This is a genomic window from Leifsonia sp. 22587 (assembly GCF_052044215.1).
In the GTDB taxonomy this organism is placed as follows: Bacteria; Actinomycetota; Actinomycetes; order Actinomycetales; family Microbacteriaceae; genus Leifsonia; species Leifsonia shinshuensis_C.
Window position 1 is genome coordinate 160238 of record NZ_JBQENB010000004.1, and the last position, 56093, is coordinate 216330.

Here is a 56093-nt window from a genome sequence, read left to right on the forward strand (position 1 = left end):
GACCGGTCGAGCGTGCACTTTTCGTGTACTCGACGGTGGGGAGTGGGGGGTGGGGGTCAGGCGGGGTAGATGGTGACGGCGTCGAGGGGGACGTGGAGGGCGACGGGGGCGCCGGGGTGCAGGCGGAGGTCGGCGAGGACGGCCGGGGGGATCAGGGCGTCGAGGCGGTCGGTGCGGACGCGCACGAGGTCGGCCTGGGGCTCGAGAGCGGTGACGGTGGCGGGGATCGTGTCGGCGGCGGGCGGAGACGCAGGATCCGGGGCGGGCGCGACGCGCACCGCCGAGGGGCGCACGGCCGCCAGCGCGGGAGCGCCGACCGGGATGGGGGCGGGCGCGGTGCCGCGCACGCGCATCCCGTCGGTCGTCTGCAGGCCGTCGGCGGTGCGCACGCCGCTCAGCAGGGTGAGGCCGGACAGCTCCGCCGTGAACGGGTGCCGCGGCCGCTCGAGCACCTGGCGCGTCGGGCCCTCCTCGACCACGCGGCCGTCGTGGACGACGGCGACCCGGTCGGCCAGGAGGTAGGCGTCCAGCGCGTCGTGCGTGACCAGGACCGTCGTCCGGCCGGGGAGCACCTCGGCGAGCATCCCGCGCACGTCGGCGGCGACGGAGACGTCGAGCGCCGAGAGCGGTTCGTCGAGCAGGAGCAGGCTCGGCTCCGCGGCGAGGGCGCGAGCGATCGCGACGCGCTGCGCCTGTCCGCCGGACAGCTCGGACGGCCGCCGGTCGGCGAGCGGTGTCGTGCCGGTGCGACGCATCCACTCGGCCGCCCGCTCAGCGGCCTCGGCCCGGGATGCACCGGCCGCGCGGGGGCCGAAGGCGACGTTCGCGCGCACGCTGAGGTGCGGGAACAGGAGCGCGTCCTGGGCGAGCAGCGCGACCCCGCGGCGGTGCGGCGGACGCCAGGCGCCGGGGAGGTCGAACAGGATGTCGTCGCCGAGCGTCGCGCGGCCGGTGTCGGGGCGGACGAGCCCGGCCAGCATCCCGAGCACCGTGGACTTGCCGGCGCCGTTCGGACCGAGCAGCGCGAGGGTCTCGCCGTCCGCGACGGCGAGGTCGACGGTGACGTCGCGGGCCGCCGAGGTCGCCGCGAGGCGCAGGCTCACGCCGCCGCCTCCGCGTGCGCCGTCGTGTCTGCGGGACGCCGCCGCGACCGCCACGGGCGCACCCGCTCACCCGCACCGTGCGCGACGGCGACCACGACGATCGCGACGGCGACCAGGACGAGCGACAGCGCGACAGCGGCGTCGGGATCGGTCTCCCGCTGCAGGTAGATCTCCAGCGGGAGGGTGCGCGTGACGCCCTGCAGGCTTCCCGCGAAGGTCAGCGTGGCGCCGAACTCGCCCAGCGCCCGGGCGAACGAGAGGATGGCGCCGGAGACGACCGCCGGCAGCACCAGCGGCAGGGTCACCCGGAACAGCACGGCCGACGGTCGCGCGCCGAGCGTCGCGGCGACCGCCTCGTAGCGCTCGCCGCTCGCGCGCAGCGCGCCCTCGAGGCTGAGCACCAGGAACGGGAGCGCGACGAACGTCTGCGCGATGATGACGGCCGGCGTCGAGAACGCCACGTCGAGAGTGCCGCCGAGCAGGCCGCGGCGGCCGTACAGGGCGAGCAGCGCGAGCCCGCCGACGACCGGCGGCAGCACCAGCGGCAGCAGCACGACGGCACGCACCACGCGCCGCCCGGCGAACGGTACCCGCGCGAGCACGATCGCCATCGGGACGCCCAGCACCAGGCAGGCGGCCGTCGCGATCAGCGACGTGCGCAGGCTCAGGAGCAGCGCATCCACCGACGACGGCGACGTGATCAGCGGGATGAACTCCGCCCAGTCGACGCGCGCGGCCATCGCCACGAGGGGGAGCAGGACGAACAGGGCGCCGATCGCCGCGACCACGACGATCCACCGGGGGACGCCGAGCCGCGGTCCCGCCGTGCCGCCGTTCATGCCCGCATCCTCACGGCGCCCCGAAACCGGCGGCGGCGAGCACGTGGCGGCCCTCGGGTCCGGTGACGAACGCGACGAACGCCGCTCCGCCGCGCGGGTTGGGGGCGTGGGCGACGGAGGCGATCGGGTAGACGTTGACCGTCTTCGCGGCCTCCGGGAACGGCACGGACTCCACCGACGATCCCGCGCCCTTCACGTCGGTGCGGTACACGATGCCCGCGTCGGCCTCGCCCGAGCTCACCTTGCCGAGCACATCGGTGACCGACGACTCCTGGCTCACCGGGTGCAACGTCACGCCGGCCGACTGCTCCACCTTCGCGGTCGCCGCCCCGCACGGCACCTGGGGAGCGCACACCACCGTCTTGATGCCGGGGGAGGCCAGGTCGGCGAAGCTCTTCACGTGCGCCGGGTTGCCCGGCGGGAGCGCGATCGCGAGCACGTTGGTGGCGAAGTCGGTCGGCGTTCCCGCGACGACCTTCGCGTCGACCGCCTTGGTCATGTTCGCCTGGTCGGCCGAGGCGAACACGTCGGCGGGCGCCCCGGCGGTCAGCTGGGTGACGAGGTCGGACGAGCCGGCGAACGAGAAGGTGACGGTCGTGCCGGGATGCGCGGCCTCGAACTCCGTGCCGAGCTCGGTGAAGGTCTTGGTGAGCGACGCGGCGGCGAACACGGTGATCGTGCCGCTGACGCGCGTGCCCGAGCCGGAGGGCGTCACGGTCTGACCGGCCCCGGGAGCGCTGCACCCGGCCAGCGCCGTGGCCGCCAGGAGCAGCCCGGCGACAGCCGTCGAACCTCGCAGCGCACCCCGCCGCCGCGCGCTCACCGCGACCCCGCCGGAGCCTCGACCATGACGTTGGTGGCCTTCACGACCGCCACGGCGACCGAGCCGAGCTCCAGCCCGAGCTCGCGGACGGCCTCGCTGCTGATGAGGGACACGACGCGGTGCGGGCCGCACTGCAGCTCCACCTGCGCCATCACGCGATCGGCCACGATGTCGGTGACCAGCCCGACGAAGCGGTTGCGGGCGGAGCCTGTGGACCCGGACGGGTCGGGCGGCAGCACGGCGTTCTGCTTGGCGAGCTGCGCGAGCTCGAGACCGTCGACGACCGTCCGGCCGGAGCCGTCCTGACCGCTCGTGAGCGTTCCGGCGTCGATCCAGCGGCGCACGGTGTCGTCGCTCACGCCGAGGTAGAGCGCAGCATCCTTGATCCGTATCTGCGGCATGGAACCCATCCTAGATCCGCGGATGCGGAAAAAGGGCTCAGAGGCCGACCCACTCCGAATCGCCGTCGGTGAAGTGCTGCCGCTTCCAGATCGGCACGCGCGCCTTGATGATCTCCACGAGCTCCGCACACGCCGCGAACGCCTCGGCGCGGTGCGGGGCAGCGACGGCCGCGATCAAGGCGAGGTCGCCGATGGTCAGCGACCCGACCCGGTGCTGTGCGGCCACCCGCAGACCGGTGCTGCGGGAGACCTCCTCGCAGCACTCGCGGAGGAACCTCTCCGCCTCAGGATGCGCGCGGTAGTCGAGCGACACCACGCCCTTCCCGCCGTCGTGGTCGCGCACGATGCCCTGGAACGAGACCACGGCCCCGGCCTCTGCCCGCCACACGAACTCGTCGACGGTCGACGGGTCCAGGGGGTCGCCGGTCACAGCGGCGAGCACGTCGCTCATCGGTGATCACCTCCGCGCAGCTGGTCGAGCAGGTGGGGGAGCAGGCCGTCGAGAACCTCCAGGCCGTCCTGGACGCCGCCGCGCGAGCCGGGCAGGTTGACCACCAGCGTCGATCCCGCGACGCCGACCAGCCCGCGGCTCAGCGCCGCGAGCGGCGTCGCCTGGGCGCCTCGGGCGCGGAGCGCCTCCGCGACGCCCGGCAGCTCCCGGTCGAGCACGGCGGCCGTCGCCTCCGGTGTCCGGTCGGTGGGCGAGATGCCCGTGCCGCCGGTGGAGATGACGACGAGGGGACGCGCGTCGACCGCCTCGCGCAGGGCCGCATCCACATCGGCGTCCGCGACGACCCGCACGACCGCGGGCAGGCGACGCTCGGCCAGCCAGTCGGCGATGACCGGTCCGGTGGTGTCCTCGTAGACGCCCGTCGCGGCGCGCGTGGACGCGACCAGGACGATCGCGCCGGTCACCGTGGCGGGCTGTTCGGCGTCCTCGGCGGCGGAGCCCGGAGCAGCGCTGGAGGAAGCAGCGGCCGCCGCATCCCGCGTCCACTCGCCGCGCTTGCCGCCGCTCTTGGCGACGAGCCGCACATCCGTCAGCATCGCGGCCGGGTCCACCGCCTTCACCATGTCGTGCAGAGTGAGGCCGGCCACGGCGACCGCCGTGAGCGCCTCCATCTCGACGCCGGTCCGGCCGTGCGTCCGCGCGACCACCTCGATCTCGATCGTGCCGGACTCCGCGTCCAGCTCGAAGTCGACCCGCACGGCATTGAGCGGCAGAGGATGGCACAGCGGGATGAGCTCGCTGGTCCGCTTCGCCCCGCCGATCCCGGCGATGCGCGCCGTGGCGAGCACGTCCGCCTTGGGCAGGTCGTCGGCCGCGACGAGCCGGACCACCTCCGGTGTGGTCACGAAGCGTCCGCGAGCGACCGCCTCGCGATCGGTCTCCGGCTTGCCGCCGACATCGACCATGCGGGCGCGGCCGTCGGCGTCGAGATGGGTGAGCTGCGTCATAGGGTCCAGACTGTCACGGGCGAGCCGGCTTCCAGGGTCTCCGCCTCCTCGGGCAGGTCGATGAGCACGTCGGCCTTCGCCATCCCGGCGACCAGGTGCGACGACGGGCCGGAGGCGGGGGAGACCGCGGCACCGGCGCCGTCGAGGACGCCGCGCAGGAACTGGCGGCGCCCCGGGATCGAGCGCACCGGCTCCCGCAGGGTCACCGCGCGCGGCGGGATGCCCGGCAGACCGGCCGCGGCGCGCAGCGGGTCGCGCAGGAACACGACGAACGACACCTGCGTGCTGACCGGGTTGCCGGGGAAGGCGAACACCGGGACTCCGCCGACCACAGCGGTCGCCTGGGGTCCGCCCGGCTGCATGGCGACCGTCGTGACGTCGGCGCCGCGCGGGTGCAGCACCTCCCGCACCACCTCGTACGCGCCGCGCGAGATGCCGCCGGAGGTGATGATCAGGTCGCTGGTGCGCAGGGCGTCGTCGAGGATGCGCTCGAACGCTGCGGGGTCGTCGTCGCTCCTGGCGCGCACGGAGACGGTCGCCCCGGCCTCCTGCACCAGAGCGGCGAGGGCGATGCCGTTCGCGTCGTACACCTGGCCGAAGCCGGGCGTCCCGGTCGCGATCAGCTCGGTGCCGCTGGTGAGGATGCCCACGCGCAGCCGCGCGCGGACGGTCACCGATTCGACGCCGGCCGCGGCCAGCGCGGCCAGGTGCCGCGGCGCCAGGCGGGTGCGCGCGGGCACCAGCACGTCGCCGCGCCGGACGTCGCTGCCGCGCTCCCGCACGTACTCGCCGCGCCGGCGGCTGCGGCGGATCTCGACGATCGCGCCGGACAGGTCGTCGTCGCGCCCGAGGACCAGCTCGGTGTCCTCGACCGGGACGATCGTGTCGGCGCCGGTGGGCACCGGCGCGCCGGTCATGATGCGCAGGGCCGTTCCGGCGACGAGGGAGACGGGGGTGGTGTGCCCCGCCGGGATGTCGCCGGTCACCTCGAGCGCGACCGGCACCTCGTGCACGTCGGCGGACCGCACCGCGTACCCGTCCATCTGCGAGTTGCGGAACAGCGGCAGGTCGACCTGCGACCGCACCTCCTCCGCGGTCACCCGGCCGAGGGCGTGGTCGAGGGGGACGGACTCCTCCGCCGGCTCCTCGGAGAGCGGTTCGAGCATGCGCGCCACCAGCGCGGCGTGCTCCTCGACGCTGCGCGGTCGCGCGGACGGGTCGCCTGTCATGCGCCTAGTATCCCGCGTCCCCGCCGCCGCGCCACCGGCTGATGCGACGAGGGGTCGCGACACGCCGTCATCGCCGACGGATGACGGCGTGTTGCGGCCCCTGGATGCTCAGTAGCGCGGCATAGCGGGGTCGACGTCGCGCGACCAGGCGTCGAGGCCGCCGGCGAGCACCAGCCCGTGCAGGCCGGCCTCGGCCAGCAGCACGCGCGCTGTCTCGGCGCGGATGCCGTGGTGGCAGACGATCACCAGCGGCTCGCCCGGGAGGCGCTCCGCCACCCCGGCGGGATCGCGCTGCACCACGCCGAGCGGCACCAGCAGCGAGCCCGGCAGCTCCACGATGTCGGCCTCCCACGGCTCGCGCACGTCGAGCAGTGTGTACGCCTCGCCCGCGCGCAGCCGCGCATCCAGTTCGGCCGGGGAGATCGCGTCGGTGATGCCGCAGAACAGGTCGTAGTCGATCAGCCCGGTCACCGGGGGCGCCTCGGGGTCGCGCTCGTAGGCGAGCTCGCGGAAACCTCCGCTGAGGGCGTCGTGCAACACCACCCGGCCGAGCAGCGGCGTCCCGGTGCCGGTCACGAGCTTGACCGCCTCGCCCACCATGAGAGCGCCGACCACTCCGCATTCCGACGGCAGCGCGCCCGCTTCGGCGCAGCTCGCGACGGTTCCGGGCGCGGGCGGCACCGGGAACAGGTCGCGGTACGTCGGACCCTGCGCCGACCAGCTCAGCCCCACCTGGCCGCCGGTCTGGTGCACCGCTCCCCAGACGACCGGGATGCCCGCCAGCGTCGCAGCGTCGTCCACGAGGTAGCGGGTGGGGAAGTTGTCGCTGCCGTCGAGCACCAGGTCGAATCCCGAGAGGATGCGCTCCGCGTTGTCCGCGCTGAGCCGCTCGGCGAAGATCCGCACCTCCACCTCGTCGCCGAGCGCACGCACGGTGTCGGCCGCCGACTCCACCTTCGGCCGCCCCACATCGGCGGGCGTGTGGATGTTCTGCCGCGGCAGATTGCTCGGCTCCACCCGGTCGTCGTCCACGATCCCGATCGTCCCGAACCCGGACGAGGCGAGCAGCGGCAGCACCGCCGAGCCGAGTCCGCCCGCGCCGACGACGAGCACGCGCGCAGCGCGCAGGCGGCGCTGGGCGTCCGTCCCGAAGCCGGGCAGCTGCGTCGTGCGCGCGTAGCGGGCGACGCGGTCGGGGGTGAGGTCGGGACCGGGTTCGACGAGCGGCGGGAGGGCCATGCCTTCAGCCAATCACAGAAGTCGGAGGGTGGTCGCAGTCGGGCGTCACGCCACGGTGACCTGGATGCTGTGCAGCCCCGTCGCGCCGTCCGGCACCACATCGCGCACCGTGGAGGTCTGCACCAGGCCCTTCGCGTCCGTGGCGCGCACGCGGAGCGTGTGCGCGCCGGGCGTCGCGTCCCAGTCGTAGCGCCATTGCCGCCAGGTGTCCGCCGAGATCGCGTCCGCCAGGGTCGCCTGCTGCCACGGGCCGTCGTCCACGCGCACCTGCACGGCGCTCACGCCGACGTGCTGCGACCAGGCGACGCCGGCGACGGTGACCGTGCCCGCCTTCACCTGGCGTCCGGACGCCGGGACGTCGATGCGCGACGACAGCTTGACCGGGCCCCTCTCGGACCAGCCGCGGTCGGTCCAGTAGGAGGTGTGCTCGTCGAACCGGGTCACCTCCAGCGACACCACCCACTTGGTGGCCGAGACGTAGCCGTACAGGCCGGGCACGACCATCCGCACCGGGTAGCCGTGCTCGAGCGGCAGCGGGGAGCCGTTCATCCCGACGGCGAGGATCGCGTTCCGCTCGTCGGTCAGCGCCTCCAGCGGCGTGCTCGCCGTCCAGCCGTCCTGGCTGGTCGAGAGCACCATGTCCGCGTCCGCCGACGGCTTCGCCCGCGCCAGCAGGTGCCGGATGGGGTATCCGAGCCAGGTGGCGTTGCCGATCAGGTCGCCGCCGACCTCGTTGGAGACGCACGTCAGCGTGGTGGTCGACTCCTCCAGCGGAAGCTTCAGCAGCTCGGCGAAGGTGAGCTCGACCTCCTGCTCGACCATGCCGGTGATCCGCAGACGCCACGAGGCGGGATCGATCCCGGGGATCTGGAGGGCGGTGTCGATGCGGTAGAAGTCCGCGTTCGGCGTGATGATCGGCGACAGGCCCGGGATGTCGAAGGATGCGGCTGCCGGCACGGGAGGGGCGGTGTGCGCCGGCGCGGGGAGGCGGATGGCCGCCCGCGCCGCAGAGGCGGCGCGGAAGCCGCCCGCGACGGCCTGACCGACGATGAGGGCGAGCGCCCCGCCCGCCGCCGTAGCGGCGGTGGTCCCCACGAACCGGCGGCGGCTCACCCGACCCTCGGGCGCTATGCGCGTGGGTTCGGTGTCGCGCAGCAGCCGCATCAGCGTGCCGAGGACGAGGATGGCCACGACCGCCGCGAGCACGGACGGGATGGCCTCGAGCAGTCCGTTGCCCGCGCGGGTCACCGCGGCGACGACCCCGACGGCGCCGCCCAGCCCGATCAGGATGCGCCCCAGCGGAGGGCGGATGCGCTCCAGCCATCCGGCCAGCGCCGCACCGGCCAGCACCACGATGCCGAGCGAGACGATCAGGAACGCCTTGTCGCCCGTCCCGAACAGGCCGATCACGGCCTCCTTCACCCAGGCCGGGGCGAGGTCGATCAGCAGCGCGCCCACCGTCAGGACCGGGCTGCCGTTCTGGATCACGAACGCGCTGACCAGCTCGCCTGCGCCGACGCCGGCGACCACGCTCGCCACCCCCGCGGCCGCCGGCCGCCAGAACTCCGTCACGGGCACAACCTATGTCGCCCGGCTGGAAGCGCGCCACGAGGCGGCGGGCATGACAGGCTTGGGGATCATGTCCGACAGCACCGCACCCTCCGTCCGCCGACTGCGCGTGGAGGACATCCCCGGCTGGTCCGGGCCCGGCTCCGTCAGCGAGGACGCGGTCTACGAGACGTTCATCTCCTGGGTGGAGGAGGGCGGCATCCAGCTGTACCCGGCCCAGGACGAGTCGGTGATCGAGGTCATCGATGCGGCCAACCTCATCCTGAGCACCCCCACAGGAACGGGCAAGTCGCTGGTGGCCGTCGGCGCCCACTTCGCCGCCCTCGCCCGCGGCGAGCGCACCTACTACACCGCTCCGATCAAGGCGCTGGTGTCGGAGAAGTTCTTCGCCCTGGTCGACATCTTCGGCGCCGAGAACGTCGGCATGACGACCGGCGACTCCGCCGTCAACGCCGATGCGCCGATCGTGTGCGCGACGGCCGAGATCCTCGCCAACCTGGCGCTCCGCCACGGCGACGAGACGCCGGTCGGGCAAGTCGTCATGGACGAGTTCCACTTCTACTCGGACCCGGACCGCGGCTGGGCCTGGCAGGTGCCGCTGCTGACCCTGCCGCACACCCAGTTCGTGCTCATGTCGGCCACCCTCGGCGACGTCACCGCGCTCGCCGCCGACCTCGAACGGCGCACGGGCCGGCCGACGGCGACCGTCACCGGCGTCGAGCGGCCGGTGCCCCTGCACTACTACTACGAGGTCACGCCGGTCCACGAGACCATCGAGGACCTGCTCCACACCGGTCAGTCGCCGATCTACGTCGTGCACTTCTCGCAGCTGGCCGCCCTGGAGCGCGCGCAGTCGCTGTCGAGCGCGAAGATCGCCAGCCGCGAGCAGCGGGAGGCGATCGCCGAGCTCATCGGCGAGTTCCGGTTCACGACGAGCTTCGGCAAGACCCTCGCCCGCCTGCTGCGGCAGGGGATCGGCGTGCACCACGCGGGGATGCTGCCCAAGTACCGCCGCCTGGTCGAGCAGCTGGCCCAGCGGGGGATGCTGCGCGTCATCTGCGGGACGGACACGCTCGGCGTCGGCATCAATGTGCCGATCCGCACGGTGCTGCTCACCGCCCTCACGAAGTTCGACGGCACCCGGATGCGGCAGCTCAACGCGCGCGAGTTCCACCAGATCGCCGGGCGCGCGGGCCGTGCCGGGTTCGACACGGCCGGGACGGTCGTGGCGCAGGCCCCCGAGCACGAGTCGGAGAACCTCAAGGCGCTCGAGAAGGCCGGCGACGACCCCAAGAAGCGCCGCAAGATCGTCCGGAAGAAGGCGCCCGAGGGCTTCGTCTCGTGGGGCGAGCCGTCGTTCCGCCGGCTGATCGAGGCGGAGCCCGAGACGCTCACCTCCTCGATGCAGATCACCAGCGCCATGCTCATCAACGTGATCGGGCGCGGCGGTGACGTGTACGGCCACGTCCGCGCGCTGGTGTTCGACAACCACGAGCCCTGGAAGCGGCAGCTCGCGCTGGCCCGGCGCGCCATCGAGCTGTACCGGTCGCTGCTGACGGCCGGCGTGGTCGAGGCGGTCCGCACCGGCGACGGGGTGGAGATCCGGCTCACCGTCGACCTGCAGCCCAACTTCGCCCTCAACCAGCCGCTGTCTCCGTTCGCGCTCGCCGCCTTCGAGCTGTTCGACATCGAGTCTCCGGTCTACGCCCTCGACATCGTCTCCGTCGTCGAGGCGACCCTCGACGACCCGCGGCCCGTGCTCTCCGCCCAGCAGTACCACGCGCGCGGCGAGGCGGTCGCGGCCATGAAGGCGGAGGGCATCGAGTACGAGGAGCGGATGGAGGCGCTCGAGGAGGTCACCCACCCGAAGCCCCACGACATCCTGCTGCACGAGGCGTTCGCGACCTACGCCTCCAGCCAGCCCTGGGTGGCCGACTTCGAACTGCGGCCCAAGTCGGTGGTGCGCGACCTGTACGAGCGGGCGATGACGTTCGGCGAGTTCATCGCGTTCTACAAGCTGGCGCGGTCGGAGGGCGTGGTGCTGCGCTACCTGTCCGACGCGTACCGCGCGCTCAACCAGACGGTGCCGCTCGACCTCCGCACGGAGGACCTGCGCGACATCGTGGAGTGGCTCGGCGAGCTGGTGCGCCAGGTCGACTCGAGCCTCCTCGACGAGTGGGAGGAGCTCGTCCACCCGGACGCCGCCCGCCACGCCGCCGAGGCGACGGAGCTTGCGCCGCCGGCACCCCGCAACGTGACGACCAACCGGCGCGCGTTCTTCGTGCTCGTGCGCAACGAGCTGTTCCGGCGCGTCCAGCTCGCCGCCCTCGACCGGGTGAACGACCTGGGCGTGCTCGAGGCGGAGGCCGCCGTGCTCGCCGGAGGGATCGCCCCCTTCACCGAGGCGCAGTGGGACCAGGCGCTCGAGGGGTACTACGCGGAGCACGACGAGATCCTGACCGACGCCTCCGCCCGCTCGGCGGCGATGATCATCGTCGACGAGGAGCCGGAGGGCGAGACCGGGATCTGGCGCGTCCGGCAGATCCTGGCCGACCCGGAGGGGCACCACGACTGGGGGATCGCGGCGGACGTGCTGCTCGATGACTCGGCCCGCGAGGGGGTCGCGGTGGTGCGGGTGACCTCCGTCGGCCGCCTCTGACGCTCCCGGCGCACCGCCGGTTTGACCCTGCGGAGGCGTCGTGTGAGTATCGTCACGGTGTCTGAACAGCGCCAGGTCCCTTGCATGAACTCCGAATGAAGCCTTGCATCGGGAGGGACTGATCCGACACGAGCAGCGTCATCGCGAGAAGGGGAACGGTGGACCTCACCCTCATCGTCGTGCTGGTCATCCTGCTGGCGCTCTTCTTCGACTTCACGAACGGCTTCCACGACACCGCGAATGCGATGGCGACACCCATCGCGACCGGCGCCATGCGGCCGAAGGTCGCCGTCGCGCTGGCGGCGGTGCTCAACCTGATCGGCGCCTTCCTGTCCACCGAGGTGGCCAAGACCATCTCGGGCGGCATCATCAAGGAAGGCGACGGCGGCGTGCAGATCACGCCGACGCTCATCTTCGCGGGGCTCGTCGGCGCCATCGTCTGGAACATGGTGACGTGGCTCTTCGGCCTGCCGTCGTCCTCCAGCCACGCCCTGTTCGGTGGCCTGATCGGCGCCGCGATCATCGGCGCGGGCATCCAATCGGTCGACTTCCTCGTGGTGCTTGACAAGGTCATCCTGCCCGCTGTCATCGCGCCGTTCACCGCCGGGGTGGTGGCCTGGAGCGCCACCAAGCTCGCGTATTGGATCACCCGCCGCTACGACGGCCGCCCCGACGGCCGCGGAGGCTTCCGCTACGGCCAGATCTTCTCGTCGTCGCTGGTCGCCCTGGCGCACGGCACCAATGACGCGCAGAAGACGATGGGCGTCATCACGCTGACCCTCATCGCGGCCGGAATCCAGCCGACGGGGTCCGGACCCGAGACGTGGGTCGTCATCGCCTGCGCGCTGGCCATCGCGCTCGGCACCTACTCGGGCGGCTGGCGCATCATCCGCACGCTCGGCCGCGGCCTCACCGAGGTGAAGCCCGCTCAGGGCTTCGCCGCGGAGACCAGCACGGCCGCGACGATCCTGGCGTCGAGCCACCTCGGCTTCGCGCTGTCGACCACGCAGGTCGCCTCCGGCTCGGTGATCGGCTCGGGACTCGGCCGTCGCGGGTCGTCCGTTCGCTGGGGAACAGCCGGCCGGATCGCGATCGGCTGGGCGCTGACGCTGCCCTCCGCCGCCATCGTCGGAGCTGTTGCGGCGCTGGTCGCCGATGTCGGGCCGATCGGCGTCGTGATCGACACCCTCGTCGGCGCCGCCGTCGTCACCTACATCTTCTGGCGCGCATCCCGCAACCGGGTCACCAGCGAGAACGCGGTCAAGCCCGTCCCGCTGCAGGGCAAGAGCGAGGTGGCCGCCTCCGGCAAGGCCGTCAAGATCGAGAAGGTCAAGCCGCTGAAGCGTCCGCGGAGGGAGTCCGCATGATCGACTGGGGAGCCTTCGTCCTCGTCTTCGCCGCGTCCCTGATCGGGGCGTGCGTGGTCGTCGCCTTCTACGCGCTCGGCACGCGGTTGCTGGCGGTCGCCGGCCGCGCGCTGTTCGTCGAGCCGGTGGAGTTCACGGACGCGATCACCGTGCTGACCCCGGAGAAGGCCGCGAAGCTGCAGCGCAAGGCCGAGAAGGCCCAGCGCAAGAATCCGCTCACGGCCGGCCAGAAGCGCCTCGCCCTGACCGCCGCGTACGCGTGCTTCACGGGCTGCGCCCTGGCCGTGATCTACGGGCTGTACCTGATCATCCCGTACTTCCACCAGTAGGGAGCCCCGCCACCCGCGCCGCACATTCGTGACGAATGCGGGGTCTGCCGACGCGGGAGGCGACATTCGGCACGAATGTTCCCCTGCTGGTGCTCGCACATTCGTGACGAATGCGCGGAACGCGCTCCTGGGAGGCGACATTCGGCACGAATGTCGCGCCCGGCGAGTCGGGGTCGGCGGGTCGCCTCAGTCGGTGCCGCGAACCCGGGAGATCGCGTTCATGACGTGGTAGACGACGATCGCGGCGATCGCGCCGAGGGCGATGCCGTTGAAGGTCAGCTGTCCGAGGTTGAGCGTGAAGTCGCCGATGCCGATGATGAGGGCCGTCGCCGCCGTGAACTGGTTCTTCGGCTTCGAGAAGTCGACCTTGTTGTCCAGCCAGATCTTCACGCCGATGATGCCGATGAGGCCGTACAGCGCCGTCGTGACGCCGCCGAGCACGCCCGCCGGGATCGTGTTGATGACCGCGCCGACCTTGGGGGAGAGGCCGAGCAGGATGGCGACGATGCCCGCCACCCAGTACGCGGCGGTCGAGTAGATGCGCGTCGCCGCCATCACGCCGATGTTCTCGCCGTACGTGGTGGTCCCGGAGCCGCCGAAGAACCCGGCGACGGTGGTCGCGAGCCCGTCCGCGAACAGTGCGCGCCCGGTGAGCCGGTTCACCGACGGATCGGTCAGCTGCGCGACGCCGCGGATGTGCCCCACGTTCTCGGCGATCAGCACCAGCACCACGGGGAGGAACGCCGGCAGGATGCCCCAGGTCGAGGCCGGAGCGGTGAACGGGTTCGCCGGAAGGGTGAACTGCGGCAGCCCGATCCAGTCGGCCTTCGCGACACCGCTGAAGTCGACCTGGCCGACCAGGCAGGCGAAGACGTAGCCGACCGCGACGCCGAGGAAGATCGACAGCCGCCCGAGCATCCCGCGGAACAGCACCGTGCACAGGATGACCGCGGCGAGCGTGACGAGGGCCGTCACCGGCGCCTTGGCGAAGTTCGCGCCCGCGGCGGGCGCCAGGTTGAAGCCGATCAGCGCGACGATCGCGCCGGCGACGACGGGCGGCATGAGTCCGTCGATCCACCGCGTCCCGGTGCCGACCACGATGAGCCCGACGATGGCGAGCAGGATGCCGGTGACGACGATCCCGAACAGCGCGGACGGCATCCCGTGAGCCTTGGTCGCCGCGACGATCGGCACGATGAAGGCGAACGACGAGCCGAGGTAGCTGGGCAGCCGGTTGCCGGTGATCACGAGGAACAGCAGCGTGCCGACGCCCGAGAAGAGCAGCGTGGTGGCGGGCGGGAACCCGGTCAGCAGCGGCACCAGGAACGTCGCCCCGAACATGGCCACGACGTGCTGCGCGCCGAGGCCGATCGTCCGTGGCCAGGTCAGCCGTTCGCCGGGCAGCACGATCTCGTGCGCCCCCACCTTCTTGCCGTCGCCGTGCAGCGTCCAGGGCAGAGCCATGCGTGTCCTTCACAGGTCTCGAGTCGGAATAGGCTTGATGCTGCGCATTCGCGCACTACCCGACGAACCTGAGTCCTCGCCGGGTCACCGCCCACAAGATCCTACGGGAGTCGACCATTTCCGCTTCGACCAGCGCGCCCACGTCCGCCCCCGGGCGCATCGACCGCTTCTTCGAGATCAGTGCCCGCGGCACCACCTGGGGCACCGAGGTGCGCGGCGGCGTCCTGACCTTCGTCACCATGGCGTACATCGTCATCCTGAACCCGCTGATCCTGGGCGGGACGAAGGATGTCGTCGGCCACACGCTCGGCACCACCCAGGTGGCCGCCGTCACGGCGCTCAGCGCCGGCGTGATGACCCTGCTCTTCGGCCTGATCGCCCGGCTCCCGTTCGCGTTCGCCGCGGGTCTCGGCATCAACTCGTTCCTCGCCGTCAACGTGGTCAAGATCCTGACCTGGCAGGAGGCGATGGGCCTCGTCGTCATCAACGGCATCATCATCGTCCTGCTGTCGGCCACCGGGCTGCGGAAGCTCATCTTCAACGCGGTGCCCGCCCAGCTGAAGACGGCGATCACCGTCGGCATCGGCCTCTTCATCGCGTTCATCGGCTTCGTGGACAGCGGATTCGTCCGCACCACGACGCTGTCGTCGCCGCCCGTCCAGCTGGGCGAGGCCGGCTCCATCGCGACCCTCCCGACCATCACGTTCCTGATCGCGCTGGTCATCATGGGCGTGCTCATGGCCCGCAAGGTGAAGGGCGCCCTGCTGATCGGCATCGTCGCGGCGACCGTCGTGGCGATCATCGGCGAGGCGATCTGGCACGTCGGACCGTCGTTCGGCAAGAACCCCGCCGGCTGGAACCTCACCGTGCCGCAGCTGCCGACCTCCCTCGTCTCGCTGCCCGACCTCAGCCTGGTCGGCCAGGTCGACCTGTTCGGCGCGTTCGGCCGGATCGGCGCGCTGGCCGCGATCATGCTCATCTTCACGCTGGTCTTCACCAACTTCTTCGACGCCATGGGCTCGATGACGGGTCTGGCGCGCAGCGCCGGGCTGGCCAACGAGGACGGCACGTTCCCGCGCCTCCAGTCCGCGCTGATCGTGGAGGGCGTCGGCGCGATCGTCGGCGGCGGCACCTCCGCGTCGTCCAACACGGTGTTCGTCGAGTCGGCCTCCGGCATCGGCGAGGGTGCGAAGACCGGCTTCGCCAGCGTCGTCACCGGCGTGCTGTTCCTCCTCGCGATGTTCTTCACGCCGCTCACCCAGGTGGTGCCGCTCGAGGTCGCCGCCGCGGCGCTGGTGGTCGTCGGTGCGCTCATGGTGGTGCAGATCCGGCACATCGACTTCTCGGAGTTCTCGGTCACGCTGCCGGTGTTCCTCACCATCATCGTCATGCCGCTCACCTACTCGATCGCGAACGGCATCGGCGTCGGCTTCATCAGCTGGGTGCTCATCCGCTCGCTCGCGGGCAAGGCCAAGGAGATCAGCCCGCTGCTGTGGATCGTGGCCGCCGGCTTCCTGATCTACTTCGCCCGCGGGCCCATCGAGGGACTGCTCGGCCAGGTCTGACCGCCCTCCGACGAGACCCTGAGGGGCTTCCCTCAGGGTCTAGTCGGGGGTTATCCGGATACCGGCGCGGGGCCGCCGCCGCTTGACTGGATCCATGACCACCACCACCACCACCAGTACCTCCTACCAGACCGTCGCTCCCGTCCGGACGCTCAGCATCACCAGCTTCGTGCTCGGTGCCGCCTCGATCGTCTTCGGCTGGACGCTCATCGCCCCCATCGCCGGCCTCGTCGTCGGCGTCCTCGCCCTGGGCCGCGAGCCCGAAGGCCGCACCTGGGCGATCTGGGGCATCGTGCTCAACGCCGTGATGCTCGGCGGCGTCCTGCTCGTCGCCCTCCTCGCCCTCATCGGCATCGGGATCGGCTTCGCCGCCCTGCCGTTCGCCTGGCTCTGAGCTTTCGTCCGCGACAATGGGGGGATGGAACCATCCCCCCTCGTCCGGCCGCGCAGCTTCGTCGTCCGGGGACGCAAGACCGAAGCCCAGCAGCGGGCGATCGACGAGCTGTGGCCCGCCTTCGGGCTGGAGTTCGACGGGTCGCCGCTCGACCTCGACGCCGCCTTCGGACGGACCGCCCCGCGGGTCGTCGAGATCGGCTTCGGCAACGGCGAGAACCTGCTCACGCTGGCTGAGCGGCACCCCGAGCGCGACTTCCTCGGGATCGAGGTGCACGGCGCGGGCATCGGGCGCGTGCTCGGTGCGATTCGCGACCGCGGGCTGACGAACATCCGCATCATCCGGCACGACGCCGTCGAGGTGTTCAACGGCGGGATCGCCCCGGCGTCCATCGACGAGATCCTGATCTTCTTCCCCGACCCGTGGCCGAAGGCGCGCCACCACCGCCGCCGGCTCGTGCAGCCGGAGGTCGCCCGCCTGCTGGTGCGCGCCCTCCACCCGGAGGGCGTGCTGCGCCTGGCGACCGACTGGGAGCCGTACGCCGAGCACATGGTCGAGGTGCTCGACGCCGAGCCCGGGCTCGTCAACCTGGCCGGGGAGGAGCACTTCGTCCCGCGCCCCGACGACCGCCCGGTCACCAAGTTCGAGCGCCGCGGCGAACGGCTCGGGCACGCCATCTTCGATCTGGCCTACCGTCCCGCCCGCTGACGGTCGAACGGTTGACGGCCAGCGACTGCCTAGGATGAGCGCATGACGCATGCGCGCACGGTCGCCGATCTCCGCTCATCCTTCGACCGAGGGGCCACCAAGCCGCTCGCGTGGCGTCTCGGGCAGCTCCGCGCACTCCGCCGCATGCTCACGGAGCGCTCCGCGGAGTTCGAGGACGCCCTGCTCTCCGACCTCGCGAAGAACCCGACCGAGTCGCAGATCGCCGAGCTCGGCTTCGTCGTCGGCGAGATCGACCACACCCTGAAACGCCTCCGCCGCTGGCTGCGGCCGCGACGCGTGGCCGTGCCGGGTGCGCTCATGCCCGCGCGCGCATCCACCATCCTGGAGCCGGTCGGCGTGGTGCTGATCATCGCCCCGTGGAACTACCCGGTCCAGCTGCTGCTCGCCCCGCTGGTCGGCGCCCTCGCCGCGGGCAACGCCGTGGTGCTGAAACCCAGCGAGCTCGCACCGGCGACCTCCGCGGCGATGGCCCGGCTCATCCCCGAGTACCTCGACCGGAGGGCCGTCGCCGTGGTCGAGGGCGGCGTGGACGAGACCACCGACCTGCTCGCGCAGCGCTTCGACCACATCTTCTACACGGGCAACGGCCGCGTCGGCCGGATCGTCGCGGCCGCGGCGGTCGAGAACCTCACGCCGGTCACGCTCGAGCTCGGCGGGAAGTCGCCGGTGTACGTCGACGGCACCGTCGACATCGCCGCAGCGGCCCGCCGCATCGCCTGGGGCAAGTTCATGAACGCGGGCCAGACCTGCGTTGCGCCGGACTACGTGCTGGCAGACCGGGCGATCGCGCCGCGGCTGGCGGATGCGCTCCGGGATGCGGTGCGCGAGCTGTACGGCGACGACCCCGCGCAGAGCCCCGACTACGGCCGCATCGTCAACGACCGCCAGTTCGAGCGGCTCACCGGGATGCTGGGCTCGGGCACGGCCGCGGTCGGCGGCGACCACGACGCCGCCACCCGGTATCTCGCTCCGACGGTCCTCACCGGCGTGGCGCCGGACTCGCCGGTGATGGCGGAGGAGATCTTCGGGCCGATCCTGCCCATCCTGCCGGTGGACGGTCTCGACGAGGCCATCCGCATCATCCGCACGGGCGACAAGCCGCTCGCGCTGTACGCGTTCACCTCCGACGCCCGCGCGCGCCGCCGCATCCTCACCGAGACGAGCTCCGGCGCGGTCGGGTTCGGCGTCCCGGCCGCGCACCTCGCGGTGGCCGGGCTGCCCTTCGGCGGGGTGGGGGAGAGCGGTGCGGGCGCGTACCACGGGGAGCGCTCGCTGCGCACGTTCAGTCACGAGAAGGCGGTGCTCAGCAAGTCGCTCGCGCCCGACACCCTGGCGCTGATCTACCCGCCGTACACCGAGGGCAAGGACCGCTTCGCGCGGGGCCTTCTGCGCAAGCTCGGCTGATCGACACGCTGTCGAAAGCCGCCGAAAGTGAGCGACAGGACGTCCAGTGGGGTGCCAGCGCCCGGGGGTAGGCTCGGCCATGCCGGAGGCCACGAACGTCCGGCTGAAGACAGACATGCCACCGCACAACGAGAGGCAACGGTGCCAACCGTGAACCCGACAGCAACCATGGACGACTCGAAGACCTCACCCATTCCGGTGATCACCGACGCGGTCGTCGCCGACCCCCTGGTGGACGCGTCCGAGAACGTGTCCGACGTCCCCGCGCAGGCCCCCGACGGCCGCCCCACCCGCACCGAGAGCGACTCCCTCGGCAGCCGCGAGATCCCCGCCGACGCGTACTGGGGCATCCACACCTCGCGGGCACTCGAGAACTTCCCGATCGCCAAGCGCCCCATCTCCGTCTACCCGGACCTCGTCGTCGCCCTCGCCAGCGTCAAGCAGGCCGCCGCGCGCGCCAACCTCGAGATCGGCGTGCTCGAGCCGCACAAGGCCGAGCTGATCGACCGCGCCTGCCAGCTCATCATCGACGGCCGGTACCACGACCAGTTCGTGGTCGGCGTCATGCAGGGCGGCGCCGGCACCTCGACGAACATGAACGCCAACGAGGTCATCGCCAACATCGGGCTCGAACTCGACGGCCACCCGAAGGGCGACTACGCCCACCTGCACCCGATCGACGACGTCAACCGCAGCCAGAGCACGAACGACACGTACCCGACCGCGATCAAGATCGGACTCACCTTCGCCCTCGCCCACCTGCTCGACGAGCTGGCGCTGCTGCGCGACTCGTTCGCGAACAAGGCGGCGGAGTTCCGCAACATCCTGAAGGTCGGCCGCACGCAGCTGCAGGACGCCGTCCCGATGACGCTCGGCCAGGAGTTCCACGGTTTCGCCACCACCCTCACCGAGGACCACGCGCGGCTCACCGAGACCAAGTGGCTGCTCGCCGAGATCAACCTCGGTGCGACGGCGATCGGCACCGGCATCACGGCGGATCCCGGCTACGCCGCCGCGGCCGTCCGCCACCTCAACGTCATCACCGGGCTGAACCTGGAGACCGCTCCCGACCTCATCGAGTCGACCAGCGACGCCGGCGCGTTCATGTCCTTCTCGGGCTCGCTCAAGCGCAGCGCGATCAAGCTCTCCAAGATCTGCAACGACCTCCGCCTGCTCTCGTCGGGCCCCCAGGCGGGTCTCGGCGAGATCAACCTCCCGCCGCGCCAGGCGGGCTCCAGCATCATGCCCGGCAAGGTGAACCCGGTGATCCCGGAGGTCGTCAACCAGGTCGCGTTCTCGGTCGCCGGCGCGGATGTGACGGTCACCATGGCGGCCGAGGGCGGCCAGCTCCAGCTGAACGCCTTCGAGCCGGTCATCGCGCACTCGCTGCTGCAGAGCATCACCTGGATGGCGCAGGCGTTCCGCACCCTGCGGATCAACTGCGTCGACGGCATCACCGCCAACGAGGAGCGCCTCGGCGCCATGGTCGGATCGTCCGTGGGCGTCATCACGGCGCTCACCCCGCACATCGGCTACGCAGCGGCCGCCGCGCTCGCGAAGTCGGCCCTGCTGACCGGGCGCAACGTCGCCGACCTGGTGGTCGAGGCCAAGCTGATGAGCCGCGACGAGGTGACCCGCCTGCTGTCGCCCGCGCGCCTCAGCGGTCTCGAGGTCATCACCACGGCCATCCCCGTCATCGAGGCGGACGCGATCGCCGAGGCGCGCGAAGAGACGGAGTGACCTCCGCGGCCCCGCGGTCGACCGCGGGGCCACGGACCTCACTGGAACGGCGCCCAGTCCTCCAGGTCGTACTCCAGCTCGATCCCGGAGTAGAGGCGCACCCGCCAGACGCGCCCGTCGCACCCGACGAACTGCCCCCGTACCGTCTCCGCGCACCAGTCTCCGTCGCCGGACCGGCGCCAGCGAACCATCCCCACATGCTCCCGCAAGCGCGGGGCGTGCGGTGGGTGGATGACATCGTCCTCGGACATCCCCAGCCTCCTCACCCGTGACTGCGCGACCATGTTCGGGCGGCACAGATCGACGCGTCTACCCCTCAATCGGGGGATACGCCGGTGTGGATGCCGCGGGCTCAGCGGGAGGACGGCGCGTCGCCGCCCTCGGCTTCCCGGAACAGGGCGATCATGTCGCGCCCCAGCTGGTGCGGAGCCGTCTCGCACGGACTGTGCCCGGTGCGGTACACGGCGAGCCGGCCGCCCAGCGCCTCCGCGTTCGCCGCGTGCAGGTGGGTCGGCCAGAGGTCGTGGTCGCCGGTCGCGACGAGCACAGGGATGCCGCTGGCCGCCACCCGGGCGCGCACATCCGGGACGCGCTTCATGAGCCCCACGATGTCGTCGACGCTGGAACGGCGGGTGAAGGCGAACCGCGACCGCACGAAGGCGAGCCGGCTGTCCGAGACGCGGTTCTTGTTCGTGGTGATGCCCCAGATCATGAGGAACGCGCCCTGCCGGGCGGTGGTCAGCCAGCTGAGCCACCCGATGACCCGGACGCCGCGGAACGCCTGGCCGGGCTCCGGCGGCGCGGTGAGCAGAGTCAGCGAACGGAACAGCTCGGGATGCCGCACCAGCGCCAGCTGGGAGAGGATGCCGGCGAACGAGTAACCGAGAACGTGGGCGGGTCCGCCGTCGCGCAGGAAGGCGACGACGTCGCCCACCAGCAGCTCGTAGGTGTACCGCTCGCCGGGCGGGGGGCCGGCGTCGGCGGACTCGTACTGACCCGCGAGGTCGAAGCTCTGCACGTAGTACCCCGCCGCGACGAGGATCGGCGCGAGGAGGTAGAAGTCCTCCTTCGAGCCCGTGACGCCCGGGATGAGCACGACCCGCGGGTCGCCCGGGTCGCCGAGCGACGCGACGGCGAGCTCCCCGCTCGGGGCGCGGAACCGCGTGAACACGGTTCCGACGGGCGCGACGGACCAGTCGATGTCGGGCAGGGCGGCGTCGAGGCGTGCAGCCTCGTCGTCCCCGCCCGTCACAGGTCGCCGCTCACCGATCGACATGGGGCTACGCTAGCCCACCTCGGCGGCGGCGCGGCTCACGTGACGCGGCAGTACGTGGTGAGGTAGCCGATCCCGCCGATGGACACCGTGACGGTGGAACGGTCGCGCAGGAACACCGGCGGATTCCGGGAGTATCCGGCCCCGCCCGGGCTGCCCGTCGAGATGAGGGTGCCGGGCGGGATGGTCGCCGAGCGCGACAGGAACTCGATCAGTTCGGGGACGGACCGGACCATGTCGGCGGTGGACGCATCCTGCAGGATCGCGCCGTCGACGTTGGTCGTCAGCCAGAGGTCCTGCGGGTCGGGGATCTCGTCCGCCGTGACGACGACGGGACCGGTCGGGGTGAACCCGTCGAACGACTTGCACCGCGACCACTGCGCCTCGGAGAACTGCAGGTCGCGCGCGGTGATGTCGTTGACCACGGTGTAGCCCCAGACGTAGTCGAGCGCATCCTGCACCGCGACGTCGCGGGCGGGCTTGCCGATGATGACGCCGAGTTCCGCCTCGTAGTCCACCTGCGTCGACAGGTCGGCGGGCCAGGCGGTGGTTCCGCCGTGGCCGGCGAGGGAGTTGGGCCACAGGTTGAAGACGGTCGCGGCCTTCTCGCTGCGGAGCTTCAGCTCGGAGGCGTGCGCGGCGTAGTTCGCGCCGATGGCGATCACGTGCGGCGGCCGGAGGACGGCGGACGCGTGGCGCAGTTCGTGGGCGGTGGGCAGCTCGCCCGCCTCCAGCTCCGCCTCGGCGACGAGGGCGCGCACCTCGGCGAGTCCCTCATCCCCGCGCTCGATCAGCTCCTGCAGGTCCCGCGGCGGCTCCGCCATCACCTCGTCCAGGAAGAGCGCTCCGTCTCCGATGACGGCGGCCAGGCGGGGCTTCTGATCTGCGGCGGTGCTGAGGTGCGAGAATCTCACCGATACAGGCTATCGGGATGCGCGTGCGCGGCCGAACCGAGGGCATCCCTAGCGCGGCGCGCTGGATCACCCGCCGGCGGGCACGAACCAGTCCGCAAGCCGCGCCGCGATATCGCCGACATCCTCGATGTCGCCAGCGGCAACGGAGATCAGGAAGTCGAACATCGCATCCTCGTCATAGCGCTCGACGTGACCATTGAGCGCGAAGAAGAGTGCGCACAACATCCAGCCCGTGCGCTTGTTGCCGTCCAGGAGAGGGTGATTGCGCAGCACCGAATGGAGCAGAGCGGCACCCTTCGTGTGGAGGTCCGGGTAGGCATCTCGGCCGAACAGCGTCGCAGCCGGGCGTTCGAGGGCTGACTCCAGCAACGCGGTGTCTCTCACATACCGCAGCGGATCGCGCCCGTGGATGGCCGAGACGACGACGAGGGCATCATCGACCGCGAGGTACCGGACCTTCACGCGTCACGAAGACGGTCGAGCAGTCCCGCGTTCTGGCGCATCAGTCGGTCGACGATCTCCTGCGTGGTGTGGTCATGCGCGGCGATGTACGCGTCGACGGCATCGAGCACCGTCGCCGTGAAGTTGGTGTGGGTGTCGGCGGCGATCTCGGAGAGCGCGGCGATCTGGTCGTCGCGGAACGCGATGAGTTTCTTGCTCCGCCCGGGCGTCATGGTGTCAGGCACGTTGACCCTCCAATATATACAGATCCGGACACAGTATATACGACGTCACGCGACGGCGCCCGGCGCCTCCTGTTCGCCCTCCCGCCGCAGGCGGCGGCGCGTCGTGCGGCGGCGCCACGGGGACTGGTCCGGCAGGTGCATGCTCAGGGTCGTGTAGGCCCAGCGGAGACGGCGGCCGAGGCCGCCCCAGGTGGCGAAGGGGCGGGCGGAGATGCCGACCGTCAGCCGCTCGTCGAAGCGCACCACCGTCGCGAGGTCGAGATGGAACGACAGGTCGAGGTCGTCGTGGATGTCGGAGCGGTCGCGGTGCACGCGGGAGCGGACGTCCTGCCACACCTCGCGCCGCATGGCGAAGTTGGAGCCGAAGATGGGCGCGTTGCCGAGCCACAGCTCCATCGACCAGAAGTAGCCGCCGATGTAGAGCAGCTGGCCGAGTCCGGCGACGAGGGGGTTGCCGTCGTAGAAGACGCCCCGGCCGGTGAGCACACCGACCTCCGGGGCGTCGATCAGCTCCGCCTCGATGTGCAGCAGCCAGTCCTCCGGCGGTCGCGAGTCGGCGTCGAGCCGCGCGATGATGTCCCCGGTGGCGGCGTCGTACCCCGCCGACGCGGCGGGCCAGATGCCGCGGACGGGCTGCTCGATCACGCGCGCTCCCGCTGCGCGGGCGACGGCGGCCGTGTCGTCCGTGCTGCCGTTGTCGACCACCACGATCTCGTCGGCGGGCCGGAGCTGCACGGCCAGCGCCGCGAGGCAGCGGGCGAGCATCCCGGCGTCGTCGAGGACGGGGATCACGACGGAGACGGTGGGCACAGCCAGATCCTACGCGCGGTGGCGCTCAGGGGCTCACGCGCGCCACAGGTGCATCCCCGCGTAGCTCCGCCACGGCGCCCACCGCGCGCCGTACGCCTCGAGCGCCCGCGGCTCCGACGGCAGGCCCAGCCGCTCCGCGCCCTGTCGCAGCGCCAGGTCGCCGGTGAGGAGGACGTCGGGGCTGCCGAGCACCCGCAGGGCGATGTAGCCGGCCGTCCACGGTCCGACGCCGGGGAGGGCGAGCAGGCGCGCCTCCAGATCCTCCCGGGATTCGCCGACGTCGATGCGGAGGCTGCCGTCCGCCAGCTTCTCGGCCGCGCCGACGATCGCGTCGATCCTCCGCGCCGGTCCGCGCAGCACCTCCCGGCCGCCCTCGGCGATGGCGCTCGCCGTCGGGAACAGCCGCGTGAACCCGCTGCCCGCCCCGAGCGCCGGAGCACCCGGGACCGTCAGCGCCACCGGTTCGCCCAGCCCCTCGGTCAGCCGTGTCAGGGCGGTCCGTGCGGCGGCGACCGAGACCTGCTGCCCGATGAGCGCGCGGAACACGATCTCCTCCGCATCCACGGCTCCCGGCAGCCGCAGCCCGGGCGTCGCCGCGACGCTGGGCGCGAGGGCGGGGTCCGAGGCGAGCGCGGCGTCGATGGCCGCGGCGTCCGCGTCCAGGTCGAGCAGGCGGCGCACGCGGGCGACGAGCGGCGCCAGGTCGGCCACATCGGCCAGCGCCGCATCGCACTGCACCGCAGGCGCCTCCGGGGTTCCCGTCGGGGTGAGCCGGACGACCGCGGGTCCGTGCGGCAGCCGCAGTGCGCGGGCGTAGCCGGGTGCGTCGTCCCCGCCGGTCGCCGCCTCCACCCCGTCGATAGCCCGGGCCGCCAGGAACGCGATCAGCGACGCGCCGTCGAACGGCGGCCGCGCGGGCAGGCGCAGGCTGATCGACACCGCACCCTGCCCGGGGTGCGCCGCGACGGCGGTCCCGCGCCGGGCGGAGGCCCGCAGCGCGCCGGGGGTGAGCCGGTACACCTCCGCGATCGTCTCGTTGAACTGGCGCACGCTGCGAAAGCCCGCGGCGAAGGCGACGTCGGTGATCGGGAGGTCCGACCCGGTCAGCAGGAGGCGCGCGGTCTGGGCGCGGTGCGCGCGGGCGAGGGCGAGCGGCCCGGCGCCCAGTTCCGCCGTCAGCACCCGCGTGAGGTGCCGCGTCGTGTACCCGAGCCGGCGGGCGAGCCCGGGCACGCCCTCCCGTTCGACGGTCCCGTCGGCGATGAGCCGCATGGCCCGGGCGGCGAGGTCGTCGCGGATGTTCCACTCGGGGGACCCCGGCACCGCGTCCGGAAGGCACCGCTTGCATGCCCGCAGTCCGGCCTCGTGCGCGGCGGCCGCCGTCAGATAGAACGACACGTTCCCCGGCTTCGGCGTGACCGCCGGGCAGCTCGGGCGGCAGTAGATGCCGGTGGTGTGCACGCCGGTGACGAACTGCCCGTCGAAGCGCGCATCCCGAGCACTCATCGCCCGGTACCGCTCGGCGAAGACCGGGTCGCCGAGCGGGTCGGCCGACCGTGCGCGCGGGGCCGTCACGCGTCGCGGCGCGGGATGCGAGGCGGGCTTCTCGACGGTGCTCATGCGTCCAGCCTGACATCCGCCGCCGACACCCGATAGCGGAAATCGGACATCACCGCGGAACGCCCTCGCCGCCCGATCGGTAGCCTGGACGCATGGACGTCCTCGACTGGCTCTCGGCGGCGCTCGGCGAGGAGGCCATCGCCGAGGGCGTGCTCAGCACCGACCCCACGCTGCTGGATGCGGCGCGCACCGACCGCTCCGGCTGGATCGCGACCGGCTCCCCGCTCGCGATCGTCTCGGCCCGCACGGTGGAGCACGTGCAGGCCGCGCTGCGGGCGGCGAGCGAGTTCCGCATCCCCGTCGTGCCGCGGGGAGCCGGGACCGGGCTCGCCGGGGGAGCGAACGGCACCGAGGGCTCCCTCGTGCTCGACGTGTCCGGCATGAACCGCATCCTCGAAATCTCGGCGGAGGACCAGCTCGCGGTGGTCGAGCCGGGCGTCGTCAACAGCGATCTGAACGCCGCCCTGGAGCCCTACGGGCTGTTCTTCGCGCCCGACCCGGCCAGCAAGGCGATCTCGACGGTCGGCGGCAACATCGCCACCAACGCCGGCGGCCTGCTGTGCGCGAAGTACGGGGTGACGCGGGAGGCGGTGCTCGGCCTCACCGTCGTGCTGGCCGACGGCCGCGTGGTCCGCACCGGTCACCGCACGGTCAAGGGCGTGACCGGTTACGACCTGACGGCGCTGTTCGTCGGCTCCGAGGGCACCCTCGGGGTGATCGTCGGCGCCACGGTGCGCGCGCAGCCCATCCCGCCCGGCGAGCCGGTGACGCTCGGCGCGCTCTTCCCCGATGTGCGCGCCGCCGCGGAGGCGTCGGCGCGGATCACCGCGGCGCGACTACGCCCCGCGGTGATGGAGCTGCTCGATGCCCCGGCGCTCGAGCGGATCTCCGCCCACCTCGGCCGGGAGCGTATCGAGGAGGCGTTCGGCGCGAGCGCGGGCGCGTCGTACCTGCTGGTCCAGTTCGACGGGCCCACCGCGGCAGCGGACGCCGGGGCGGCCGGCACCGTCCTCACCGAGACGGGCGGCACGGTCCGGGTCGCGGCGGACGCCGAGGAGGGCGAGCGGCTGCTCGCGCTGCGCCGCGCGTTCCACCCGGCGCTGGCCTCGAGCGGCGAGGTGCTGATCGAGGATGTGGCGGTCCCGCGATCCCGGATGCCCGAGATGTTCGCCGCGATCGAGCGGATCTCCGCGCGCTACGGCATCCCCATCCCGACCGTCGCGCACGCCGGCGACGGCAACCTCCATCCGAACTTCGTCTACACCGGTGACGAGGTGCCGCAGGCGGTGTGGGATGCGGCCAACGACCTGTTCCGCACCGCCATCGAACTGGGCGGCACGCTGACCGGGGAGCACGGCGTCGGCGTGCTGAAGCGCCGCTGGCTCGCCGACGAGCTCGGCCCCGACTCGTACGAGCTGCAGGTGAAGCTGAAGTCGGTGTTCGACCCGCTCGGCATCCTCAACCCGGGCAAGGTCTTCGGGGCCTGACGGATCGGGCCTTAACAGACTCGACCCCCGGTGGTGCGGCGATGCCTGCAGCGCTCCCGGGGGGTCGAGTTATGGCCTTAAGGATGCTCCGCCCGGGCCGCCAGCGCAACCCCCGATCGTCGTGCGCGCTCAGCGAACGGGCTTTGACGCGGCCCCCGCACACCGGTTGGATGGAGCGCATGGCAGAGAACACCAACCAGAAGCCCGAAGTCGACGCCCCCGAGGGCCCGGCTCCCGAGACGCTCGAGATCGTCGACATCGTCGAGGGCACCGGCCCCGAGGCCACCCCCGGCTCCAAGGTCGACGTGCACTACCTCGGCGTCGAGTACGAGACCGGCGAGGAGTTCGACTCGTCGTGGAGCCGCGGTCAGTCGATCAACTTCCCGCTGAACAACCTCATCAAGGGCTGGCAGGACGGCATCCCGGGCATGAAGGTCGGTGGACGCCGCAAGCTCACCGTCCCGCCCGCGCTGGCCTACGGCCCGGCCGGCGGCGGTCACCCGCTCTCCGGCAAGACCCTGATCTTCGTGATCGACCTGCTCGGCGTCAGCTGAGCATCCCCTCGAACCGCGAAACGCTCCCTCGGCACGGCCGGGGGAGCGCTTCGTCGTCTGCGGCGGCGTTCTCACCGCCGGGCCGTCACAGGCTCGACGGCTGCATGCGGGTGGGGATGGCGATCCGGTTCCAGATGTTGATGGTCGCGATGGCGAGCAGCAGGTTCGCCAGGCCCGTCTCCCCGAACTCGGCCAGGGCGCGTGCGTAGAGCTCGTCGCTCACGCTGTCCTCGTGGATGAGCGTGACGGCCTCGGTCAGCTCCAGCGCGATGCGCTCGCGCTCGGTGAACCACGGCGACTCGCGCCAGGCGGACACGGCGAACACCTTGCGCAGGGGCACGCCGCGGCCCTGCAGGTCGACCGAGTGCATGTCGACGCAGTAGGTGCAGCCGTTGACCTGGGAGGCGCGCAGCTTGACGAGGTCGCCGAGCGGCTCCTCGACCGCGCCTCCGACGTAGCCGTCGAGGTTGATGACCTTGCGGTAGCCCTCGGGAGCGAGGGACGGGATCTGGATGCGTTCTGTCATGGCTTCGACGCTACGGTCGCGAATGGCGCGACGTAAGATCCAATCGGACAGCATCCGATCAGACCAATCCGGAGGAGTCGCCGTGGACCTTCACGTCGCCATCGAGGGGCGCGGCGACCGCGCCGAGCGGATCTACCGCCAGCTCCGCGACGCGGTGCTCGACGGGCGGCTGCGCCGGGGCGAGCGCCTCCCGGCGACCCGGGAGCTGGCGGCGAGCCTCCGGGTCTCGCGCGCGACGGTCTCCACCGCGTACGAGCGGCTCACCGCCGAGGGCTACCTGGATGCGCGGGTCGGTGCGGGCACGTTCGTCGCCTACACGCCGGCCGAGCGTCCGGCGCAGCCCAGCGGCCGTCGGCGGGGAGCCGTGCGTCCGGCGCCCGCCTGGCGCGCCGTCGACGACCCGCTGTGGATCGCACCCCGGCCGGTGGCGTACGACTTCCGCATCGGCTCGCCGGATCCCGCCCTGTTCCCCGTGGACGCGTGGCGGAGCGCGATGACCGCCGAGCTGCGCGGCCCCGCGGTGCGGACGGCGTCGTACGACGACCCCGCGGGCGTCGAGCGCCTGCGCGTGGGCATCGCCCGCCACCTCGGCGTCGCCCGCTCGGTGGAGGCCGGACCGGGCGATGTCGTGGTCACCAACGGCGCCCAGCAGGCGTTCGACCTGCTGGCGCGGGTGCTGCTGCGTCCCGGCGACACGGTCGCGGTCGAGGACCCGGGCTACCCGCCGGTCCGGCAGGTGTTCGAGATGGCGGGCGCGCGGGTGGTGCCCGTGCCGGTCGACGAGGACGGCCTCCGGGTCGACCTGCTGCCTCCGGCACGGCTGGTCTACGTGACGCCGTCGCACCAGTTCCCGCTGGGCGGCATCCTGCCGCTGGAGCGCCGCGTCGCCCTGCTCGAGTGGGCTGCCCGGAACGATGCCGTGGTCATCGAGGACGACTACGACAGCGAGTACCGGTTCGGGGCGCGTCCCCTCGACCCGTTGCAGCGGCTGGATGCGGAAGGCCGGGTCGTCTACGTCGGCACGTTCTCCAAGACCATGCTCCCGGCGCTCCGCCTCGGCTTCGTCGTCGCGCCGCCCGCCGTGCTCGCCGCCCTCCGGCACGCCAAGCGGCTCGCCGACTGGCACGGCGACACGGTGACGCAGCGGGCGATGGCCCGGCTGCTGGACTCCGGCGCCTTCGCGCGCCATGTGCGCGCGGCGACCCGCGTCTACGAGGAGCGCCACACGCTGCTGCGTCGGGCGGCGGAGCAGCTCGACCCCGGTCTCGTGCCCGTGCCGTCGGCGGCGGGGCTGCATCTCGCGCTGCTGCAGCGGGGCGCGGAGGCGCCGTTCGACGTTCTCCGGGTCGCCGAGCGCGCGGCGGTCGCGGGCGTCGCCGTTCAGCCGGTGTCCCGGTTCCGGACCGGCGCGGGACCCGACGGCCTGCTACTCGGCTTCGGCAGCATCCCGGCCGCTCAGATCCCGGACGGGCTGCGCACCCTGTCGGAGGCGATCGCGCGCGAGGAGGCCGGCGGCGGCCGCGCGGTGGAATGATCGAAGGATGACAGCGCCCGACGCCGACGTGCCTGACCTGACCGGGCCCGACGCCACCGCGCCCAAGCGCCGGGGTCGCCCGGCGGACGTGGACCCCGAGCGCGTCGCCCTGCTCGCCTTGCGGCACTTCGCCGAGCGCGGCTACGAGGAGACGACGATGGACGACATCGCCGCCCTCGCGGGGATAGGCCGGAGGACGCTGTTCCGCTACTTCCCGAGCAAACCCGCGCTCGTCTGGGGCGGCGTCGAGCCGGTGGTCGGCCGGATGCACGAGGTGCTGGACGCGCCGCCGGACGGACGACCCGTCGCCGCCGTCCTGGCGGAGGCCGTCACGGCCGCCTTCACCCTGCCGCCGGAGGCGGAGGAGGCGACCCGCCGCCGGCTGACGCTAATGGGCACGCATCCCGCACTCGTCGGGTTCGGCGTCACGGCGATGGGAGCCGACCGCGACCTGCTGATCGGGTTCCTCTCCTCCCGGCTCGGTGCGGATGCGCAGGCGCTCCGGGTGCAGGTGCTCGCCGACGCGCTCAGCGCCGCCATCTTCTCCGCCCTGGTGTGGTGGGCGAGCCACGACGACGGTCCGCCGGCGCCGACCGTCGTCGCAGCTCTGGCGGACCTGCTGCGCGGACTCTGACCCCCCCATCGGCGCGCCCTGCGTCGGCCTCTCGCCGCGGGAGGTGCGGGCGAGTAGCGTGTGGCCATGCCGATCGAAGACGCGTTCCGTCACGGGACTCCCATCTGGGTCGACCTCCAGAGCCCGGACCACGCCGCCGCCGCCCACTACTACCGGGAGCTGTTCGGCTGGGAGGTCGGGGCGTTCCTGCCGGAGACCGGGAACTTCGCCCTCGCTCAGAGCCGGGGCGTCGCGGTGGCCGCGATCGGCCCGCTGCCCGGCCCCGACGCTCCCGCCGCCTGGACCGCGTACTTCTCCGTCGACGACCTGCAGGCGGCCGCGGACGCCGCGCTCGCCGCGGGCGGCTCGGTGCTGCTGGAGCCCGGCGAGGCGGTTCCGGGCGTATGGCTCGCCATCGTGGCGGATCCGGCCGGTGCCGTGTTCGGCCTCTGGCAGCGGATGGAGCGCAACGCGCCCTGGCTGCGCGACGAGCCGGGCGCGGTCGACTGGCTCGAGCTGGTGGCGGCGGAACCGGAGTCGACCTTCGCCTTCTACGAGTCCGTGCTCGGCTTCGCGGTCAGCGAGATGCGCGTCGGCGAGCAGCCGTACGGGCTGTTCGACGTGGGGGAGACGAGCGTGGCCGGCGCGTACACCTCGGACGGGACCGAGCCCGCGCACTGGCTGGTCTACTTCAACGTCGCCGACCTGGACGCCGCCGTGGTGCGTGCCACCGAGCTCGGCGGCACGCTGCGGACAGAACCGCTGTCCGCGCCCGGCGTCGGCCGCTGGGCCGAGATCGTCGACCCGCACGGCGCCGTCTTCGCCCTGCTCGAACCGGAGCCCGAACCCCTCTGAGCGTCAGCTCCGCCGCCGTCCGCGCGGACGGTTGCGGGTGGTGGTTCTGGTAGACTCTTCCAGTTGCCGTCGAACGGCCGCGGATCAAGAGAGCCCAGGCATACGGCCCCGGGCACCGCGCAACGAGCAGAAAGGGGATCCCTCTATGGCGCTGGATGCAGACACCAAGAAGGCGATCATCGAAGAGTACGCTACCCACCCCGGTGACACCGGATCCCCCGAGGTCCAGGTCGCGATCCTGACCAAGCGGATCAAGGATCTCACTGAGCACCTCAAGGAGCACAAGCACGACCACCACTCGCGTCGTGGCCTGCTTCTGCTGGTCGGTCAGCGTCGCCGTCTGCTGGGTTACCTGTCGGACATCGACATCAACCGTTACCGCTCGCTCATCGAGCGACTCGGGCTGCGTCGATAAAAGGCGTGCGTCGATAACTTCGAGCGACACCGCGAACTTCTTCGGAACGGGCCGTCACCTTCGGGTGGCGGCCCGTTCTGTGTGTCCGGGGTTCGCTGACGACCACGCGATGTGCTGTATACCGCCGGACCCTCCACGTGGGCGACCATGTCCGCGTGAGGACCGCCGCCCGGGCGGACCACCGAGAGGGAAGGCAGCACCATGGCAGCGGAGAGGAATCTCGTCCTGGTGGTCGGCGCGTACACCGACTCCACGTTGGCGGAGAGCGACTACGCCGCACTCAAGTCCGGAGAGGACGTGGGCGACTACAAAGTGGACGGCGCGGTCGTGATGAGCCGCGACGCCGACGGCAAGGTCTCGGTGACGGAGCACGACACGGGCAAGGTCGGTCGCGGTGCGGGCATCGGGGCGGGCGCCGGCATCGTCGTCGGGCTGTTCGCGCCTCCGCTGCTGCTCGCCACGGCGCTCGGCGCGGGGATCGGAGCCGGCATCGGGGCGCTCCAGAAGCGGCACGACGAGAAGAAGCTCGGCGTCGACCTCGACGAGTACCTGCCGCCGGGATCGTCCGCGGTCGTCGCCGTCGTGGACGACACGTGGGCCGACAAGGTCGAGGAGGCACTGGTCAAGGCGGACAAGCGCATCGCCAAGGCCATCGACGAGGACGACTACAAGAAGCTTCAGGAGGCGATCGCGAAGTCGGAGGAGGAGGTGTCGAAAGCCGCCAACTCGTAGACGCCCGCCCCACCCTTCGGGGTCAGCGGTGCTCGGGGTCCGTCCCCGGCCGCACCTCCGCGTCGTCGCGCAGGTCGATCCGCCGCCGCCCGTCCTCGCCCTCGGTGACCTCGATCCGGGGATCGGCGTCGCTCGCGTCGGCGCGCGGGGCGGTGGTCAGCTGATCGGCGCGGTCGTCCTGTCGGCTCATCCCTCGACTCTCCCGCGCCTCCGGGGCGAGAACAAGGGGCGCAGCTCAGGAGGCGGCCGCCTCGGACTCTTCGCCGGCACGGCGCAGCTCCACCGCCCGGTCGATCAGCGTGGCGGCCACGAGCGCCGCCGCGACCAGGGCGATCCCGATGGTGACGCCGACCAGGCCGATCACGGGGGAGGCGAGCGGCAGCAGCAGGATGAGCGCGATCGAGATCGCGGTCTTCAGGGGCCGGATGACGACCTCCGGCACCAGCGGCGCGTGCAGCACGTAGAGCATGAACAGGAAGACCGCCACGGGCGCCGCGATCATGTACTCCACCGTCGTGTTCGCCGCGGCTTCGTGCGCGGCGCCCTCCTGCACCGCCACCTCCAGCCCCGCGCCCAGTGCGGCCAGCGACGCGAACACGAAGTAGTGCCCGTACCCCCAGTAGAACGAGCGGCCGCGCCGCGAGCGGAGACCCTCGGCGGCGGGCTCGAGGAAGTACAGCCACCACAGGGCGAACAGCAGCACCAGGCCCGCGACGGCGATCCACACCAGCGCGGCCGAGAACCCGGACCGGGCGAGCGCGCTCTGCACGCCCACCGCCGAGGCCGACACCGATTCGCCCAGCACGATGATCGTGAACAGGCCGTAGCGCTCCGCGATGTGGTGCGGATGCCAGCTCGTCATCCCGGTGCGCTCCGCCCACAGCGGGACCAGCAGCTCCAGCACCGCCCCGACGACGAACAGGTACACGGCGACGTGGGGCGGCAGGAAGCCCCACGCCACCCACAGCAGCTGGACGGCGGAGACGCCCATCGCGTAGCGCAGCGCCGTCGTGCGTCCGGCCGGGTACTCCGCGGCGGCGCGCAGCCATTGGGCGACCAGCGCGAACCGCATGATCAGGTAGCCGACGATGATCGCCGTGAAGCTCTCCCCGGCGAAGGCGGCCGGCACCCCGGCGGCCAGCACCAGCACACCGCCCATCTGCACGAGGGTCATCACGCGGTAGAGCACGTCGTCGGTGTCGTACGCCGAGGCGAACCAGGTGAAGTTCATCCACGCCCACCAGATCGCGAAGAACACCTGCAGGTACAGCGGGAGCTTCGCCAGCAGCTCGCCGCTCTCGCCCGCATGGGCCAGCTGGCCGGCGACCTGGGCGATGGCCACGACGAACGTGAGGTCGAACAGGAGCTCCAGGGGGCTGGAGACCCGGTGCCGTTCGTCGGTGGAGCGTCCGGTCATCGGGATGCGGAACGCACTGGTCATGTGCGCCAGCATAGGAGGATGCGCCGCCCTGCCGTGCTCCCCGTCCTGACCGCCGTCTATCTCGCGGCGGTCGCGTGGATCACGCTCAACCCGGCGCCCGGGAACCCGGAGGGGAATCCGCTGCTTCGCGCCCTGCTGCGGGCGGTCTCCGGCCTGCCGGGATTCGGCTGGGTGACCGGGAGCGTCGCCGAGTTCACCGCCAACATCCTGCTGTTCGTGCCGATGGGCGTGCTGTTCACGCTGCTCCTCGGCACCTGGCGGTGGTGGCTCGCTCTCGCGATCGGTGCGTCCGCCACCCTCCTGATCGAGTTCGTCCAGCTCTTCCTGCCCGCGCGGGTGAGCGACCCGCGCGACCTGCTCGCCAACACGCTGGGCACCGCGATCGGCGTCGCGCTCTGCGCGCTGGCGGCTCGCCGGCGACGGTCGTCGCGGGTGTCGACGACGTAGGGTGCCGGCGTCGTAGGGTGTCGGCGTGGAGACCCTGATCAAGGAGCGGACGGATGCGCCGGCGCTGTTCTTCGAGGCGGAGGCGGCGGGGCTGCGCTGGCTCGCCGAGCCGGAGGCGGATGGGGGAGCGCGCGTCGTCCGCGTCGCGGACGTGCGGCCCGGCCGCATCGAGCTGGAGCGCATCCGGGAGAGCCGGCCGACGGCGGATGCCGCACGGGCGTTCGGCGCGGCGCTCGCCGTGACCCATGCGGCGGGAGCCGACGCCTTCGGCGCACCGCCGGCCGGCTGGGACGGCCCGCTCTTCATCGGCCGGCGTCCACTCCCCGTTGCGCGGGAGACGACCTGGGGGCGGTTCTACGTGCGCGACCGGGTCCTGCCCTACCTCGACATCGCGGTGGAGGCGGGAACGGTGACGTCGGCACAGCTGCCGGTGATCCGCGAGGCGCTCGACCGCGTCGCGGCCGGCGACTTCGACGACGACGAACCGCCGGCGCGCATCCACGGCGACCTGTGGACCGGCAACGTGCTCTGGGATGCGCGGGGCGCGGTCCTGATCGACCCGGCCGCCCACGGCGGCCACCGGGAGACCGACCTGGCGATGCTCGACCTCTTCGGCGCGCCCTTCCTCGACGAGATCCTGGCGGGCTACGACGCGGCGCGACCGCTGCGCGCCGGCTGGCGGGAGCGCATCGCCGTGCACCAGCTGCACCCGCTGGCAGTGCACGCCGCCGGGCACGGTCCGTCCTACGGGAGGGCGCTGGCGGACGCGGCGCGCGCGACGCTGGCGCTCTGACCGGCGGTTCTGCCTTCCGGCGCCGGGCCCCGCCCCGCATCCACCCACTCCACGGGCCTGACTGATAGGATGCTGGTGGTCGGCCGAGCGCCGTCCATCCAACTCAATACCGAGAAGGAACCCGGAGCAGGCTGGCAGGAGCTGGTCCTCGGTGGTGGTATCCGGATGCGGTGGCAGCGAGAGTGGCCCGCAACCGTGTATTTCTACTGATGGCCAGACGGGCTCAGCCCACGCGACCCGCATGGGATGCCGCGTACACACGACGTGTCGAACTGCCTGTTCCTGCTCCTTGAATGACAGTCGCGTCCACACGGGACAGCGACGTTAAACAAAGGAGAAAGACCTCTTGGAAGGTCCTGAAATCAAATTCGCCGAAGCCGTTCTCGACAACGGCCGCTTCGGCACCCGCACGGTCCGGTTCGAGACCGGACGCCTCGCCCAGCAGGCACAGGGCGCCGTCGCCGCCTACCTCGACGAGGAGACCATGCTGCTGAGCGCCACCAGCGCCAGCAAGCACCCGAAGGACAACTTCGACTTCTTCCCGCTGACCGTCGACGTCGAGGAGCGCTCGTACGCCGCCGGCAAGATCCCCGGCTCGTTCTTCCGTCGCGAGGGCCGCCCCTCCACCGAGGCGATCCTGGTCTGCCGTCTGATCGACCGGCCGCTGCGCCCGTCGTTCGTCGAGGGCCTCCGCAACGAGGTTCAGATCGTCATCACCGTCCTGAGCATCGCCCCGGACGAGTTCTACGACGCTCTGGCCATCAACGCGGCCAGCGCCTCCACGCAGATCTCCGGTCTGCCGTTCTCCGGTCCGATCGCCGGTGTGCGCCTCGCGCTCATCCCCGGCAACGGCACCCACGAGGACCAGTGGATCGCGTTCCCGAAGGCCTCGCAGCTCGAGGAGGCCGTGTTCGACCTCGTCGTCGCGGGCCGCGTGCTCACCAACGAGGACGGCTCCGAGGGCGACGTCGCGATCATGATGGTCGAGGCCGAAGCCACCGAGAACAGCTGGAACCTGATCCAGGGTGGAGCGGTCAAGCCGAACGAGGACATCGTCGCGCAGGGCCTGGAGGCGGCGAAGCCGTTCATCCGCCAGCTCGTCGGCGCGCAGAACGTCATCGCCGAGCAGGCCGCCAAGGCGATCGCCGACTACCCGGTGTTCCTGCCCTACTCGCAGGAGACCTACGACAACGTCGCGGGCCTCGCCTACGACGAGCTCGTGAACGTCTACCAGATCGCCGACAAGATCGAGCGCCAGAACGCCGACGACGCCCTCAAGGAGCGCGTCAAGGTCGCCCTGACCGAGAAGGTCGAGGCCGGTGCGCTCCCCGCCGAGGTGCTGACCCAGTTCTCGGCCGCCTACAAGTCGGTCTCGAAGGTCGTCATGCGCGGCCGCGTGCTGCGCGAGGGCATCCGCATCGATGGCCGCGGGCTCACGGACATCCGTCCGCTCGACGCCGAGGTGCAGGTCATCCCGCGCGTCCACGGCTCGGCCATCTTCCAGCGCGGCGAGACCCAGATCCTGGGCGTCACCACGCTGAACATGCTCAAGATGGAGCAGCAGATCGACTCGCTGTCGCCCGTCACGAAGAAGCGCTACCTGCACCACTACAACTTCCCGCCCTACTCGACCGGTGAGACCGGCCGCGTCGGGTCGCCGAAGCGTCGCGAGATCGGGCACGGCTACCTCGCCGAGCGCGCCCTCGTGCCGGTGCTGCCGAGCCGCGACGAGTTCCCCTACGCGATCCGCCAGGTGTCCGAGGCTCTCGGCTCCAACGGCTCGACGTCGATGGGCTCCGTCTGCGCGTCCACCCTGTCGCTGCTGAACGCCGGTGTGCCGCTGCGCGCCCCGGTGGCCGGTATCGCCATGGGCCTGATCTCCGACGTCGTCGACGGTGAGACCCGCTACGCGGCGCTCACCGACATCCTGGGCGCCGAGGACGCGCTGGGCGACATGGACTTCAAGGTCGCCGGTACGAGCGAGTTCGTCACCGCGATCCAGCTCGACACCAAGCTCGACGGCATCCCGTCGTCGGTGCTGGCCGGCGCGCTGAAGCAGGCGAAGGATGCACGCACCACGATCCTGAGCGTGCTGAACGCGGCGATCGACCGTCCGGACGAGATGGCCCCGACCGCGCCCCGCGTGATCTCGGTCCAGATCCCGGTCGACAAGATCGGTGAGCTGATCGGCCCGAAGGGCAAGACGATCAACGCGATCCAGGACGAGACCGGCGCCGAGATCTCCATCGAGGAGGACGGCACCGTCTACATCGGCGCCACCGACGGCCCGTCGGCCGAGGCGGCCCGCGCCCAGGTGAACGCGATCGCGAACCCCACCAACCCGGAGGTCGGCGAGCAGTTCCTCGGAACCGTCGTCAAGATCGCCGCGTTCGGTGCGTTCGTCTCGCTGCTCCCGGGCAAGGACGGCCTGCTGCACATCTCGGAGGTCCGCAAGCTCGCCGGTGGCAAGCGCGTGGAGAACGTCGAGGACGTGCTCGGTGTCGGCCAGAAGATCCTGGTCGAGATCACCAAGATCGACGACCGCGGAAAGCTGTCGCTCGCCCCGGTGATCGCCGACGAGTCCGCCGAGGCCCCCGCCGCGCCCGCGGCTGAGACCCCGGTCGAGGCCCCTGCCGAGGCGTAACCCCTCTGCACACGAAGGCCGCGCCGACTGATGTCGGCGCGGCCTTCCGCGTTTCCCGTCAGGCGTCGCGGGTGAGGAGGGGGCGCAGGCGGTAGGGGATGAGCTCGCCCATGTCGAGGGACGTCTCGGCGCGGTCGACGCCGTCCGTCGACTGGATGATGCCGGTGATCCGGAACAGGTCCTCGGCATCGACGCAGACCACCCGCAGCAGCAGATCGGACGGACCGGAGAGGCCGTGCGCCTGCACGATCTCCGGGATCGCGGCCAGCGACTCCACCACGGCGGCCAGCCGCTGCTGCTGCACGTGCACATTGACGAACGCCGCCAGCGGGTACCCGGCGACGCGCGCCGAGATCCGTCGTTCGAACGACAGGAACGCGCCGTTCCGCTCCAGCTCGGCGACCCGCGCCTGCACGGTGTTCCGGCTGAGTCCGAGCCGGTCGGCGAGGGAGACGTTGGTCGATCGCGGGTCGTCCGCGAGCGCCAGGAGGATGCGGCGATCGGTGCCGTCGAAGCTGCGCATAGTGTGAAAGCTAGCAGTCGCCGCGCACGCTGCATAGAGCATCCTGCACGGTCGACACGCCGATGGTTGTGCGCGCTGACCGCACAGCGTAGCCTTCCCACTAATTCCGGCAAGGAGGCCGGAAGCCGGTCGTGCGCGCCACAAGCAGCGGCGGCCGGGCGCGAGAGTGAAGGTTGCGTGAACCGTGACGATCGACAATCAGCCGGCCACCCGTCGGGGTGGCTCCCACTCGGACCTCGAATCCCTCGGCGAGCTCGGGCTCGGCGGGATCGACGTGGTACGCCTGCTCGATGCCGGCGGTGTCCGCCACGCGGACGACCGGTACGACGCCTGGGTCTCCGACATCGGAACCGACCAGCTGCTCGCGCTGTACGAGGACATGCGGGTCATCCGGCGCATCGACGCCGAGGCCACCGCGCTGCAGCGTCAGGGCGAACTGGGACTGTGGCCGCCGCTGCTCGGCCAGGAGGCGGCGCAGATCGGCTCCGGCCGCGCTCTGCGCCACGACGACTTCGTGTTCTCCAGCTACCGCGAGCACGGCGTCGCCTACTGCCGCGGGGCCGGTCTCGTCGACCTGCTGCGCGTCTGGCGCGGCACGACCCAGAGCGGCTGGAACCCGTACGACATCAACATGGCGACGCCGCAGGTGATCATCGGCGCGCAGACGCTGCACGCGACCGGGTACGCCCTGGGCATCCAGGCCGACGGCACTGACGCCGTGGCTGTCGCCTACTTCGGCGACGGCGCCACCAGCGAGGGCGACGTGAACGAGGCGCTGATCTTCGCCGCGACCTACGCCGCCCCGGTCATCTTCTTCTGCCAGAACAACCAGTACGCGATCTCCGAGCCGGTGTCGCTGCAGGCGCAGCGTCCCATCGCCGACCGTGCGCCGGGTTTCGGGGTGCCGAGCGTCCGCGTCGACGGGAACGACGTGCTCGCCGTGCTGGCCGTCACCCGCGCCGCGCTGGACCGCGCCCGCAGCGGCGGCGGCCCCACCTTCATCGAGGCGGTCACGTACCGGATGGGCCCGCACACCACCGCCGACGACCCTACCCGTTACCGCGACGCCGCCGAGCTCGACGAGTGGCGCGGCAAGGACCCGGTGAGCCGGGTGGAGGCGTACCTGAACGCCCAGGGCGCCCTGACCGACGATCGCATGGCCGGCATCATCGCCAAGGCGGACGCCGTGGCGGCCGAGATGCGCGCCGGCATCACCGCGCTCACCGACCCGGAGCCGCTGGCCGTGTTCGACCACGTGTACGCGGAGCCGCACACCGGTCTCGCCCGCCAGCGGGACCACTACTCGCGCTACCTGCGCACGTTCGTGGGGAGCGACAGCCGATGACCGCACTCAGCATGGCCAAGGCGATCAACGCCGGCCTCCGCAAGGCCCTGGCCGCCGACGACCGGGTCGTCCTGATGGGCGAGGACATCGGCACGCTCGGGGGCGTCTTCCGCGTCACCGACGGCCTGCAGACCGAGTTCGGGCCGCGCCGGGTGATGGATTCGCCGCTCGCCGAGTCCGGCATCCTCGGCACCGCGGTCGGCATGGCGTACCGCGGCTACCGTCCGGTGGTCGAGATCCAGTTCGACGGATTCATCTACCCGGCCTTCGACCAGATCGTGAACCAGGTGGCGCGGATGCACTACCGCACCCAGGGCGCGGTGCGCATGCCGATGGTCATCCGGGTGCCGTTCGCGGGCGGAATCGGCTCGGCCGAGCACCACTCCGACTCGCCCGAGGCGTACTTCGCGCACACGGCGGGGCTGCGCGTCGTGAGCCCGTCCGACCCCCAGGACGCCTTCACGATGATCCAACAGGCGATCGCGTCCGACGACCCGGTGCTCTTCTTCGAGCCCAAGCGCCGGTACCACGCCAAGGGCGAGGTGGATGAGGATGCTCCGCTCGCCGACGCGCGCCCGATGGGCACCGCCCGGGTGCTGACGCAGGGCACCGACGTGACGCTCGTCACGTACGGCGGCCTGGTGAGCCTCGCGCGCGACGCCGCGGTGGCTGCGGACGAGGACGGCGTCTCCGTCGAGGTGATCGACCTCCGCTCGCTCTCGCCGCTCGACCTCGACACCGTGGTCGCCTCGGTCAAGCGCACGGGCCGGCTGGTCGTGACGCACGAGGCGGCGCTCTCGGGCGGCCTCGCTGCCGAGATCTCCGCATCCATCACCGAACGCTGCTTCTACCACCTGGAGCACGCTCCGGTCCGCGTCACCGGGCACGACATCCCGTACCCGCCGGCGAAGCTGGAGGCGGCGCACCTGCCGGACCTCGACCGCATCCTCGACGGCATCGACCGTGCGATGGACCGGCCCAACTCTCTGACCGGGGTGGAGGACTGATGGCCGTCCGCGAGTTCGCGCTGCCCGACCTCGGTGAGGGACTCACCGAGTCGGAGCTGGTGACGTGGAAGGTCGCCGTCGGCGACACCGTGCACCTCAACCAGATCATCGCCGAGGTGGAGACCGCGAAGGCGCTGGTCGAGCTGCCCGCGCCGTACGACGGGACCGTGTCCCGGTTGTTCGTGGAGCCGGGCGTCACCGTCGCGGTGGGGGAGCCGCTGGTGGCGTTCGAGGTGGATGCGGGGGAGCCGGCCATGAACGCGGCGCCTGAGGGGCCAGGTTCGCCTGAGGCGCCGATGGATGCGGAGAAGCGCGAGCCGACGCTGGTGGGGTACGGGGCGCGCGCGGACGCGGGCGGTCGTCCGGCACGTCGGGCGCGGCCCGGGCTGGCCGTGACGGCGGGGTCGCCGGGGCGAGCCGCCGTTGCGTCAGCCGGTGCGGCGCCTGCCGGTGCGGTGTCCGTTGCGGCATCCGCCCCTGTGTCGTCGACGTCGTCGCCGTCGCCCGTCGCCCTGGCGGGGCGCCCGCGGGCGACGCCGCCGGTGCGCAAGTTCGCGCGGGAGCACGGGATCGACCTGGCGTCGGTCGTCGGGTCGGGCGACCGCGGGCTGATCACGCGGAGCGACGTGCAGTCCTACGTCGAGCGCGAGGAGTCCGCCGCCCCGCAGGCAGCGCCGGCGTCCGCGGGGTCGCGCGAGACGCGCATCCCGATCCGCGGCGTCCGCAAGGCGACGGCCGAGGCGATGGTCCGCAGCGCGTTCGGCGCGCCGCAGGCGACCGTGTTCCTGACGATCGACGTCACGCCGACCACCGAGCTGGTCGGGCGTCTGCGCGCCCGGCCGGAGTTCGCCGAGGTACGGCCGGGACTCCTGGCCGTCGTCGCCAAGGCGCTGCTGATCGCCGTCCGCCGCACCCCCGAGGTGAACGCCCGCTGGGACGACGCCGCGAACGAGATCGTGCAGACCGAGTACGTGCACCTCGGCATCGCCGCGGCGACGCCGCGCGGCCTGATGGTCCCGGTGATCCGCGACGCCGACGCCATGTCGCTCGCCGGCATCGCGGGCGCGATCCGCTCGCTCGCCGAGACCGCGCGGGCCGGACGCACCGCGCCCGCCGACCTGAGCGGCGGGACGATCACGATCACCAACGTCGGAGTGTTCGGGGTGGATGCGGGCACGCCGATCCTCACGCCGGGCGAGGCCGCGATCCTCGCGGTCGGCGCCGTGCGGCGTCAGCCCTGGGAGCACGAGGGCGGCATCGCCCTCCGCGACGTGCTCACGCTCGCGCTGTCGTTCGACCACCGCATCGTCGACGGCGAGCAGGCGTCGCGCTTCCTCGCCGACATCGGCCGCATCCTCGCCGACCCCGCCTCGACCCTCGCCATGCTCTAACCCGACTCCCCTTCCATCGGTTCCTCACTTAATCCGGCGACACGCCGCGCGAGAGCGGATTAACTGAGGAAGCGATGAAGGGGGCGGGTCAGGCGTGCAGGGCGGCGTTCAGCTCGACGCCGGTGCCGGCTCGGCGGAGCACCTCGACGGCGCCGGTGAGGGAGTTGCGGCGGAAGAGCAGGCCCGGCATCCCGGACAGCTCGGCGGCCTTCACGGTGCGCGGGCGGCCGTCGGCGGTGGGCGCCTCGCCGACGAGCACCACCTTGGTTCCGGCGGTCACGTAGAGGCCGGCCTCGACCACGGAATCGTCGCCGATGGAGATGCCGATGCCGGAGTTCGCGCCGAGGAGCGCGCGCTCGCCGATCGAGACGCGGTGCGTCCCGCCGCCGGACAGCGTCCCCATGATGGATGCGCCGCCGCCGATGTCGGAGCCGTCGCCGACCACGACGCCCTGCGAGATGCGGCCCTCGACCATCGACGTGCCGAGCGTGCCCGCGTTGAAGTTGACGAAACCCTCGTGCATTACCGTGGTGCCGGGCGCCAGGTGCGCTCCGAGCCGGACGCGGGAGGCGTCCGCGATGCGCACGCGCTCGGGCGTGACGTAGTCGAGGAGCCGCGGGAACTTGTCGATGCCCGAGACCTGGATGCCCGCACGCTGCAGCCGCGGACGCAGCCGGTCGAGGTCGGCCGGGTTGACCGGGCCGGCGTTCGTCCAGGCGACCGTGGGGAGGTGCGCGAAGATGCCGTCGAGGTTCAGTCCGTTGGGCTGCACCAGCAGGTGGGAGAGCAGGTGCAGGCGCAGGTAGGCGTCCGGCGTCGACGCGGGCGGCGCGTCCAGCTGGATGTCGACGGTCACGATGTCGATGCGGACGGCGCGGCGCGGGTCGTCGCCGGCCAGCTCCTCGAGGTCGGCCGGGGCGATCCAGCGGTCGCGGCCGGCGGGCAGCGTCCCCAGCCGCGGCTGCGGGAACCACGTGTCGAGCACGGTCCCGTCGGCGGCGACGGTGGCCAGGCCGTAGCCCCAGGCGGAGCGGGGAGCGGCGGGCGCGGCGGAACTGTCAGGCACGTCGGAAGGCATGCCCCTAGGTTAGTAGGGTGCAGAACAGCAGCGTGCCCCTGGACCTCAGCACCACCTCCATCGAGCTGACCCGTCAGCTGTGCGACATCGAGTCGGTCTCCGGCGACGAGAGGACGCTGGCCGACGCGATCGAAGCGGCGCTCATCGGGCTCCCGCACCTCGAGGTGATCCGCGATGGCGACGCGATCGTCGCCCGCACGAACCTCGGCCGTGAGCGGCGCGCCCTCATCGCCGGTCACATCGACACCGTGCCGCTGAACAACAACCTGCCCACACGTTTCGAGGAGCACGACGGCATCCGCTTCCTGTGGGGACGCGGCACGGTCGACATGAAGGCCGGCGTCGCGGTGCAGCTCAAGCTGGCCGCCGAGCTCACCGACCCCGCCGTGGACGTGACGTGGATGTGGTACGACCACGAGGAGGTCAACGCCGAGCTCAACGGCCTCGGCCGCCTCGCGCGCAACCGCCCGGACCTCTTCGTCGGCGACTTCGGCATCCTCGGCGAGCCGAGCAACGGCGTCGTGGAGGGCGGCTGCAACGGCAACCTGCGCGTCGAGGTCCGCACCTACGGCCTGCGCGCGCACTCGGCGCGGGGCTGGGTGGGCGACAACGCCATCCACAAGGCCGCGCCGATCCTCGACATCCTCGCTTCGTACCAGGCGCGCGAGGTCGAGGTCGACGGCCTCGTCTACAAGGAGGGCCTCAACGCCGTGGGCATCTCCGGCGGCGTGGCCGGCAACATCATCCCGGACGAGTGCATGGTGCACATCAACTACCGGTTCGCGCCTTCGCGCAGCTCGCAGGAGGCCATCGAGCACATGCACGAGCTCTTCGGCGACTACGAGATCACGGTCGTCGACCGCGCCGACGGCGCCCGGCCGGGCCTGGATGCGCCGCTCGCCCAGGAGTTCGTGGCCGCGGTCGGCGGCGTGGCCAAGCCGAAGTACGGGTGGACGGACGTGGCCCGGTTCAGCGCGCTGGGCATCCCGGCGGTGAACTACGGCCCGGGCGACCCGCTGAAGGCGCACGCCGACGACGAGCGCGTCGACGTGGAGCAGATCGTGGCGGTGGAGGAGGGGCTGCGTGCCTGGCTCACGGGTGCAGGCGCCCGCTGACGCCCCGGGCACGGAAGCCGTCGACCGGCATGAGACCGGCCGCGGTGCGTGGTGGGCGTCGTGGTGGGTGCGCGTGCTCGCGGTCTACCTGGCCTCGCGCGTCGTCACCACCGTCATCCTGCTGATCTTCGCCGCGACCGAGGGCCCGAACGCCTGGACGTCCGCGGGGCCGGACTACTTCTCCTTCGCCAACATCTGGGACGGCCGCTGGTACGAGATCGTGGCGGTCTCCGGCTACCCGGCAGCCCTGCCGACGAGCGACGGCGTGCACGTGAGCGAGAACGCCTGGGCGTTCATGCCGGGGTACCCGGGCGTTGTGGATGCGGTCATGTTCCTCACGCGGGCGCCCTGGCCGGTGGCCGCCGTGCTCGTCTCGTTCCTCGCGGGCGCCGGCGCCGCGCTGGTGTTCCACCGGCTGATGCGGCGCGTCGGGCTGAGCCCGTCGCAGAGCCTGTTCGCCGTCGTCCTGTTCTGCGTGGCTCCCGTGGCGCCGCTGTTCCAGGTGGCCTACGCGGAGTCGCTGTACATCCTGCTGCTGGCCGTGGCGCTGCTCCTCCTCGTCGAACGCCGCTACGGCTGGTTGTTCCCGGTGGTGCTGGCGATGGCCGTCATCCGGCCGAGCGGGCTCGCCTTCGCCCTCGCGCTCGCCCTGCACGTCGGGTACCGATGGTTCCGGCGGCGCGAGGATCCGTTCCCGGCGCGTGAGCGCATCCTGAGCGTGTCGCTGACGATCTTCAGCGGGCTGGCCGGCCTGGCCTGGCCCGCCGTGGCCGCGATCGGGACCGGGTCGCTCACGGCCTACACCGACACCGAGCTCGCGTGGCGCGCTCCGTACATCGGGTACACGGACCTGCTGCCGTTCACCCCGTGGTTCCAGGGCGCCGACTGGTGGGCGAGCGCGATGCTCGGGCTGCCCGGCTGGGTCGGCGTGGTCGTGCTGATCGTCCTCGTCGCGCTGTTCGCGGTCCTGCTCTTCTCGCCCGCGGTGCGTCGTCTCGGCGTCGATCTGCGGTTCTGGATCGCCGCGTACTCCGTCTACCTGCTCGCCGTCTTCTTCCCGCAGTCGAGCACGTTCCGCCTCCTGATGCCGCTGTTCCCGCTGCTCGGCGCGATGGCACTGCCGCGCAGCCGCGTGTACCGGGTCGGGATGGTGGCGCTCTTCGTGGCCCTCCAGGTGGGCTGGGTGGCCGTCTGCTGGTCGATCGACGGATACGACTGGTCACCTCCGTGATGCCCACGATTTCCGCAGGCCCGCAAGGATGTCGGATAATAGGAGGACATCCACGAAAGGGGAGCTGCATGGCGGCCATGAAGCCGAGGACCGGGGACGGGCCAATGGAGGCTGTGAAGGAGGGACGGCTCATCATCGTGCGTGTGCCGCTCGAGGGTGGGGGACGACTGGTGGTCTCCGTCAACGACGCGGAAGCCAAAGAGCTCCACGACGCCCTTGCGAACGTCGTGACCTCCGCCTGACCAACGTCTGTACCGAGAAGGGCCCCGATCGAACCGATCGGGGCCCTTCTCGTCTGTGCGGCGTTATGGGGCCAGCTTGGTGATCTGCAGCAGCCCCTCGCCGGCCGGCGACAGCGCGCTGATGACGGCGCCGGAGGCGGAGGTCTCGGTGATCAGGGTGCGGAAGCCGGTGGCGACCTCGTCGCGGGCGGCGGGGTCGGCGACCCGGCCGCGCCACAGCGCGCGGGCGACGAGAACGGTGCCGCCCGGCCGCACCAGGCGCAGGCCGTGCTCGACGTACTCGATGACCGACTGCGGGTCCGCGTCGATGAAGACGATGTCGTAGGAGTTCTCGTTCATCCGGGGCAGCACCTCGAGCGCCCGGCCCGGGATGAGACGCACGCGGTTCGAGGGGATGCCCGCCTCGGTGAAGAAGGCGCGCGCGTGCTGCTGGTGCTCGACCTCCACGTCGATCGAGGTGAGCTGCGCCTCCGTGCCGCCGGTGAGCAGCCAGAGGCCGGAGACCCCGACACCCGTGCCGATCTCGACCACATTCTCCGCGCGGGTCGCAGCGACCACCACGGCGGCCTGCGCACCCGTCGCGGGCGAGATCGGCTCGACGCCCAGCTCCAGCGACTGCTGCCGGGCGCGGGCGATCACCTCGCTCTCCACGACGACGTCGTCGGCGAACCTCCAGTTCGAGTCCTTGTCTGACACAGTGCTCCCGTCGATCGACCGCGTTTCGTGGTCAACTCCGAGGATACGGTCGGCTCCCGCGCCATCCGTGCAGGCACCGCCGCGATACCCTGGAATGGTGTTCGGGCTCACTTTCGACAAGCTGCTGATCGTCGCGGTCATCGCCGCGTTCGTCATCGGCCCCGAACGCCTGCCCGCCTACGCCGCCAAGCTCGGTCAGCTGGTGCGCTCGCTGCGTGACTTCGCGAACGGCGCGAAGGACCGCATGCGCGACGAGATGGGCCCCGAGTTCGACGACGTCGACTGGAAAAAGCTCGACCCCCGGCAGTACGACCCCCGGCGCATCATCCGCGAGGCGCTGCTGGAGGACTCGGCGGAGCCCGCGAGCGCGATCAAGCCGGTGACGCAGTCGGCCTACGCGCAGCGGAGGATGCCGCTGGCGGCCGGGGCGACGCCGCCGTTCGACACTGAGTCCACCTGACGCGGCGGCCCGAGTCGCCGGGGCGGTCCGCGCGGGCGGGGCGCGCGTGGGCGGGGCGCGCATGGGCGGGGCGCGCATCCACTACGCTGCGGACATGATCGCAACGGAGCAGTCGCTGACCCGGGCGACCGTCGCGCGTTACGCCGTCGGCTCGCTGGGGACGGGCGGGTTCGCCACGCTTCCCGGCCTGGTGCTCGTCTACTACCTCACCGACTCGCTCGGGGTCGCCGCGATCGTCGCGGGCGTCGTCGTGACCGTCGCCAAGGTGTGGGATGTGCTCATCGACCCGGTGATCGGCGCCCGCAGCGACCGGATGCTCGCGGTGCACGGATCACGCCGGCCGATGATGCTGCTCGGCGCGATCGCGCTGCCGGTGTTCTTCCTGCTCACGTTCGCCGTGCCTCCCGGGACCGCCGCCGGCGCGGCCGCCGTCTGGGTGCTGGTCGCCTTCGTGCTGACGGCGACCGCGTTCAGCCTGTTCCAGGTGCCGTACATCGCGCTGCCCGCCGAGCTCGCCTCCGGGTACGACCAGCGCACGCGTCTGCTCACCTGGCGCGTGGTGGCGCTGACCTTCGCGATCCTGCTGTTCGGCGCGGGGGGTCCGGCGCTGCGCACCCTCGGCGGCGGCAACTCGTTCGCCGGGTACCTGCTGATGGCGCTCGTCGCGGGCGTGGTGATCGGCGCCGGGATGCTGGTCTCCGCATTCGTCGCACCGCGCGGCCTGCCCAGCGGTGATGTGCCGCCGCGGGCGAGCGTGTGGGCGACCGTGCGGTCGAACTACGCCGCGGGCGTGCGGGTGCTGCGCGAGAGCCAGCCGTTCCGCGCGCTGCTGCTGACGTTCCTCCTGCAGGGGCTCGCCACCGGTCTGATGCTCGCCGGGGCGAACTACGTGGCCACGTGGGTGCTGCACTCGGAGGATGCCGTCACGTTCCTGTTCGTCGCGCTGATCGCCCCCGCGCTCGTCGTCGCGCCGCTGTGGGGCGTGATTGCCCGGCGGATCGGCAAGGAGCGCGGGTTCGTCGCGGCGAGCATCCTCTTCGCCGTTGCGGCGCTCTCCATGGTGGGCCTGCTGTGGGCGCCCGGCGCGTGGGTGTACGCGCCCGTCGCCGTGGTCGGCGCCGCCTACGCGGGGATGCAGTCGCTCCCGATGGCCATGCTGCCCGACGTGATCTCGCACGACGCCCGCCGCAACGGCGAGGGCCGGGCGGGGACGTTCGGCGGCATGTGGACCGCGGGGGAGACCACGGGCATGGCCCTCGGCGCCACGGTGCTCAGCATCGTCCTCGCCGTCAGCGGCTACGTCTCGCGCAGTGCGGCCGTCGCGGACGCCGCCGGCCAGCCCGCGAGTGCGGTCGCGGGGATCGCGCTCAGCTTCAGCCTGGTGCCCGCCGCGATCATCGCGATCAGTCTGGTGCCGCTCGCGCGCTACCGGCTGCGGAAGGGAGACATCGATGACGTCCTTTGACGCCGGGGCGATCCTGGCTCGCCTTTCCGCGCTCCGCGAGGCCGACGCCCCGACCCACGGCGGGCGCGTGCTCAGCTACGTGTACGACTCCGGGATGCCGGAGCTCGACCGGCTCGCGGCAGACGCGATGCGCTTGGTCCAGCCGGTGAACGGACTCGACCCCACAACGTTCACGTCGGTCGCGGTGATGGAGCGCGAGGTCGTGGCCTTCGCCCGGGAGCTGCTGCACGGCGACGACGACGTCGTCGGGTCGGTGACGTCCGGAGGGACCGAGTCGTGCCTCCTCGCGGTCAAGACGGCGCGCGACGTCTGGCGCGCCGCGGGCGGGACGGGGACGCCGAGGCTGCTGGCGCCGGTCACGGTGCACGCGGCGTTCCAGAAGGCGGCGGCGCTGTTCGACCTCGCGCTCGACCTGGTGCCGGTGGATGCGGTGAGCGGCGTCCTCGACGCCGACGCCCTCATCGGGCGGATCGGCCCGGACGTCGCGCTCGTCGTCGTCTCGGCCCCGTCGTACCCGTACGCGACCCTCGACCCGGTCGAGGCGGTCGCCGCGGCGTGCGAGGGGGCGGGCGTCGCGTGCCATGTCGACGCGTGCATCGGCGGCTTTATCCTTCCGTTCTGGCGCGCGGCGGACGGCTCGGCCCTGCCCGCCTGGGACTTCCGCGTCGCGGGCGTCACGAGCGTCTCCGCGGACCTGCACAAGTACGGCTACGCCCCGAAGGGCGCGAGCGTGCTGCTGCAGCGCGGACGCGACCGCCAGCGCCGGCAGTACTTCGCGACGACCGGCTGGCCCGGGTACCCGGTCGTCAACGCGACCCTCCTCGGCTCCAAGTCGGCCGGGGCGCTGGCGGCCTCCTGGGCGATCGTGCAGGCGCTCGGCGCCCGCGGCTTCGCCGAGCTGGCGGAGTCGTGCCGCCGTGCCACCCGCGGACTCCTGGACATCGTGGGCGACATCGAGGGCCTGCGCGTGGTCGGCGAGCCGACCGGACCGCTGCTCGCCGTCGCCGCCGACGACACCGTGCCCGCCGAGCGGCGCGTCGACCCGCACCACTGGGCCGACCGGGTGCGTCGCCGCGGCTGGATCCTCCAGCTGCAGCCGGGCCTCGCGCAGCCCGACGGCACGCGGCTGCCGCACACCACGCACCTGACGATCACTCCGGTGACGGAGAGCCGCCTGGACGAGCTGGAGGCCGCGCTGCGCGGCGCCGCCGACGAAGCCCGCGGGGTGCCCGCCGTGGACCGCGAGGCGGTCGTGGCGGCGCTGCCGCCGCTGCCGCCGCTGCCAACGGGAGCGGTGCCCGACTCGGCGACCGCTGCGCACATCCTGCACGGCCTCGGCCTGACGGGATCGGCGACGCCCGGCCTTCCGGACGACCAGGCGCCGCTGCTCGCCCTCGTCGAGGCGCTGCCGCGTCCCGTCGCCGAGCGCCTCCTCGTGGAGCTGCTCGCCCGCGCCGTCGAGCCGCCCGACGCCTGACCCGCGCGTTGCGCCGCGAGTCGTGAGTAATCGCGCGAATCCGCCGCGAATTGCGACAACATGTCACCACTCGCTGCGCTGCTCGCGAGCCACCTCGGGGGCGGGCGCAGTGGCGCGCGGCGCGTCAGCGCACGGAGAGGCCGAGCTTGCGGCCGGCGAGGCCGCGCGAGCGGGTCGCGAGCCGGTCTGCGACCGCGCGGATCGCGGCGGCCGCCGGGTCCCCGGGGTCGGTCACCACGATCGGCGCGCCGGTGTCGCCGCCGGCGCGCAACGGGATGCTGAGCGGCACGCTCGCGAGCAGCGGCACCTCCTCGTCCTGCCCGGCCGACAGCCGGCGGGCGACCTCCGCGCCGCCGCCGGTGCCGAACAGGTCGAGGATGCTGCCGTCCGGCTGCACCAGTCCCGCCATGTTCTCGATCACGCCGATGACGCGCTGGCCGGTCTGGCGGGCGACGACGCCGCTGCGCTCCGCCACGTCGGCCGCGGCGGGCTGCGGCGTCGTGACGACGAGCACCTCCGCCGTCGGCAGGAGCTGGCCGACGGAGATGGCCACGTCGCCGGTGCCGGGCGGCAGGTCGAGGAGCAGCACATCCAGGTCGCCGAAGAACACGTCGGAGAGGAACTGCTGGATGGTCCGGTGCAGCATCGGTCCGCGCCAGGCGACCGCCGCCGAGGCCGAGTCCACGAACATCCCGATGGACACGACCTTCACCCCGTAGGCGACCGGCGGCAGGATCATGTCGTCGACCCGGGTGGGACGCGGCGCGACGCCGTTCTCGTCGGTCAGGCCCAGGATGCCGGGGATCGAGAACCCGTGCACGTCCGCATCCACGATGCCCACCCGCAGCCCGCGCTCCGCTAGAGCGACCGCGAGGTTCGCGGTGAGCGTCGACTTGCCGACGCCTCCCTTGCCGCTGGTCACGGCGTACACGCGGGTGAGCGAGTCCGGTCCGAACTGCGCCCCGCGCGCAGGCCGTCCGGCCCGCAGCTTCTCGGTCAGCGCTCGCCGCTCCGCCGGCGTCATCACCGTGACGTCCACGTCGGCGGCGGTGACTCCCGGCACGGCCGAGGTCGCCGCGCGCACGTCGCGCTCGATGGCGTCGGCGGCCGGGCAGCCGACGATCGTCAGCTTGATGCCGACCGCGGCGCGGCCGTCCGCATCCACCGTCACGTCGCCCACCATGTCGAGCTCGGTGATCGGCTTGCGGATCTCCGGATCGAGCACCGCCGCGAGCGCGCTCCGCACGGCGCCCGCGAGGTCGCCGCCCCGCTCAGGCACGTGCTTGCTCGCCCTCGCCCGCCTCGCTCCGCTCCAGGTCTTCGAGCAGGGATCTCAGCTCGGCCCGGATGAAGTCCTTCGTCGCCATGTCCTTCACGGCGAGCCGCAGCGCGACGACTTCGCGCGCCAGGTACTCCGTGTCGGCCAGGTTGCGCTCGGCGCGCTGCCGGTCCTGCTCGATCTGCACGCGGTCGCGGTCGTCCTGACGGTTCTGCGCCAACAGGATGAGCGGTGCGGCGTACGACGCCTGCAGCGACAGCACCAGGGTGAGGGCGATGAAGCCCAGATCGGCGGAGTCGAACCGCCACGTCTTCGGGGTCAGCGTGTTCCACGCCATCCAGGCGATGACGAAGATCGTCAGCCCGAGCACGAACCACGGCGTGCCCATGGCGCGGGCGATCCACTCGGTGAACCGCCCGAAGCGGTCGCTCGACTCCATCGGGTCGCGCCGGAGCACCGGCGTCCGCAGTCCCTTGGGGGCGTCGAGCCCCGTGTCCTGCCTACCTCGTGCCACTTCCGCCCCTCCTTCCGTTCACGATGCGGATGCTGCCGGTCTCGTCGGACGGCGCCGCGTGTTTCACGGGCTCGTCCTCGTCTTGACTTCGCCAGTCGTCGGGGAGCAGGTAGTCGAGGATGTCGTCGATGGTCACCACCCCGACGAGTCGGTGCTTGTCGTCCACGACCGGCACGGAGACCAGGTTGTACGAGGCGAGGATGCGCGACACCTCGGCCGCGGAGGTGTCCGCCGTGACCGGCTCCAGGCCCGGGTCGAGCAGGGTGCCGAGGCGCACGTGCGGCGGGTAGCGCAGCATCCGCTGGAAGTGCACGACGCCGAGGAAGCGGCCGGTCGGCGCTTCGTAGGGCGGGAGCGTCACGCACACCGCGGCGCCGAGGGCCGGTGCGAGCTCGTGACGGCGGATGAGGGCGAGACCCTCCGCGACGGTCGCGTCGGCGGAGACGATGATCGGCTCCGTGGTCATCAGGCCGCCTGCGGTGTCCGGGTTGTAGCTGAGGAGCATGCGGACGTCCTCCGCCTCCTCCGGCTCCATCAGCTCGAGCAGGTGCTCGCCGCGCTCGTCCGACAATTGGGCGATGAGGTCCGCGGCGTCGTCCGGCTGCATCTGGTCGAGCACGTCCGCGGCGCGGTCGTCGTTCAGCTTGGCGAGGATCTGCACCTGCTCGCTCTCGGGCATCTCCTCCAGCACGTCCGCCAGGCGGTCGTCGGGCAGCTCCTCGGCCACCTCGAGCATCCGCTGCTGGGGGAGGTCGAGCAGCGTGTTGGCCAGGTCGGCCGGCTTCAGCTCTGAGTAGGTGGCGATCAGCTGCTCGGCGGACTGCGCCTCGCCGCGGTTCTGCTTCTCGCGCACCTCGTTCCAGGTCACGAACGTCGTCGCGCCCTTGCCGAACGGCGAGGGGCCCGTCTTCGGCTTGCGGACGAACAGCTGGCTCACGGCCCAGTCGCCGGTGTCGGTCTCCTCGATCGCGACGTCCTCGATGGTCGCCTCGCCGCTACCGTCGGCGAACACGACGCGGCGGCCGAGCAGCTCGGCGATGACGCGCACCTCTCCGCCGCGCTGCTCGAAGCGGCGGACGTTGATGATGCCGTTCGTGATGATCTGGCCGCTGCCGATGCTGGTGACCCGCCCGATCGAGAGGAAGACGCGGCGCTTGCCGGGGATCTCGACGATCAGCCCGACCACCCGCGGAGGATCGTTCTTCCGGTACACGACCAGGACATCACGGACCTTGCCGACCCGGTCTCCCACGGGGTCGAACACGGTCGTCCCGGCGAGACGGGCGACGAAGACTCTGGCGGCACTCACCCTCATAACCTAGTCCTCGAGGGTGAACGACGGCTGGTCGCTGGGCCCCGCACGGTCCCGGATGGAACAATGGGGCGCATGAGCACACCTGGGTCCCTGAACGGGCGCAACCGCATCCTCTTCCCGACGCTGCCGCGCGGCGAGGTCGTGGCCACCTTCGAGAGCTACCCCGAGGCGCAGGAGGCGGTGGATGTGCTGGCCCGGGCCGACTTCCCGGTCGACAAGGTCTCCATCGTCGGCAGCGACCTGAAGAGCGTCGAGCGCGTCACCGGCAAGCTGACCTGGGGGCGCGTCGCGCTCGCCGGGGCCGCCTCGGGCGCCTGGCTGGGCATCTTCTTCGGGCTGCTGCTCGTCATCTTCTCGCCGACGGTCAGCCTGGCCTTCGTGCTCGCCGCCCTGCTGCTCGGCGCCGGCTTCGGGATGCTGTGGGGCATCGTCTCGTACGCCGTCAACCGCCGGCGCCGCGACTTCACCTCCGTGCAGCAGGTGATCGCGACGAGCTACTCGGTGCTCGTGGACTCGGAGCTCGGGAACCGCGCCCGCAACCTGCTCGCGAGCGGGGGAGCGGAGCAGCAGCAGCCCGCAGCCCCGGCCGGCTGGACGCCGCCCGCGCAGCCGCAGCACCCGTCCGACCCGCCGCCCGCGCCGCCGGCGGCCGCGCCGCCGGTCGCGCCTCCGGTCGCTCCGCCCACGGGCGACGACAACCCGCCCGCGCCCTCCGCGTAACCCGTCCCCACCGAGGTGCACGTCGTTGCGGTCGACACGCCGTACGACCGCGCAACGACGTGCACCTCGGCGAAAGGGAGAGCCCCGGGTCAGCGGGAGAGGCGGCGCACCCACGCCTCGACGTCGTCGGCCGTGCGCGGGATCGCCGCCGAGAGGTTCTCGGCGCCGTCCGCCGTCACGAGGATGTTGTCCTCGATCCGCACGCCGATGCCGCGGAACCGCTCCGGCACGGTGAGGTCGTCGGGCTGGAAGTACAGTCCCGGCTCGATGGTGAACACCATCCCGGGCTCCAGCACGCCGTCGAGGTAGAGCTCGCGCCGCGCCTGCGCGCAGTCGTGCACGTCGAGGCCCAGGTGGTGGCTGGTGCCGTGCACCATGTAGCGGCGGTGCTGCTGGTTGTCCGCCTCCAATGCCTCCTCCGCCGTCACCGGCAGCAGCCCCCACTCGGCGGTCTTGCGCGCGATGACCGCCATCGCGGTCGCGTGGATCTCGCGGAAGCGGATGCCCGGGCGCACGACCGCGAAGGCTGCGTCCGCCGCCTCCAGGACGGCCTCGTAGATCAGGCGCTGAGTCTCGCTGAACGTCCCGTCGACCGGGAACGTGCGCGTGATGTCCGCGGTGTAGTAGCTGTCCAGCTCCACACCGGCGTCCATGAGGATGAGGTCGCCGGGCACCACGGGCCCGTCGTTCCTGGTCCAGTGCAGGATGCACGCGTGCGGTCCGCTCGCCGCGATCGTGTCGTAGCCGACCGCGTTGCCGTCGGCGCGCGCCCGGCCGTTGAAGACGCCCTCCACCAGCCGCTCGCCGCGGGGGTGCGCGGTGATCCGGGGCAGATCCGCGATGACGTCCTCGAACCCGCGCGCCGTCGCGGCGACCGCCGCGCGCAGCTCGCCGATCTCGAACTCGTCCTTGATCAGCCGCAGTTCGGAGAGGTCGCGGGCGAGCTTGTCGTCGTCGCCGTGGTCCTCCGCGTCGAGCTCGTCGTCCGCGTCGTCGGCGCCCGTTCCCAGAAGCAGCCGGGCCGCATCCACCTCGTCGGTGATCGCCGGGTCGGCCTCGCGCAGCACGATCGTGTCGGCGTCGACCGCGTCGAGCACCGTCTGCAGTTCGGCGATGCCGCGCGTGGGCAGGTTCAGGTCGCCGGCGACCTGCGCGAGCGAGGGGCGCGGTCCGATCCAGAACTCGCCGATCTCCGGGTTCGCGTAGAACTCGTCCGAGTCGCGGCCGGCGCGCTCGCGGAAGTACAGGGTCGCGTCATGACCCGAGGCGGTCGGCTCGAGAACGAGCACGCTGCCCGGCTCCGAGTCGGAGCCCCAGCCGGTGAGGTGCGCGAAGGCGGAGTGCGCGCGGAACGGGAAGTCGGTGTCGTTCGACCGCTGCTTCAGCCGGCCGGCCGGGATGATGAGCCGCTTGCCGGGGAACTGCTCCGAGATCCGTGCACGTCGGGCGGCGGCGTACGCGGCCTGCCTGCGGGCGTCCGGGACGACCTCCGGGCGGTCCGCCCATCCGCTCCCGATGTACTCGCGGAACGCATCCGACCCGGGGGTCGTGGAGCGGTTCTGGGTTGCGCGGGGCGCCTGGTCGGCCGTGGCGTTCGTGGACTGCGACATGCCGACCATTCTTCCACTCCTAGGATGTTGACCATGGCTGATGCGCGACGGTTCCGTGGTCCCGTCGACCTGCACACGCACTCGAGCGTCTCGGACGGGACCGAGACCCCGGCCGAGCTGGTCCGCGCCGCCGCGGCAGCCGGTCTCGGGACGGTCGCGCTCACCGACCACGACTCGACCGCCGGATGGGCGGACGCAGCCGCCGAGTCGGCCCGCGTCGGCGTCACCGTGATCCCGGGCATGGAGCTCTCCACGCGCATCGAGTTCGCCAGCGTCCACATGCTCGGGTACCTGTTCGACCCGACGAACGAGGCGCTCACGGCCGAGACGCTCCGCATCCGGGACGGGCGGATGCGCCGCGCCGAGGACATGGTCCGGCGCATCTCCGAGGACTACGACATCACCTGGGACGACGTCCTGGCGCAGGCGACGGAGGGCGCGACCGTCGGGCGGCCGCACATCGCCGACGCGCTCGTCGCCCGCGGGCTCGCGTCCGACCGCAGCGCCGCCTTCGCGGGCATCCTGCACTGGCGCAGCGGGTACTTCCAGCCGCACTACGCACCCGAGCCGTTGACGGGCGTCCGCCTGATCCGCGGCGCGGGCGGCCTGCCGGTGCTCGCGCATCCCGCGACCGGAGGCCGGAGCCGCGTCATCCCCGAGGACCGGCTGCGCCGCCTGGTCGACGCCGGGCTGTTCGGGCTGGAGCTCGACCACCGCGAGAACACCGCCGACGGCGTCGCCCGGCTGCGTGAGCTCGCGGACCGCTACGGCCTCCGGATCACCGGGTCGAGCGACTACCACGGTGCGGGCAAGCCCAACCGGCTGGGCGAGAACACCACCGACCCCGAGGTGGTCGACGCGATGATCGAAGAAGCGACAGGCGCGGCGCCTTTCTACGCTCCGTGACGATCCGCCCGTAGCCTGGACCCCGGCGGGGGAGAAGCGAGGTGCACGGGTGAGACGGTTCTG

The 56093-nt window shown here is 72.1% G+C and carries 56 protein-coding genes; 29 read left to right on the top strand and 27 right to left on the bottom strand.

Annotated features, from left to right (window positions below; all coding sequences use genetic code 11):
• Positions 1–56: 56 nt before the first annotated feature.
• From ACTJI1_RS16555 to ACTJI1_RS16595, 9 genes are all read right to left on the bottom strand, one after another.
• On the bottom strand, positions 57–1103 hold the full coding sequence (locus ACTJI1_RS16555) for a sulfate/molybdate ABC transporter ATP-binding protein (RefSeq protein ID WP_440743505.1): 1047 nt from the start codon (positions 1101–1103) through the stop codon (positions 57–59).
• Entirely contained in the window at positions 1100–1942 is an 843-nt protein-coding gene (locus ACTJI1_RS16560) for an ABC transporter permease (protein WP_440743506.1), read from the bottom strand. The genes ACTJI1_RS16555 and ACTJI1_RS16560 overlap by 4 nt, the downstream gene beginning before the upstream one ends.
• A 10-nt stretch (positions 1943–1952) precedes the next feature.
• Positions 1953–2765: a molybdate ABC transporter substrate-binding protein gene (gene modA / locus ACTJI1_RS16565; protein WP_440743507.1), complete on the bottom strand. Its 813-nt coding sequence runs from the start codon at positions 2763–2765 to the stop codon at positions 1953–1955.
• Positions 2762–3166: a TOBE domain-containing protein gene (locus ACTJI1_RS16570; protein WP_440743508.1), complete on the bottom strand. Its 405-nt coding sequence runs from the start codon at positions 3164–3166 to the stop codon at positions 2762–2764. Before ACTJI1_RS16570 ends, modA begins: the two co-directional genes overlap by 4 nt.
• A gap of 37 nt (positions 3167–3203) precedes the next feature.
• A complete protein-coding gene (locus tag ACTJI1_RS16575) occupies positions 3204–3617 on the bottom strand; it encodes a molybdenum cofactor biosynthesis protein MoaE (RefSeq protein WP_310128408.1) in 414 nt (137 codons plus the stop codon).
• Positions 3614–4624, bottom strand: coding sequence for a bifunctional molybdenum cofactor biosynthesis protein MoaC/MoaB (moaCB, locus tag ACTJI1_RS16580; protein ID WP_440743509.1), 1011 nt, complete (start codon positions 4622–4624; stop codon positions 3614–3616). The genes ACTJI1_RS16575 and moaCB overlap by 4 nt, the downstream gene beginning before the upstream one ends.
• Complete coding sequence (locus ACTJI1_RS16585; protein WP_440743510.1) at positions 4621–5853, bottom strand: molybdopterin molybdotransferase MoeA; 1233 nt, start codon at positions 5851–5853, stop codon at positions 4621–4623. The genes moaCB and ACTJI1_RS16585 overlap by 4 nt, the downstream gene beginning before the upstream one ends.
• A 108-nt stretch (positions 5854–5961) precedes the next feature.
• Positions 5962–7092: a ThiF family adenylyltransferase gene (locus ACTJI1_RS16590; RefSeq protein ID WP_440743511.1), complete on the bottom strand. Its 1131-nt coding sequence runs from the start codon at positions 7090–7092 to the stop codon at positions 5962–5964.
• Between the two features lie 45 nt (positions 7093–7137).
• Complete coding sequence (locus tag ACTJI1_RS16595; protein ID WP_440743512.1) at positions 7138–8664, bottom strand: molybdopterin-dependent oxidoreductase; 1527 nt, start codon at positions 8662–8664, stop codon at positions 7138–7140.
• Between the two features lie 67 nt (positions 8665–8731).
• On the opposite strand from ACTJI1_RS16595, the gene ACTJI1_RS16600 reads away from it, so the two are divergent.
• The 3 genes from ACTJI1_RS16600 to ACTJI1_RS16610 all read left to right on the top strand — a co-directional run bounded on the left by ACTJI1_RS16600 (position 8732) and on the right by ACTJI1_RS16610 (position 13016).
• A complete protein-coding gene (locus ACTJI1_RS16600; protein ID WP_310128419.1) occupies positions 8732–11320 on the top strand; it encodes a DEAD/DEAH box helicase in 2589 nt (862 codons plus the stop codon).
• A gap of 158 nt (positions 11321–11478) precedes the next feature.
• Positions 11479–12687, top strand: a complete 1209-nt coding sequence (locus ACTJI1_RS16605; protein ID WP_310128421.1) for an inorganic phosphate transporter — start codon at positions 11479–11481, stop codon at positions 12685–12687.
• Positions 12684–13016 carry a peptidase gene (locus tag ACTJI1_RS16610; protein WP_310128423.1) on the top strand — a complete coding sequence of 111 codons (333 nt, stop codon included), beginning with the start codon at positions 12684–12686 and terminating at the stop codon, positions 13014–13016. The genes ACTJI1_RS16605 and ACTJI1_RS16610 overlap by 4 nt, the downstream gene beginning before the upstream one ends.
• Positions 13017–13202: 186 nt before the next feature.
• On the opposite strand, the gene ACTJI1_RS16615 is transcribed toward ACTJI1_RS16610, so the two are convergent.
• The gene (locus tag ACTJI1_RS16615) at positions 13203–14480 is read right to left on the bottom strand and encodes a uracil-xanthine permease family protein (RefSeq protein WP_440743513.1); all 1278 of its coding nucleotides are present in this window, start codon (positions 14478–14480) and stop codon (positions 13203–13205) included.
• 98 nt (positions 14481–14578) lie between these two features.
• Here ACTJI1_RS16615 and ACTJI1_RS16620 point away from each other — a divergent pair, with 98 nt between their 5' ends.
• From ACTJI1_RS16620 to ACTJI1_RS16640, 5 genes are all read left to right on the top strand, one after another.
• Positions 14579–16045 carry an NCS2 family permease gene (locus ACTJI1_RS16620; RefSeq protein ID WP_396427104.1) on the top strand — a complete coding sequence of 489 codons (1467 nt, stop codon included), beginning with the start codon at positions 14579–14581 and terminating at the stop codon, positions 16043–16045.
• Between the two features lie 94 nt (positions 16046–16139).
• On the top strand, positions 16140–16439 hold the full coding sequence (locus ACTJI1_RS16625) for a hypothetical protein (RefSeq protein ID WP_440743514.1): 300 nt from the start codon (positions 16140–16142) through the stop codon (positions 16437–16439).
• A gap of 24 nt (positions 16440–16463) precedes the next feature.
• Positions 16464–17147 (top strand): tRNA (guanosine(46)-N7)-methyltransferase TrmB, encoded by a 684-nt coding sequence (gene trmB, locus ACTJI1_RS16630; protein WP_440743515.1) that lies wholly within the window; start codon positions 16464–16466, stop codon positions 17145–17147.
• 42 nt (positions 17148–17189) lie between these two features.
• Positions 17190–18572, top strand: coding sequence for an aldehyde dehydrogenase family protein (locus ACTJI1_RS16635; RefSeq protein ID WP_440743516.1), 1383 nt, complete (start codon positions 17190–17192; stop codon positions 18570–18572).
• A 168-nt stretch (positions 18573–18740) separates the two neighbouring features.
• A complete protein-coding gene (locus ACTJI1_RS16640; protein ID WP_440743800.1) occupies positions 18741–20312 on the top strand; it encodes an aspartate ammonia-lyase in 1572 nt (523 codons plus the stop codon).
• A 38-nt stretch (positions 20313–20350) separates the two neighbouring features.
• Here the strand turns inward: ACTJI1_RS16640 and ACTJI1_RS16645 are convergent, their stop codons facing one another.
• From ACTJI1_RS16645 to ACTJI1_RS16675, 7 genes are all read right to left on the bottom strand, one after another.
• Positions 20351–20503: a hypothetical protein gene (locus tag ACTJI1_RS16645; protein ID WP_440743517.1), complete on the bottom strand. Its 153-nt coding sequence runs from the start codon at positions 20501–20503 to the stop codon at positions 20351–20353.
• A 161-nt stretch (positions 20504–20664) separates the two neighbouring features.
• The gene (locus ACTJI1_RS16650) at positions 20665–21588 is read right to left on the bottom strand and encodes an alpha/beta fold hydrolase (RefSeq protein WP_440743518.1); all 924 of its coding nucleotides are present in this window, start codon (positions 21586–21588) and stop codon (positions 20665–20667) included.
• A 35-nt stretch (positions 21589–21623) separates the two neighbouring features.
• Positions 21624–22499, bottom strand: coding sequence for a fumarylacetoacetate hydrolase family protein (locus tag ACTJI1_RS16655; protein ID WP_310128436.1), 876 nt, complete (start codon positions 22497–22499; stop codon positions 21624–21626).
• 66 nt (positions 22500–22565) lie between these two features.
• Positions 22566–22961, bottom strand: coding sequence for a type II toxin-antitoxin system death-on-curing family toxin (locus ACTJI1_RS16660; protein WP_440743519.1), 396 nt, complete (start codon positions 22959–22961; stop codon positions 22566–22568).
• Entirely contained in the window at positions 22958–23185 is a 228-nt protein-coding gene (locus ACTJI1_RS16665; RefSeq protein WP_310128440.1) for a hypothetical protein, read from the bottom strand. Before ACTJI1_RS16665 ends, ACTJI1_RS16660 begins: the two co-directional genes overlap by 4 nt.
• 45 nt (positions 23186–23230) lie before the next feature.
• Entirely contained in the window at positions 23231–23995 is a 765-nt protein-coding gene (locus ACTJI1_RS16670; RefSeq protein ID WP_310128442.1) for a glycosyltransferase, read from the bottom strand.
• A 33-nt stretch (positions 23996–24028) separates the two neighbouring features.
• Positions 24029–25615, bottom strand: coding sequence for a DNA-3-methyladenine glycosylase 2 family protein (locus ACTJI1_RS16675; RefSeq protein WP_440743520.1), 1587 nt, complete (start codon positions 25613–25615; stop codon positions 24029–24031).
• Positions 25616–25707: 92 nt separating this feature from the next.
• Here ACTJI1_RS16675 and ACTJI1_RS16680 point away from each other — a divergent pair, with 92 nt between their 5' ends.
• Both ACTJI1_RS16680 and ACTJI1_RS16685 read left to right on the top strand, forming a co-directional pair.
• Positions 25708–27102 (top strand): FAD-binding oxidoreductase, encoded by a 1395-nt coding sequence (locus ACTJI1_RS16680; RefSeq protein ID WP_440743521.1) that lies wholly within the window; start codon positions 25708–25710, stop codon positions 27100–27102.
• Between the two features lie 179 nt (positions 27103–27281).
• Positions 27282–27656: an FKBP-type peptidyl-prolyl cis-trans isomerase gene (locus ACTJI1_RS16685; RefSeq protein WP_440743522.1), complete on the top strand. Its 375-nt coding sequence runs from the start codon at positions 27282–27284 to the stop codon at positions 27654–27656.
• A gap of 85 nt (positions 27657–27741) precedes the next feature.
• Here the strand turns inward: ACTJI1_RS16685 and ACTJI1_RS16690 are convergent, their stop codons facing one another.
• Entirely contained in the window at positions 27742–28182 is a 441-nt protein-coding gene (locus ACTJI1_RS16690) for a carboxymuconolactone decarboxylase family protein (RefSeq protein WP_310128447.1), read from the bottom strand.
• Between the two features lie 82 nt (positions 28183–28264).
• Between ACTJI1_RS16690 and pdxR the strand changes: the two genes are divergently transcribed.
• The 5 genes from pdxR to ACTJI1_RS16715 all read left to right on the top strand — a co-directional run bounded on the left by pdxR (position 28265) and on the right by ACTJI1_RS16715 (position 32331).
• On the top strand, positions 28265–29716 hold the full coding sequence (gene pdxR, locus ACTJI1_RS16695; RefSeq protein ID WP_440743523.1) for a MocR-like pyridoxine biosynthesis transcription factor PdxR: 1452 nt from the start codon (positions 28265–28267) through the stop codon (positions 29714–29716).
• Positions 29717–29723: 7 nt separating this feature from the next.
• Entirely contained in the window at positions 29724–30350 is a 627-nt protein-coding gene (locus tag ACTJI1_RS16700; protein ID WP_440743524.1) for a TetR family transcriptional regulator, read from the top strand.
• 66 nt (positions 30351–30416) lie between these two features.
• Positions 30417–31184 (top strand): VOC family protein, encoded by a 768-nt coding sequence (locus ACTJI1_RS16705; protein ID WP_440743525.1) that lies wholly within the window; start codon positions 30417–30419, stop codon positions 31182–31184.
• A 145-nt stretch (positions 31185–31329) separates the two neighbouring features.
• Positions 31330–31599, top strand: a complete 270-nt coding sequence (rpsO, locus tag ACTJI1_RS16710; protein WP_018190446.1) for a 30S ribosomal protein S15 — start codon at positions 31330–31332, stop codon at positions 31597–31599.
• Positions 31600–31800: 201 nt separating this feature from the next.
• Positions 31801–32331, top strand: coding sequence for a DUF1269 domain-containing protein (locus ACTJI1_RS16715; protein ID WP_440743526.1), 531 nt, complete (start codon positions 31801–31803; stop codon positions 32329–32331).
• A 22-nt stretch (positions 32332–32353) separates the two neighbouring features.
• On the opposite strand, the gene ACTJI1_RS16720 is transcribed toward ACTJI1_RS16715, so the two are convergent.
• Together ACTJI1_RS16720 and ACTJI1_RS16725 are read right to left on the bottom strand one after the other, a co-directional pair.
• On the bottom strand, positions 32354–32521 hold the full coding sequence (locus tag ACTJI1_RS16720) for a hypothetical protein (RefSeq protein WP_310128456.1): 168 nt from the start codon (positions 32519–32521) through the stop codon (positions 32354–32356).
• Positions 32522–32566: 45 nt separating this feature from the next.
• The gene (locus tag ACTJI1_RS16725; protein WP_440743527.1) at positions 32567–33772 is read right to left on the bottom strand and encodes a low temperature requirement protein A; all 1206 of its coding nucleotides are present in this window, start codon (positions 33770–33772) and stop codon (positions 32567–32569) included.
• Positions 33773–33790: 18 nt separating this feature from the next.
• Between ACTJI1_RS16725 and ACTJI1_RS16730 the strand changes: the two genes are divergently transcribed.
• The 3 genes from ACTJI1_RS16730 (at position 33791) to ACTJI1_RS16740 (ending at position 37656) form a co-directional block, all read left to right on the top strand.
• Positions 33791–34219 (top strand): VanZ family protein, encoded by a 429-nt coding sequence (locus ACTJI1_RS16730; RefSeq protein ID WP_440743528.1) that lies wholly within the window; start codon positions 33791–33793, stop codon positions 34217–34219.
• Positions 34220–34253: 34 nt separating this feature from the next.
• Positions 34254–35012 (top strand): fructosamine kinase family protein, encoded by a 759-nt coding sequence (locus ACTJI1_RS16735; protein ID WP_440743801.1) that lies wholly within the window; start codon positions 34254–34256, stop codon positions 35010–35012.
• A gap of 346 nt (positions 35013–35358) precedes the next feature.
• Positions 35359–37656: a polyribonucleotide nucleotidyltransferase gene (locus tag ACTJI1_RS16740; RefSeq protein ID WP_310128470.1), complete on the top strand. Its 2298-nt coding sequence runs from the start codon at positions 35359–35361 to the stop codon at positions 37654–37656.
• 58 nt (positions 37657–37714) lie between these two features.
• Here the strand turns inward: ACTJI1_RS16740 and ACTJI1_RS16745 are convergent, their stop codons facing one another.
• Complete coding sequence (locus ACTJI1_RS16745; RefSeq protein ID WP_310128471.1) at positions 37715–38179, bottom strand: Lrp/AsnC family transcriptional regulator; 465 nt, start codon at positions 38177–38179, stop codon at positions 37715–37717.
• Positions 38180–38363: 184 nt separating this feature from the next.
• Here ACTJI1_RS16745 and pdhA point away from each other — a divergent pair, with 184 nt between their 5' ends.
• Genes pdhA through ACTJI1_RS16760 form a run of 3 tightly spaced genes read left to right on the top strand, consistent with a single transcriptional unit; the run spans position 38364 to position 41922 of the window.
• Complete coding sequence (pdhA, locus tag ACTJI1_RS16750; protein ID WP_310128473.1) at positions 38364–39524, top strand: pyruvate dehydrogenase (acetyl-transferring) E1 component subunit alpha; 1161 nt, start codon at positions 38364–38366, stop codon at positions 39522–39524.
• Positions 39521–40531, top strand: a complete 1011-nt coding sequence (locus ACTJI1_RS16755; RefSeq protein WP_440743529.1) for an alpha-ketoacid dehydrogenase subunit beta — start codon at positions 39521–39523, stop codon at positions 40529–40531. Before pdhA ends, ACTJI1_RS16755 begins: the two co-directional genes overlap by 4 nt.
• Positions 40531–41922, top strand: a complete 1392-nt coding sequence (locus ACTJI1_RS16760) for a dihydrolipoamide acetyltransferase family protein (protein WP_440743530.1) — start codon at positions 40531–40533, stop codon at positions 41920–41922. The genes ACTJI1_RS16755 and ACTJI1_RS16760 overlap by 1 nt, the downstream gene beginning before the upstream one ends.
• 88 nt (positions 41923–42010) lie before the next feature.
• On the opposite strand, the gene dapD is transcribed toward ACTJI1_RS16760, so the two are convergent.
• On the bottom strand, positions 42011–43000 hold the full coding sequence (dapD, locus tag ACTJI1_RS16765; RefSeq protein WP_440743531.1) for a 2,3,4,5-tetrahydropyridine-2,6-dicarboxylate N-succinyltransferase: 990 nt from the start codon (positions 42998–43000) through the stop codon (positions 42011–42013).
• 17 nt (positions 43001–43017) lie between these two features.
• On the opposite strand from dapD, the gene dapE reads away from it, so the two are divergent.
• The 3 genes from dapE to ACTJI1_RS16780 all read left to right on the top strand — a co-directional run bounded on the left by dapE (position 43018) and on the right by ACTJI1_RS16780 (position 45588).
• Positions 43018–44115 (top strand): succinyl-diaminopimelate desuccinylase, encoded by a 1098-nt coding sequence (gene dapE / locus ACTJI1_RS16770; protein WP_440743532.1) that lies wholly within the window; start codon positions 43018–43020, stop codon positions 44113–44115.
• On the top strand, positions 44084–45346 hold the full coding sequence (locus ACTJI1_RS16775) for a mannosyltransferase family protein (RefSeq protein WP_440743533.1): 1263 nt from the start codon (positions 44084–44086) through the stop codon (positions 45344–45346). Before dapE ends, ACTJI1_RS16775 begins: the two co-directional genes overlap by 32 nt.
• Before the next feature lie 68 nt (positions 45347–45414).
• Complete coding sequence (locus tag ACTJI1_RS16780; protein WP_310128484.1) at positions 45415–45588, top strand: DUF3117 domain-containing protein; 174 nt, start codon at positions 45415–45417, stop codon at positions 45586–45588.
• A 63-nt stretch (positions 45589–45651) separates the two neighbouring features.
• On the opposite strand, the gene ACTJI1_RS16785 is transcribed toward ACTJI1_RS16780, so the two are convergent.
• Positions 45652–46284: an O-methyltransferase gene (locus ACTJI1_RS16785; protein WP_310128486.1), complete on the bottom strand. Its 633-nt coding sequence runs from the start codon at positions 46282–46284 to the stop codon at positions 45652–45654.
• 94 nt (positions 46285–46378) lie between these two features.
• Here ACTJI1_RS16785 and ACTJI1_RS16790 point away from each other — a divergent pair, with 94 nt between their 5' ends.
• The 3 genes from ACTJI1_RS16790 (at position 46379) to ACTJI1_RS16800 (ending at position 49686) form a co-directional block, all read left to right on the top strand.
• Complete coding sequence (locus ACTJI1_RS16790) at positions 46379–46744, top strand: twin-arginine translocase TatA/TatE family subunit (protein ID WP_310128489.1); 366 nt, start codon at positions 46379–46381, stop codon at positions 46742–46744.
• A 94-nt stretch (positions 46745–46838) separates the two neighbouring features.
• Complete coding sequence (locus tag ACTJI1_RS16795; RefSeq protein ID WP_440743534.1) at positions 46839–48209, top strand: MFS transporter; 1371 nt, start codon at positions 46839–46841, stop codon at positions 48207–48209.
• Positions 48196–49686, top strand: a complete 1491-nt coding sequence (locus tag ACTJI1_RS16800; RefSeq protein ID WP_440743535.1) for a pyridoxal phosphate-dependent decarboxylase family protein — start codon at positions 48196–48198, stop codon at positions 49684–49686. The genes ACTJI1_RS16795 and ACTJI1_RS16800 overlap by 14 nt, the downstream gene beginning before the upstream one ends.
• A 124-nt stretch (positions 49687–49810) precedes the next feature.
• Here the strand turns inward: ACTJI1_RS16800 and ACTJI1_RS16805 are convergent, their stop codons facing one another.
• Genes ACTJI1_RS16805 through ACTJI1_RS16815 form a run of 3 tightly spaced genes read right to left on the bottom strand, consistent with a single transcriptional unit; the run spans position 49811 to position 52788 of the window.
• Positions 49811–50965, bottom strand: coding sequence for an Mrp/NBP35 family ATP-binding protein (locus tag ACTJI1_RS16805; protein WP_440743536.1), 1155 nt, complete (start codon positions 50963–50965; stop codon positions 49811–49813).
• On the bottom strand, positions 50958–51479 hold the full coding sequence (locus tag ACTJI1_RS16810; protein WP_310128495.1) for a DUF1003 domain-containing protein: 522 nt from the start codon (positions 51477–51479) through the stop codon (positions 50958–50960). The genes ACTJI1_RS16805 and ACTJI1_RS16810 overlap by 8 nt, the downstream gene beginning before the upstream one ends.
• Positions 51466–52788, bottom strand: coding sequence for a magnesium transporter MgtE N-terminal domain-containing protein (locus ACTJI1_RS16815; protein WP_310128497.1), 1323 nt, complete (start codon positions 52786–52788; stop codon positions 51466–51468). Before ACTJI1_RS16815 ends, ACTJI1_RS16810 begins: the two co-directional genes overlap by 14 nt.
• A gap of 78 nt (positions 52789–52866) precedes the next feature.
• Here ACTJI1_RS16815 and ACTJI1_RS16820 point away from each other — a divergent pair, with 78 nt between their 5' ends.
• Positions 52867–53514: a general stress protein gene (locus ACTJI1_RS16820; protein ID WP_440743537.1), complete on the top strand. Its 648-nt coding sequence runs from the start codon at positions 52867–52869 to the stop codon at positions 53512–53514.
• Between the two features lie 89 nt (positions 53515–53603).
• On the opposite strand, the gene ACTJI1_RS16825 is transcribed toward ACTJI1_RS16820, so the two are convergent.
• The gene (locus ACTJI1_RS16825; protein WP_440743538.1) at positions 53604–55133 is read right to left on the bottom strand and encodes an aminopeptidase P family protein; all 1530 of its coding nucleotides are present in this window, start codon (positions 55131–55133) and stop codon (positions 53604–53606) included.
• A 24-nt stretch (positions 55134–55157) separates the two neighbouring features.
• On the opposite strand from ACTJI1_RS16825, the gene ACTJI1_RS16830 reads away from it, so the two are divergent.
• Positions 55158–56030: a PHP domain-containing protein gene (locus ACTJI1_RS16830; protein ID WP_310128503.1), complete on the top strand. Its 873-nt coding sequence runs from the start codon at positions 55158–55160 to the stop codon at positions 56028–56030.
• The last annotated feature ends 63 nt before the right edge of the window (positions 56031–56093 follow it).

Coding starts and splice junctions, on each gene's coding strand:
- ACTJI1_RS16560 (WP_440743506.1), bottom strand. CDS start 1,942: ATGAACGGCGGCACGGCGGGACCGCGGCTCGGCGTCCCCCGGTGGATC.
- ACTJI1_RS16570 (WP_440743508.1), bottom strand. CDS start 3,166: ATGCCGCAGATACGGATCAAGGATGCTGCGCTCTACCTCGGCGTGAGC.
- ACTJI1_RS16575 (WP_310128408.1), bottom strand. CDS start 3,617: ATGAGCGACGTGCTCGCCGCTGTGACCGGCGACCCCCTGGACCCGTCG.
- moaCB (WP_440743509.1), bottom strand. CDS start 4,624: ATGACGCAGCTCACCCATCTCGACGCCGACGGCCGCGCCCGCATGGTC.
- ACTJI1_RS16585 (WP_440743510.1), bottom strand. CDS start 5,853: ATGACAGGCGACCCGTCCGCGCGACCGCGCAGCGTCGAGGAGCACGCC.
- ACTJI1_RS16590 (WP_440743511.1), bottom strand. CDS start 7,092: ATGGCCCTCCCGCCGCTCGTCGAACCCGGTCCCGACCTCACCCCCGAC.
- ACTJI1_RS16600 (WP_310128419.1), top strand. CDS start 8,732: ATGTCCGACAGCACCGCACCCTCCGTCCGCCGACTGCGCGTGGAGGAC.
- ACTJI1_RS16610 (WP_310128423.1), top strand. CDS start 12,684: ATGATCGACTGGGGAGCCTTCGTCCTCGTCTTCGCCGCGTCCCTGATC.
- ACTJI1_RS16615 (WP_440743513.1), bottom strand. CDS start 14,480: ATGGCTCTGCCCTGGACGCTGCACGGCGACGGCAAGAAGGTGGGGGCG.
- ACTJI1_RS16625 (WP_440743514.1), top strand. CDS start 16,140: ATGACCACCACCACCACCACCAGTACCTCCTACCAGACCGTCGCTCCC.
- trmB (WP_440743515.1), top strand. CDS start 16,464: ATGGAACCATCCCCCCTCGTCCGGCCGCGCAGCTTCGTCGTCCGGGGA.
- ACTJI1_RS16635 (WP_440743516.1), top strand. CDS start 17,190: ATGACGCATGCGCGCACGGTCGCCGATCTCCGCTCATCCTTCGACCGA.
- ACTJI1_RS16640 (WP_440743800.1), top strand. CDS start 18,741: ATGGACGACTCGAAGACCTCACCCATTCCGGTGATCACCGACGCGGTC.
- ACTJI1_RS16645 (WP_440743517.1), bottom strand. CDS start 20,503: ATGGTTCGCTGGCGCCGGTCCGGCGACGGAGACTGGTGCGCGGAGACG.
- ACTJI1_RS16650 (WP_440743518.1), bottom strand. CDS start 21,588: ATGTCGATCGGTGAGCGGCGACCTGTGACGGGCGGGGACGACGAGGCT.
- ACTJI1_RS16675 (WP_440743520.1), bottom strand. CDS start 25,615: ATGAGCACCGTCGAGAAGCCCGCCTCGCATCCCGCGCCGCGACGCGTG.
- ACTJI1_RS16680 (WP_440743521.1), top strand. CDS start 25,708: ATGGACGTCCTCGACTGGCTCTCGGCGGCGCTCGGCGAGGAGGCCATC.
- ACTJI1_RS16685 (WP_440743522.1), top strand. CDS start 27,282: ATGGCAGAGAACACCAACCAGAAGCCCGAAGTCGACGCCCCCGAGGGC.
- ACTJI1_RS16690 (WP_310128447.1), bottom strand. CDS start 28,182: ATGACAGAACGCATCCAGATCCCGTCCCTCGCTCCCGAGGGCTACCGC.
- ACTJI1_RS16700 (WP_440743524.1), top strand. CDS start 29,724: ATGACAGCGCCCGACGCCGACGTGCCTGACCTGACCGGGCCCGACGCC.
- ACTJI1_RS16705 (WP_440743525.1), top strand. CDS start 30,417: ATGCCGATCGAAGACGCGTTCCGTCACGGGACTCCCATCTGGGTCGAC.
- rpsO (WP_018190446.1), top strand. CDS start 31,330: ATGGCGCTGGATGCAGACACCAAGAAGGCGATCATCGAAGAGTACGCT.
- ACTJI1_RS16715 (WP_440743526.1), top strand. CDS start 31,801: ATGGCAGCGGAGAGGAATCTCGTCCTGGTGGTCGGCGCGTACACCGAC.
- ACTJI1_RS16720 (WP_310128456.1), bottom strand. CDS start 32,521: ATGAGCCGACAGGACGACCGCGCCGATCAGCTGACCACCGCCCCGCGC.
- ACTJI1_RS16725 (WP_440743527.1), bottom strand. CDS start 33,772: ATGACCAGTGCGTTCCGCATCCCGATGACCGGACGCTCCACCGACGAA.
- ACTJI1_RS16730 (WP_440743528.1), top strand. CDS start 33,791: ATGCGCCGCCCTGCCGTGCTCCCCGTCCTGACCGCCGTCTATCTCGCG.
- ACTJI1_RS16745 (WP_310128471.1), bottom strand. CDS start 38,179: ATGCGCAGCTTCGACGGCACCGATCGCCGCATCCTCCTGGCGCTCGCG.
- ACTJI1_RS16755 (WP_440743529.1), top strand. CDS start 39,521: ATGACCGCACTCAGCATGGCCAAGGCGATCAACGCCGGCCTCCGCAAG.
- ACTJI1_RS16760 (WP_440743530.1), top strand. CDS start 40,531: ATGGCCGTCCGCGAGTTCGCGCTGCCCGACCTCGGTGAGGGACTCACC.
- dapD (WP_440743531.1), bottom strand. CDS start 43,000: ATGCCTTCCGACGTGCCTGACAGTTCCGCCGCGCCCGCCGCTCCCCGC.
- ACTJI1_RS16780 (WP_310128484.1), top strand. CDS start 45,415: ATGGCGGCCATGAAGCCGAGGACCGGGGACGGGCCAATGGAGGCTGTG.
- ACTJI1_RS16790 (WP_310128489.1), top strand. CDS start 46,379: ATGGTGTTCGGGCTCACTTTCGACAAGCTGCTGATCGTCGCGGTCATC.
- ACTJI1_RS16795 (WP_440743534.1), top strand. CDS start 46,839: ATGATCGCAACGGAGCAGTCGCTGACCCGGGCGACCGTCGCGCGTTAC.
- ACTJI1_RS16800 (WP_440743535.1), top strand. CDS start 48,196: ATGACGTCCTTTGACGCCGGGGCGATCCTGGCTCGCCTTTCCGCGCTC.
- ACTJI1_RS16820 (WP_440743537.1), top strand. CDS start 52,867: ATGAGCACACCTGGGTCCCTGAACGGGCGCAACCGCATCCTCTTCCCG.
- ACTJI1_RS16825 (WP_440743538.1), bottom strand. CDS start 55,133: ATGGTCGGCATGTCGCAGTCCACGAACGCCACGGCCGACCAGGCGCCC.
- ACTJI1_RS16830 (WP_310128503.1), top strand. CDS start 55,158: ATGGCTGATGCGCGACGGTTCCGTGGTCCCGTCGACCTGCACACGCAC.